The organism is Streptomyces anthophorae (genome assembly GCF_049310305.1).
In the GTDB taxonomy this organism is placed as follows: Bacteria; Actinomycetota; Actinomycetes; order Streptomycetales; family Streptomycetaceae; genus Streptomyces.
In genome coordinates this window covers 4,201,722-4,256,050 of record NZ_JBLWQQ010000001.1, presented here as the reverse complement: position 1 = coordinate 4,256,050, position 54,329 = coordinate 4,201,722, and the positions used below count along the sequence as shown (strand labels likewise).

The 54,329-nt window shown below is 71.8% G+C and carries 55 protein-coding genes, 1 tRNA gene and 1 pseudogene (2 of these 57 cut by a window edge); 36 read left to right on the top strand and 21 right to left on the bottom strand.

The annotated features are described in order from the left end of the window. The 3 genes from ACNYS0_RS19115 to ACNYS0_RS19105 form a co-directional block, all read left to right on the top strand. Nucleotides 1-796, top strand: the 3' portion of a protein-coding gene (locus ACNYS0_RS19115; protein WP_422475207.1) for a GntR family transcriptional regulator. The gene continues 83 nt to the left of window position 1, outside the view; 796 of the gene's 879 nt are visible here — the last part of the coding sequence; its start codon lies off the left edge, out of view; the stop codon is at nt 794-796. Between the two features lie 227 nt (nt 797-1,023). Next, on the top strand, nt 1,024-3,210 hold the full coding sequence (locus ACNYS0_RS19110) for a phosphotransferase (RefSeq protein ID WP_422475205.1): 2,187 nt from the start codon (nt 1,024-1,026) through the stop codon (nt 3,208-3,210). Nucleotides 3,211-3,240: 30 nt separating this feature from the next. Beyond that, nucleotides 3,241-3,879, top strand: coding sequence for a TetR/AcrR family transcriptional regulator (locus tag ACNYS0_RS19105; protein ID WP_422475203.1), 639 nt, complete (start codon nt 3,241-3,243; stop codon nt 3,877-3,879). Nucleotides 3,880-3,921: 42 nt separating this feature from the next. Here the strand turns inward: ACNYS0_RS19105 and ACNYS0_RS19100 are convergent, their stop codons facing one another. After that, on the bottom strand, nt 3,922-4,413 hold the full coding sequence (locus tag ACNYS0_RS19100) for a MarR family winged helix-turn-helix transcriptional regulator (RefSeq protein ID WP_422475201.1): 492 nt from the start codon (nt 4,411-4,413) through the stop codon (nt 3,922-3,924). Nucleotides 4,414-4,531: 118 nt separating this feature from the next. Between ACNYS0_RS19100 and ACNYS0_RS19095 the strand changes: the two genes are divergently transcribed. The 4 genes from ACNYS0_RS19095 (at nt 4,532) to ACNYS0_RS19080 (ending at nt 7,604) form a co-directional block, all read left to right on the top strand. After that, nucleotides 4,532-6,016 (top strand): MFS transporter, encoded by a 1,485-nt coding sequence (locus ACNYS0_RS19095; RefSeq protein ID WP_422475199.1) that lies wholly within the window; start codon nt 4,532-4,534, stop codon nt 6,014-6,016. A 79-nt stretch (nt 6,017-6,095) separates the two neighbouring features. Then, entirely contained in the window at nt 6,096-6,512 is a 417-nt protein-coding gene (locus ACNYS0_RS19090; protein ID WP_422475198.1) for a helix-turn-helix domain-containing protein, read from the top strand. A 22-nt stretch (nt 6,513-6,534) separates the two neighbouring features. Beyond that, nucleotides 6,535-7,152: a hypothetical protein gene (locus tag ACNYS0_RS19085; RefSeq protein WP_422475196.1), complete on the top strand. Its 618-nt coding sequence runs from the start codon at nt 6,535-6,537 to the stop codon at nt 7,150-7,152. A gap of 113 nt (nt 7,153-7,265) precedes the next feature. Further along, the gene (locus tag ACNYS0_RS19080; protein ID WP_422482724.1) at nt 7,266-7,604 is read left to right on the top strand and encodes a DUF2516 family protein; all 339 of its coding nucleotides are present in this window, start codon (nt 7,266-7,268) and stop codon (nt 7,602-7,604) included. Nucleotides 7,605-7,645: 41 nt separating this feature from the next. On the opposite strand, the gene ACNYS0_RS19075 is transcribed toward ACNYS0_RS19080, so the two are convergent. From ACNYS0_RS19075 to ACNYS0_RS19065, 3 genes are all read right to left on the bottom strand, one after another. Further along, on the bottom strand, nt 7,646-9,034 hold the full coding sequence (locus tag ACNYS0_RS19075; protein WP_422475194.1) for a PP2C family protein-serine/threonine phosphatase: 1,389 nt from the start codon (nt 9,032-9,034) through the stop codon (nt 7,646-7,648). A 287-nt stretch (nt 9,035-9,321) separates the two neighbouring features. Beyond that, on the bottom strand, nt 9,322-10,383 hold the full coding sequence (locus ACNYS0_RS19070; RefSeq protein WP_422475192.1) for a C40 family peptidase: 1,062 nt from the start codon (nt 10,381-10,383) through the stop codon (nt 9,322-9,324). A 165-nt stretch (nt 10,384-10,548) separates the two neighbouring features. Further along, a complete protein-coding gene (locus ACNYS0_RS19065) occupies nt 10,549-11,349 on the bottom strand; it encodes a class I SAM-dependent methyltransferase (RefSeq protein ID WP_422475190.1) in 801 nt (266 codons plus the stop codon). 168 nt (nt 11,350-11,517) lie between these two features. Between ACNYS0_RS19065 and mshA the strand changes: the two genes are divergently transcribed. Both mshA and ACNYS0_RS19055 read left to right on the top strand, forming a co-directional pair. Further along, the gene (gene mshA, locus ACNYS0_RS19060) at nt 11,518-12,861 is read left to right on the top strand and encodes a D-inositol-3-phosphate glycosyltransferase (protein ID WP_422475188.1); all 1,344 of its coding nucleotides are present in this window, start codon (nt 11,518-11,520) and stop codon (nt 12,859-12,861) included. Continuing rightward, nucleotides 12,854-13,354: a type III secretion system chaperone family protein gene (locus ACNYS0_RS19055; protein ID WP_422475186.1), complete on the top strand. Its 501-nt coding sequence runs from the start codon at nt 12,854-12,856 to the stop codon at nt 13,352-13,354. The genes mshA and ACNYS0_RS19055 overlap by 8 nt, the downstream gene beginning before the upstream one ends. Nucleotides 13,355-13,382: 28 nt before the next feature. Here ACNYS0_RS19055 and ACNYS0_RS19050 read toward each other — a convergent pair whose 3' ends face one another. From ACNYS0_RS19050 to ACNYS0_RS19040, 3 genes are all read right to left on the bottom strand, one after another. After that, nucleotides 13,383-13,574, bottom strand: coding sequence for a hypothetical protein (locus tag ACNYS0_RS19050; RefSeq protein WP_422482723.1), 192 nt, complete (start codon nt 13,572-13,574; stop codon nt 13,383-13,385). A 68-nt stretch (nt 13,575-13,642) separates the two neighbouring features. After that, nucleotides 13,643-13,921 (bottom strand): hypothetical protein, encoded by a 279-nt coding sequence (locus ACNYS0_RS19045; protein WP_422475185.1) that lies wholly within the window; start codon nt 13,919-13,921, stop codon nt 13,643-13,645. 30 nt (nt 13,922-13,951) lie between these two features. Next, nucleotides 13,952-15,214, bottom strand: coding sequence for an MDR family MFS transporter (locus ACNYS0_RS19040; protein WP_422475183.1), 1,263 nt, complete (start codon nt 15,212-15,214; stop codon nt 13,952-13,954). A gap of 135 nt (nt 15,215-15,349) precedes the next feature. Here ACNYS0_RS19040 and ACNYS0_RS19035 point away from each other — a divergent pair, with 135 nt between their 5' ends. Continuing rightward, entirely contained in the window at nt 15,350-16,111 is a 762-nt protein-coding gene (locus tag ACNYS0_RS19035; protein ID WP_422475182.1) for a phosphoglyceromutase, read from the top strand. A 19-nt stretch (nt 16,112-16,130) separates the two neighbouring features. Here ACNYS0_RS19035 and ACNYS0_RS19030 read toward each other — a convergent pair whose 3' ends face one another. After that, nucleotides 16,131-16,679 carry a GNAT family N-acetyltransferase gene (locus tag ACNYS0_RS19030; RefSeq protein ID WP_422475180.1) on the bottom strand — a complete coding sequence of 183 codons (549 nt, stop codon included), beginning with the start codon at nt 16,677-16,679 and terminating at the stop codon, nt 16,131-16,133. 98 nt (nt 16,680-16,777) lie between these two features. Between ACNYS0_RS19030 and ACNYS0_RS19025 the strand changes: the two genes are divergently transcribed. Beyond that, nucleotides 16,778-17,323, top strand: coding sequence for a GNAT family N-acetyltransferase (locus ACNYS0_RS19025; protein ID WP_422475178.1), 546 nt, complete (start codon nt 16,778-16,780; stop codon nt 17,321-17,323). Between the two features lie 353 nt (nt 17,324-17,676). Here ACNYS0_RS19025 and phoU read toward each other — a convergent pair whose 3' ends face one another. Continuing rightward, nucleotides 17,677-18,363, bottom strand: a complete 687-nt coding sequence (gene phoU / locus ACNYS0_RS19020; RefSeq protein ID WP_422475176.1) for a phosphate signaling complex protein PhoU — start codon at nt 18,361-18,363, stop codon at nt 17,677-17,679. A 196-nt stretch (nt 18,364-18,559) separates the two neighbouring features. Here phoU and phoR point away from each other — a divergent pair, with 196 nt between their 5' ends. Beyond that, on the top strand, nt 18,560-19,849 hold the full coding sequence (phoR, locus tag ACNYS0_RS19015; protein ID WP_422475174.1) for a two-component system sensor histidine kinase PhoR: 1,290 nt from the start codon (nt 18,560-18,562) through the stop codon (nt 19,847-19,849). Next, on the top strand, nt 19,846-20,526 hold the full coding sequence (gene phoP / locus ACNYS0_RS19010) for a two-component system response regulator PhoP (protein WP_306321454.1): 681 nt from the start codon (nt 19,846-19,848) through the stop codon (nt 20,524-20,526). Before phoR ends, phoP begins: the two co-directional genes overlap by 4 nt. A 126-nt stretch (nt 20,527-20,652) precedes the next feature. Here the strand turns inward: phoP and ACNYS0_RS19005 are convergent, their stop codons facing one another. After that, complete coding sequence (locus ACNYS0_RS19005) at nt 20,653-21,300, bottom strand: copper chaperone PCu(A)C domain-containing protein (protein WP_422475172.1); 648 nt, start codon at nt 21,298-21,300, stop codon at nt 20,653-20,655. A 619-nt stretch (nt 21,301-21,919) separates the two neighbouring features. On the opposite strand from ACNYS0_RS19005, the gene ACNYS0_RS19000 reads away from it, so the two are divergent. The 12 genes and pseudogenes from ACNYS0_RS19000 to ACNYS0_RS18945 all read left to right on the top strand — a co-directional run bounded on the left by ACNYS0_RS19000 (nt 21,920) and on the right by ACNYS0_RS18945 (nt 34,327). Continuing rightward, nucleotides 21,920-22,402: a CarD family transcriptional regulator gene (locus tag ACNYS0_RS19000; RefSeq protein WP_266712542.1), complete on the top strand. Its 483-nt coding sequence runs from the start codon at nt 21,920-21,922 to the stop codon at nt 22,400-22,402. Nucleotides 22,403-22,673: 271 nt separating this feature from the next. Continuing rightward, complete coding sequence (gene ispD, locus ACNYS0_RS18995) at nt 22,674-23,435, top strand: 2-C-methyl-D-erythritol 4-phosphate cytidylyltransferase (protein ID WP_422475171.1); 762 nt, start codon at nt 22,674-22,676, stop codon at nt 23,433-23,435. Next, the gene (ispF, locus tag ACNYS0_RS18990) at nt 23,425-23,934 is read left to right on the top strand and encodes a 2-C-methyl-D-erythritol 2,4-cyclodiphosphate synthase (protein ID WP_422475169.1); all 510 of its coding nucleotides are present in this window, start codon (nt 23,425-23,427) and stop codon (nt 23,932-23,934) included. Before ispD ends, ispF begins: the two co-directional genes overlap by 11 nt. Nucleotides 23,935-24,073: 139 nt before the next feature. Beyond that, nucleotides 24,074-24,637 carry a GNAT family N-acetyltransferase gene (locus ACNYS0_RS18985; RefSeq protein WP_422475167.1) on the top strand — a complete coding sequence of 188 codons (564 nt, stop codon included), beginning with the start codon at nt 24,074-24,076 and terminating at the stop codon, nt 24,635-24,637. Beyond that, complete coding sequence (locus ACNYS0_RS18980) at nt 24,637-26,112, top strand: ABC transporter substrate-binding protein (RefSeq protein WP_422475165.1); 1,476 nt, start codon at nt 24,637-24,639, stop codon at nt 26,110-26,112. Before ACNYS0_RS18985 ends, ACNYS0_RS18980 begins: the two co-directional genes overlap by 1 nt. Further along, nucleotides 26,109-27,827, top strand: a complete 1,719-nt coding sequence (locus tag ACNYS0_RS18975; protein ID WP_422475163.1) for an ABC transporter permease subunit — start codon at nt 26,109-26,111, stop codon at nt 27,825-27,827. Before ACNYS0_RS18980 ends, ACNYS0_RS18975 begins: the two co-directional genes overlap by 4 nt. 149 nt (nt 27,828-27,976) lie before the next feature. Continuing rightward, the gene (locus ACNYS0_RS18970) at nt 27,977-29,245 is read left to right on the top strand and encodes an MFS transporter (RefSeq protein WP_422475161.1); all 1,269 of its coding nucleotides are present in this window, start codon (nt 27,977-27,979) and stop codon (nt 29,243-29,245) included. A gap of 4 nt (nt 29,246-29,249) precedes the next feature. After that, nucleotides 29,250-29,654: a PPOX class F420-dependent oxidoreductase gene (locus ACNYS0_RS18965; protein ID WP_422475159.1), complete on the top strand. Its 405-nt coding sequence runs from the start codon at nt 29,250-29,252 to the stop codon at nt 29,652-29,654. Further along, nucleotides 29,651-29,975 (top strand): annotated as a pseudogene (locus tag ACNYS0_RS18960) (pyridoxamine 5'-phosphate oxidase family protein). The gene ACNYS0_RS18965 and the pseudogene ACNYS0_RS18960 overlap by 4 nt, the downstream one beginning before the upstream one ends. 156 nt (nt 29,976-30,131) lie before the next feature. Continuing rightward, complete coding sequence (cysS, locus tag ACNYS0_RS18955; protein WP_422475157.1) at nt 30,132-31,529, top strand: cysteine--tRNA ligase; 1,398 nt, start codon at nt 30,132-30,134, stop codon at nt 31,527-31,529. A gap of 101 nt (nt 31,530-31,630) precedes the next feature. Further along, nucleotides 31,631-32,581: a 23S rRNA (guanosine(2251)-2'-O)-methyltransferase RlmB gene (rlmB, locus tag ACNYS0_RS18950; protein WP_422475155.1), complete on the top strand. Its 951-nt coding sequence runs from the start codon at nt 31,631-31,633 to the stop codon at nt 32,579-32,581. A 99-nt stretch (nt 32,582-32,680) separates the two neighbouring features. Further along, nucleotides 32,681-34,327, top strand: coding sequence for a DoxX family protein (locus ACNYS0_RS18945; protein ID WP_422482722.1), 1,647 nt, complete (start codon nt 32,681-32,683; stop codon nt 34,325-34,327). A 77-nt stretch (nt 34,328-34,404) separates the two neighbouring features. Here ACNYS0_RS18945 and ACNYS0_RS18940 read toward each other — a convergent pair whose 3' ends face one another. The 3 genes from ACNYS0_RS18940 to ACNYS0_RS18930 all read right to left on the bottom strand — a co-directional run bounded on the left by ACNYS0_RS18940 (nt 34,405) and on the right by ACNYS0_RS18930 (nt 37,069). Beyond that, nucleotides 34,405-35,160, bottom strand: a complete 756-nt coding sequence (locus ACNYS0_RS18940) for a nucleotidyltransferase family protein (RefSeq protein WP_422475153.1) — start codon at nt 35,158-35,160, stop codon at nt 34,405-34,407. Nucleotides 35,161-35,258: 98 nt separating this feature from the next. After that, nucleotides 35,259-35,717, bottom strand: a complete 459-nt coding sequence (locus ACNYS0_RS18935) for a hypothetical protein (protein WP_399234097.1) — start codon at nt 35,715-35,717, stop codon at nt 35,259-35,261. A 215-nt stretch (nt 35,718-35,932) separates the two neighbouring features. Then, on the bottom strand, nt 35,933-37,069 hold the full coding sequence (locus ACNYS0_RS18930; protein WP_422408629.1) for an ABC transporter ATP-binding protein: 1,137 nt from the start codon (nt 37,067-37,069) through the stop codon (nt 35,933-35,935). 229 nt (nt 37,070-37,298) lie between these two features. On the opposite strand from ACNYS0_RS18930, the gene ACNYS0_RS18925 reads away from it, so the two are divergent. Continuing rightward, nucleotides 37,299-37,372: transfer RNA gene (locus tag ACNYS0_RS18925), tRNA-Thr, on the top strand. 72 nt (nt 37,373-37,444) lie between these two features. Next, nucleotides 37,445-37,729, top strand: coding sequence for a hypothetical protein (locus ACNYS0_RS18920; RefSeq protein WP_422475151.1), 285 nt, complete (start codon nt 37,445-37,447; stop codon nt 37,727-37,729). Here ACNYS0_RS18920 and ACNYS0_RS18915 read toward each other — a convergent pair. Further along, nucleotides 37,726-39,156: an NAD(P)/FAD-dependent oxidoreductase gene (locus tag ACNYS0_RS18915; protein ID WP_422475149.1), complete on the bottom strand. Its 1,431-nt coding sequence runs from the start codon at nt 39,154-39,156 to the stop codon at nt 37,726-37,728. The genes ACNYS0_RS18920 and ACNYS0_RS18915 overlap by 4 nt on opposite strands. Before the next feature lie 78 nt (nt 39,157-39,234). Between ACNYS0_RS18915 and ACNYS0_RS18910 the strand changes: the two genes are divergently transcribed. From ACNYS0_RS18910 to ACNYS0_RS18900, 3 genes are all read left to right on the top strand, one after another. Then, nucleotides 39,235-40,122, top strand: coding sequence for an aminoglycoside phosphotransferase family protein (locus ACNYS0_RS18910; protein WP_422475147.1), 888 nt, complete (start codon nt 39,235-39,237; stop codon nt 40,120-40,122). Nucleotides 40,123-40,183: 61 nt separating this feature from the next. Continuing rightward, on the top strand, nt 40,184-40,660 hold the full coding sequence (locus tag ACNYS0_RS18905; RefSeq protein ID WP_422408633.1) for a GNAT family N-acetyltransferase: 477 nt from the start codon (nt 40,184-40,186) through the stop codon (nt 40,658-40,660). A 38-nt stretch (nt 40,661-40,698) separates the two neighbouring features. Further along, nucleotides 40,699-41,616: a bifunctional helix-turn-helix transcriptional regulator/GNAT family N-acetyltransferase gene (locus tag ACNYS0_RS18900; protein ID WP_422475145.1), complete on the top strand. Its 918-nt coding sequence runs from the start codon at nt 40,699-40,701 to the stop codon at nt 41,614-41,616. Nucleotides 41,617-41,623: 7 nt separating this feature from the next. Here ACNYS0_RS18900 and ACNYS0_RS18895 read toward each other — a convergent pair whose 3' ends face one another. Both ACNYS0_RS18895 and ACNYS0_RS18890 read right to left on the bottom strand, forming a co-directional pair. Next, nucleotides 41,624-42,631, bottom strand: coding sequence for a zinc-binding dehydrogenase (locus tag ACNYS0_RS18895; protein ID WP_422475143.1), 1,008 nt, complete (start codon nt 42,629-42,631; stop codon nt 41,624-41,626). Between the two features lie 69 nt (nt 42,632-42,700). Beyond that, nucleotides 42,701-43,885, bottom strand: coding sequence for an NAD(P)-binding protein (locus ACNYS0_RS18890; RefSeq protein ID WP_422475141.1), 1,185 nt, complete (start codon nt 43,883-43,885; stop codon nt 42,701-42,703). A gap of 142 nt (nt 43,886-44,027) precedes the next feature. Between ACNYS0_RS18890 and ACNYS0_RS18885 the strand changes: the two genes are divergently transcribed. After that, nucleotides 44,028-44,738 (top strand): pentapeptide repeat-containing protein, encoded by a 711-nt coding sequence (locus tag ACNYS0_RS18885; RefSeq protein WP_422475139.1) that lies wholly within the window; start codon nt 44,028-44,030, stop codon nt 44,736-44,738. Nucleotides 44,739-44,759: 21 nt separating this feature from the next. Here ACNYS0_RS18885 and ACNYS0_RS18880 read toward each other — a convergent pair whose 3' ends face one another. Genes ACNYS0_RS18880 through ACNYS0_RS18870 form a run of 3 tightly spaced genes read right to left on the bottom strand, consistent with a single transcriptional unit; the run spans nt 44,760 to nt 47,199 of the window. Then, the gene (locus ACNYS0_RS18880; RefSeq protein WP_422408638.1) at nt 44,760-45,260 is read right to left on the bottom strand and encodes a hypothetical protein; all 501 of its coding nucleotides are present in this window, start codon (nt 45,258-45,260) and stop codon (nt 44,760-44,762) included. 56 nt (nt 45,261-45,316) lie between these two features. Continuing rightward, complete coding sequence (locus ACNYS0_RS18875) at nt 45,317-45,949, bottom strand: response regulator (RefSeq protein WP_422475137.1); 633 nt, start codon at nt 45,947-45,949, stop codon at nt 45,317-45,319. Further along, nucleotides 45,946-47,199 (bottom strand): sensor histidine kinase, encoded by a 1,254-nt coding sequence (locus tag ACNYS0_RS18870; protein ID WP_422482721.1) that lies wholly within the window; start codon nt 47,197-47,199, stop codon nt 45,946-45,948. Before ACNYS0_RS18870 ends, ACNYS0_RS18875 begins: the two co-directional genes overlap by 4 nt. Before the next feature lie 344 nt (nt 47,200-47,543). Here ACNYS0_RS18870 and ACNYS0_RS18865 point away from each other — a divergent pair, with 344 nt between their 5' ends. From ACNYS0_RS18865 to ACNYS0_RS18850, 4 genes are all read left to right on the top strand, one after another. Next, entirely contained in the window at nt 47,544-48,113 is a 570-nt protein-coding gene (locus ACNYS0_RS18865) for a GlcG/HbpS family heme-binding protein (RefSeq protein ID WP_422475135.1), read from the top strand. A gap of 242 nt (nt 48,114-48,355) precedes the next feature. Further along, nucleotides 48,356-48,958 (top strand): ankyrin repeat domain-containing protein, encoded by a 603-nt coding sequence (locus ACNYS0_RS18860; protein WP_422475133.1) that lies wholly within the window; start codon nt 48,356-48,358, stop codon nt 48,956-48,958. Then, the gene (locus ACNYS0_RS18855; RefSeq protein WP_422475131.1) at nt 48,955-50,100 is read left to right on the top strand and encodes a YncE family protein; all 1,146 of its coding nucleotides are present in this window, start codon (nt 48,955-48,957) and stop codon (nt 50,098-50,100) included. The genes ACNYS0_RS18860 and ACNYS0_RS18855 overlap by 4 nt, the downstream gene beginning before the upstream one ends. A gap of 49 nt (nt 50,101-50,149) precedes the next feature. After that, nucleotides 50,150-51,550, top strand: coding sequence for a M1 family metallopeptidase (locus ACNYS0_RS18850; RefSeq protein WP_422475129.1), 1,401 nt, complete (start codon nt 50,150-50,152; stop codon nt 51,548-51,550). Here the strand turns inward: ACNYS0_RS18850 and ACNYS0_RS18845 are convergent. Together ACNYS0_RS18845 and ACNYS0_RS18840 are read right to left on the bottom strand one after the other, a co-directional pair. Next, nucleotides 51,543-53,111, bottom strand: a complete 1,569-nt coding sequence (locus ACNYS0_RS18845) for a M4 family metallopeptidase (protein WP_422482720.1) — start codon at nt 53,109-53,111, stop codon at nt 51,543-51,545. The genes ACNYS0_RS18850 and ACNYS0_RS18845 overlap by 8 nt on opposite strands. A gap of 275 nt (nt 53,112-53,386) precedes the next feature. Then, entirely contained in the window at nt 53,387-53,962 is a 576-nt protein-coding gene (locus ACNYS0_RS18840) for a TerD family protein (RefSeq protein ID WP_422408644.1), read from the bottom strand. Nucleotides 53,963-54,162: 200 nt separating this feature from the next. On the opposite strand from ACNYS0_RS18840, the gene arfB reads away from it, so the two are divergent. Then, nucleotides 54,163-54,329 carry the 5' end (the start) of an alternative ribosome rescue aminoacyl-tRNA hydrolase ArfB gene (arfB, locus tag ACNYS0_RS18835; protein WP_422475127.1) on the top strand. The gene runs 259 nt beyond the window's last position, so only the first 167 of its 426 coding nucleotides appear in the window; it begins with the start codon at nt 54,163-54,165; the stop codon falls past the right edge of the window.

Sequence of the window (54,329 nt, the reverse complement as noted above, 5' to 3'; positions counted from 1 at the left end):
CGTGTACTCGCTGGGGTCCCTGTTGCCGGCCCAGCGGCCCCTGGCCGAGGAGTTCGGCGTGTCCCGGGACACGGTGCAGCGCGCGCTCAAGCAGCTGCGCACCGAGGGCTGGGTCGAGTCGAAGCAGGGCAGTGGGACCCGTGTCGTCCGGGCGCAGGAGGCGCAGTCGTACACCGCGCGGGCGGCGATAGAGGGGCGGGTGACGCTGCGCGGATTCTTCGACGAGGCCTTCGCGGGGCCCGAGGTCCTGCTCGACGTGTTCACCCTGACGTCGGAGTCGCTCGACATGCAGGTGAAGGGCCAGATCGAGCGGATCAGACTCGGCGAGGTGGCTCCCCGGAGCATCGCCATCCGGATGCTGCTCCCCGACGAGTCCCTCGACCTGCCCTACCCGCGGGCCCTGGACGACCCGGACGGGCGGCTGACCGCGGAGTTGAAGGACCGGTTGCTGGAGATCACGCGGCGGCACAGCTCGTCCATGCAGGTGGAGCTTCGGCAGCTGGAGGCAGAGGGGCTCGTGGAGTCCGCGAGCATCGAGATCCGGCACGTGAAGCTCACGCCGACGTCGAAGCTGTACCTGGTCGGGGGCGAGCAGGCGCTGCACGGCCCGTACGAGGTCATCGAGCGGCCCATCGTCCTGGACGACGAGGTGACGGTCCAGGCGCTGGACGTGCTGGGCCTCGGCGCCAAACTCACGCACTACGTCAAGGACGGCAACGAGAACTCGCGGGGGTCGGTCTTTCTGCGGAGCTGGCAGGCGTGGTTCGACTCGCTGTGGAACCACTTGGCGGGCTGAAGGTGCGCCGATAGACGCACCGATAGACGCACCGAAAGACGAACTGAGTCGACCGGGGTTCGAACGCCTTACCCCTGTGCGGGTTTCTTTACACCTCGGAAACCGCTCACTCTGCTCACTCGGGTCGTGAGGGGCCCGCATGGGCGCTACTGTGTGGCCCTGTTTGTTACGGCCCGTTGAGGATTCAGGAGCGGCCTGTGGGCGCTGTCATCGCCCCGAGTGCCCCGATGCCGGATGTGGTTGCCGGCGAGCAGGTCGCCGACGTCTGGCGCCGTGTCGTGGAACGGGCGCAGCGCAGCGGAGAGCGGACGAGCGGTCACCACAATCTCAACCATGTGGTGCGGCTGACCGACGAGGAGGCGCTCGCCCTGGAACGTCCCCTCGGCTCGAAGGTCATGGTCCGGCAGCGCAGGACCGGCGTGGCCCCCGTGGTGATCAGGACCTGGGGCGACGAGCCGGACGTCCTTGAGGCGTTACGGGGCAGCGGGGGGCCGGTGCCGCAGTGCCTCGACCGGTTCGAGGGCGGCGCGGTCCACAGCTACCTGGAGGGCACCCCCCTCTCCAGCATCTGCCGGAACGGCGACCGCGTCGATCCACAGCTGATCCAGGCGTTCGCCGAGCTGCTCGCGGACATGGCGCGGGTGCCCGAGTCCTCCCTCCCGGCCCGCCCCGACTACTGGCCGAAGGACGGGGACAGCAGGGGATTCCTGAGGATGCTCCTGACGCAGGCGGAGGAGCAGATCCGGCGGCCGAACTGGCCTGAGTTCGGTGGACTGTTCGCGGCGCTCGGCGTTCCGGAGAACGCGCTGCGGCTCTACCAGCACTGGGCGCCGAGGATGACCTCCCGCCCGTTCCACCTCCTCCACGGGGACCTGCACCGGGGGAACGTGATCGTCACGCACGACGGTGAGCCCCGGCTGCTCTGGGTGGACTGGGAGCTGGCGACGTACGGCGACCCGCTGCACGACTTGGCCGTGCACCTGGTGCGCATGAACTACCCCCGTGAGCAGCGCAACGAGGTCGTGGAGCGCTGGCACAAGGCGATGTGGAGCGTCCGGCACGAGGCGGTCGCGGGGCTCGACCCCGACCTGCGGCACTACCTCGACTTCGAGCACGCGCAGTCCGTGTACCCGGACGTGATCCGGGCGGCCGGATCGCTCGAGGAGCGGTTCAGCCAGAGCGACCTGGAGCGGGCGGCCGCCGAGGTGCACCGTGCCCTGAAGGTGGCCTCGCGCCCGCTGAGGCTGCGCAACGTGCTGACGCCCTCCGCGATCGAACCGCTGCTCTACCGGTGGCGGGTGGCCAGGGGCGGCCGTCACCGGGGCAAGGTCTTCTCCTCGTCCATCCACTGGGAGCCGGACACGGGGCTTCCGCTCCTGGACGACTTCCCTCCGGAACACGTCGAGGAGGCCTTGTGGGCGGAGGGCGTCGCCCCGGCGTCGCACGTCTTCAAGGGGACGGCGCACCTGGGGACGTTCGTCGAGGTCAGGGGCTTCGGCCGGGTCATGGTGCGCCGGAAGGTGGTGGACACCGTCACTCCGATCGAGCCGAGGTTCCTCAATGAGCACAAGGTGCTCCGGGCGATCGAGGAATCGGGCGCCGAGGTCAGCATCTCCCGGGTGCTCGCACTCGGGACGAGCGACCTGGGGGACCAGTTCACCATCCAGTCGTACGCCGGGCACCACCGCGCCCGCGGCGGCCCGCAGCACCCGGAGCACGGGCTGCTGCCCGGCGAAGTGATCGATCTGGTCGACCAGTTGTGCCAACTCGCGCAGGCCGACATCGAGGTGAAGCCGCAGGACATGGACGGGCTGGGCTTCTACCCGTGGCTGAGCCGCCAACTTCACCTGATGGTCAGAGAGTTGGCGCCCTCGACGAAGGACCTCGCCGCCCGGCTCGGGCTGCCGGACGAGGACGAGCTGGAGGCCCGGCTGCTGCGGCACCGCGTACAGCGGCGCACCCACGGGCTGCTGCACGGCGACCTGAACCCCTGGAACCTCGTCAGGCGCGAGGGCAGAACCGGCCTCACCCTCATCGACTGGGAGATGGCGATGGTAGGGGACCCGCTGTACGACCTGGTGCGGCACATCCACCTGACGCCGACGACCCGGGAGGTCCGGGAGCGGATGTACGCCCGCTGGTCGCAGCGGATGAAGCCCGAGTACACAGACGGCTGGCAGAGCGACGTCCCCGTCTACCAGGGCCTCGAAGTGGTCCGTTCCGCCTACGTGGACCTGGACCGCCTGGTCACGGGCTCCGGCCTGGACGCCCCGAACGTGCGGCGTGCCGTGGGCTCCTACACGACGACGCTCCGCAAGGCCCTGGCCTGGCTGGAGATGCCCGCGGGGGTGGCCCGTGCGGCCAATCCGTACCTCGCTCTCGCCCTGCCGCGCGGCGAGCAGGAAGTGAAGTAGGGGCCCGGACCGGCCCGTACGCTCAGTGCCATGACCAGCTCCACTCCGCAGCGCGCCCCCGGCCTCCGTGAACGCAAGAAGCAGCGCACCCGGCAGACGCTCTCCGACACCGCTGTGCGGCTGTTCATGGAGAAGGGGTACGACAGCGTGTCCGTGGCCGAGGTCGCCGCCGCGGCCGAGGTGTCGAAGCCGACCCTGTTCCGGTACTTCGCCGCGAAGGAGGACCTCGTCCTGCACCGGTTCGCGGACCACGAGGACGAGGCGGCGCGGATCGTGGCCGGCCGGGAGGACGGGGAGGCGCCGCTCGGGGCGTTGCGGCGGCACTTTCTGGAGGGGCTGCGGCGGCGGGACCCGGTGACCGGCCTGTGCGACCACCCGGCGGTGCTCGCGTATCAGCGCCTGCTGTACGGGACGCCACAGCTGGTGGCCCGGCTGTACGGGTACCAGGAGCGGTCCGAGCGGGCACTCGCCGAGGCGCTCGGGGGACCCGAGGTGCGGGCCAGGATCGCCGCGGGGCAGATCGTCGCCACGCAGCGGATCCTCGCCGAGGAGAACGTGCGGCGGATCGTGGCCGGAGAGTCCGCCGACGACCTGGAGGCGTCGGCCGTGCGCACCGCCGAGCAGGGGTTCCAGCAGCTGGGGGAGGGCATCGGGCGCTGGTACGGGTGAGTGGGTGGCCGGTGACGGCCGGCCTCGGGACCGCCCGCTCCGCTACCCCCGCTGCCGGGCCCGCCGCGCCCCCGCCGGGCTCGGGGACGGAGCGCTCAGGTGTCCCTCGGCGAGGTGCGTGAGCAGGCGCAGGAACGTCTCCCGGTCGCCCGCCGGGAACGCCGCGAGGGCCTCCTCGTGGACCCGGTCCACGATCTCCTGACTGCGCTCGGCCGTGCGCGCGCCCTCCTCCGTGATGGCGATGACCCGCGCCCGCCGGTCCGTGCTGGAGGGGCGCCGCTCCGCGAGCCCCGCCTTCTCCAGGGCGTCGACCGTGACGACCATCGTCGTCTTGTCCATGTCGCCGATCTCCGCGAGCTGGTTCTGCGTGCGCTCCTCCTCCAGCGCGTGCACGAGCACGCAGTGCATCCGCGCCGTCAGCCCGATCTCGGCGAGCGCGGCGGCCATCCGGCTGCGCAGCACATGGCTCGTGTGGTCCAGGAGGTACGAGAGGTCGGGCCTGGTCCGGGTGGGGGCGGGCGTCATGGCGGTCATGGGCCCAGGGTAGCCGATAAGTCGTTCCGAAGAATATCGTCTGCAACAAAACTATCTGCTACGGTCGTTTCATCGACGCCGCCCGGCAGGGGCGGCGGACCGACCGAAGGGCATCGCCATGTCCGCAACGCCCACGCCGTCCATGCCGCCCGTCGGGGCCACCGCCCGCTCCCGCTGGCTCGCCCTCGGCGTCATCGCCGCCGGAACGCTCATGATCATTCTCGACGGGTCGATCGTCACCGTCGCGATGCCGGCCATCCAGGACGACCTCGACTTCTCGCCCAGCGGCCTGAGTTGGGTCGTGAACGCCTACCTCATCGCCTTCGGGAGCCTGTTGCTGCTCGCCGGGCGGCTCGGCGACCTGCTCGGCCGCAAGCGGATGTTCCTCGCCGGCACCGGGGTGTTCACCGCCGCATCGCTCCTCGCGGGGCTCGCCACCACCCCGGCCGTACTGCTCGCGGCGCGTTTCCTCCAGGGCGTCGGGAGCGCGATGGCCGCCGCCGTCGGGCTCGGGATCCTCGTCACGCTCTTCACCGATCCCCGCGAACGGGCCCGCGCCATAGGGGTGTTCAGCTTCACCGGTGCCGCGGGCGCCTCGATCGGGCAGGTCCTGGGCGGCGTACTCACCGACGTCCTCGACTGGCACTGGATCTTCTACATCAACCTGCCCATCGGTGCCGCCGTCCTCGCCCTCGCGGTCACCGCCCTGCCGGGCGACCGCGGCCTCGGGCTGCGCGCCGGTGCCGACGCGTGGGGTGCGCTGCTGATCACGGCGGGGCTGATGCTCGGGATCCTCGGCGTCGTCGACATCGAGGCGTACGGGGTGGGGTCGTGGCGGACGGCCGGGGCGGTCGTGGCGGGGCTGGTGCTCGTCGCCGCGTTCCTCGTGCGCCAGGCGCGGGCCCGTACGCCGCTCATGCCGCTGCGCATCCTGCGCTCGCGGGCCGTCGTCGGCGCCAACGTCACGCAGATCCTCACCCTCGCCGCGATGTTCGCCTTCCAGGTGCTCGGCGCGCTCTACATGCAGCAGGTCCTCGGCTACGGGGCCCTGGAGACCGGCCTCGCGATGCTGCCCGCCGCCGTGCTGATCGGCGCGGTCTCGCTGGGTGTCTCGGCCGGTCTTGCCGCGCGGCTGGGGGAGCGGCGCGTGCTGCTCGCCGGGCTCGTCCTGCTCGCCGGGGCCCTCGGGTATCTCGCCCGGGTGCCTGTCCAGGGGGAGTACGTCGCCGATCTGCTGCCCGTGATGCTGCTGGTGTCCGGCGGCGGGCTCGTGCTGCCCGCGCTCGCCGGGCTCGGGATGTCCGCTGCGGGCGAGGAGGACGCGGGTCTCGCCTCCGGTCTGTTCAACACCACCCAGCAGATCGGCATGGCGCTCGGCGTCGCCGTCCTTTCGACCTTGTCCGCCGCGCGTGCCGACTCCCTCGCGGTGAGCGGGAGTTCGCGGGCCGCCGCGCTCACCGGCGGATACCGGCTCGCGTTCACCGTCGGGGCCGGACTGATCGGGATCGCGTTCCTGGTCGCGCTGGTCCTGCTGAGGCGGCCGGCCGCGCCCGCCGCCGAGGCCGGCCGCGCGGCGTCCGGCACGCCCGTGGCGGCGCCCTGATCCGGCCCCGCGCGTGGCGCGGGACACTTTTGCAAGCAGGCGCTTGCAAAAGTTAGCGGGGTTGCGGCACCATCGACACATGGCATCGCTCAACGTCGGAAGTCTCGGCGAATACCTGCGCGAGCAGCGTCGCAACGCGCAGTTGTCGCTCCGTCAGCTCGCCGACGCCGCCGGGGTGTCCAACCCGTACCTGAGTCAGATCGAGCGCGGGCTGCGCAAGCCGAGCGCGGAGGTTCTGCAACAGGTCGCCAAGGCACTGCGGATCTCCGCGGAGACGTTGTACGTGCACGCCGGCATTCTCGACGCCGAGCGGGAGCGGACCGAGGTGGAGACGCGCGCCGTCATCCTCGCCGACCCCTCGCTCAACGAGCGTCAGAAGCAGGTGCTGTTGCAGATCTACGAAGCCTTCAGGCACGAGAACGGCGACGGAACCGGCGGCAGTGACAGCGACACCGAGCCCGACAGCGGCGATGCCGAGCCCTCAAGCAGCAGTTGATGTGATCCGGGAGGACCACGCCATGGCCATCAAGGACGACCTGCGCAAGACCCTCACCGACCCGACCCCGCTCTACTTCGCCGCCGGCACCGCCGAGCTTGCGTACCAGCAGGCCAAGAAGGTGCCGGGGATCGTGGAGCAGCTGCGGAGCGAGGCGCCCGCCCGCTTCGAGTCCGTGCGCCAGACCGACCCGAAGGACGTGCAGGAGAAGGCGACCACCCGCGCCAAGGAGGCGCAGGCCACCATCACGGCGAAGGTGAACGAGCTGGTCGCGACCCTCGACACCGACCTGAAGAAGTTCGGCGAGAGCGCCCAGGAGTTCGCGCTGCGCGGCGTCGGCTACGCCGCCGAGTATGCCGTCAAGGCGCGCGAGACGTACGAGAAGGTCGCCGAGCACGGCGAGGAGGCCGTGAAGCACTGGCGCGGTGAGGCCGCCGACGAGATCGTCGAGCTCGCCGAGGCCGTCGAGCCCGACGCCGAGCCGGAGGCCAAGGAGACGCAGGCCAAGGACGAGCCGGCCGCCTCCGAGGCCAAGCAGGGCACCGCCAAGAAGGCCCCTGCCAAGAAGACCACCACCGCGAAGAAGACGACCGCCCCCGCCAAGAAGACCGGCTCCGGCTCCACGCCGCCCGCCAAGTAGGGCGTGCGCCGACGGGCCGGGCACTTGTGGAGTGCCCGGCCCGTTGTACGGGTACCGTGGCCGTCGTCGGACGGTTCCGTAAGCAAGTCGATTCTGGTGGTGGCGTTGTGCTGATGCAGGGGTTCGCCAATGTGATGTGGCTGCTGAGCATGGCCCTGATCATCTTCAGCGGCTTCGCGCTCGTCGACGCCGCCGTCCGGCGTGAGGACGCCTACCGGGCGGCCGACAAGAAGACCAAGCCGTTCTGGCTGATCATCCTCGGGATCGCGTTCGTCGTGAACCTGCTGTTCCCGATCCTGTCGTTCCTGCCGATCATCGGGCTGATCGCGACCATCGTCTACATGGTGGACGTGCGGCCCGCCGTCAAGCAGATCAGCGGTGGCGGCGGGGGCCGCAAGGGCCGCGGCTCCAGCAGCGACGGGCCGTACGGCCCGTACAACGGCGGCCGCTGAAGCAGCCCCCCGGCTGGCTCCCCGACCGGATTCGGCCGCCGTCACCGGTCGAGCAGCAGTACCGCCACGTCGTCCGTCAGATCGCCCCCGTTGAGATCGCGCACCTCGTTCATCGCGGCCTCGAGCAGCCCCTCGCCGGTCAGGCCCTGCGCCCGCTGGCGGCGGATCATCTCCACCATGCCCTCCTGGCCGAGCCGCTTCCTGCCCTCGCCGACCCGGCCCTCGATCAGCCCGTCCGTGTAGAGCATCAGGCTCCACTCGGGGCCCAGTTCGACCTGCATGCGCGGCCACCGGGCCTTCGGCAGCAGCCCGAGGGCCGGGCCGTTGTTCTCGTACGGGAGCAGGTCCGCGGGGCGTCCCGGGGTCGCTATCAGCGGTGACGGGTGGCCCGCCAGGCACAGGCCCGCGCGCCGGCCGTCCGGCGCGATGTCGACCGTGCACAGCGTCGCGAAGATCTCGTCGTCGGAGCGCTCGTGCTCCAGGACCTGCTGGAGCGTGGAGAGGAGTTCGTCCCCGCACAGGCCCGCGAACGTCAACGCCCGCCACGCGATGCGCAGTTCCACGCCGAGCGCCGCCTCGTCGGGGCCGTGCCCGCAGACGTCGCCGATCATCGCGTGGACCGTGCCGTCGGGCGTGCGCACCGTGTCGTAGAAGTCGCCGCCGAGCAGCGCGCGCGAGCGGCCCGGACGGTAGCGGGAGGCGAAGCGCAGCGTCGAACCGTCGAGCAGCGGCTTCGGCAGCAGGCCGCGCTCCAGGCGGGCGTTCTCCTGCGCGCGGATCCGGGACTCGGTGAGCCCCTGCTGCGCGACGTCGGCGCGCTTGCGCTCGACCGCGTAACGGATGGCCCGGCCGAGCAGCCGGGCGTCCAGCTCGTCGCGGAACAGATAGTCCTGCGCGCCCACCCGGACCGCCTCGGCGCCGCGCTCGGCGTCGCCCGACGTCGTCAGGGCGAGCACGGCCCGGCGCGGGGCCAGGCGCAGCAGGTGCCGCAGCGTCCGCAGCTCGTCGTGGTGCTCCGGCTCCGACCTGTCCGGCTTCGCGCCGGGCAGCGCGAGGTCCAGCAGGACGCAGCTGACGTCGTCGGTGAGCAGCCGCTCGGCCTCGGTGAGGTTGCGCGCGGTGCGTACCCGGATCGGCTTGCCCGCGGCGTCGGGCACCTCGGGGATGCTTAGGGAGCCCGCCGGGTCGTCCTCTATGACCAGGATCGTCAGACCGGTGGCGTCACGGTCGGCGGGCGCCGGCGCGTGAGCGGCTTCGTCGGCCGAGGCCTCCTGGCCGCGCTCGGCGCTCTGTATGTCGTTGGCGGCAGGGCGGTCGGTGGTCGGCCGCTCGTCCTGCGGGTCGTGCGTGTCGGTCGTGGAGTGCGCGTCCTGAGCCTGACCACCTTCCACGGCCGGGATCGCTCTCTGCCGCGGTACGGGTACGGGCATCGCTTCGGTTTCCTTCCCTCCCCCCGAGGGCACGGTGGGACGAAGGTCCTCGCACCACCGACGGGGACCTTAGCGTCAGCCGACGTCCGAACGGAATGGTGAGCGGCAGCGGGCCCGCGTCATATGCCGCCCCCAGCACCGGAATTGAGTGGGTTCCGTCCCTGGTCGGGCGGGTCGAAGATGACGAAGGTCACGCCGGGACGCCGGAACCGCGGGGTCGCGCGTGCCCCAGGTCACGTGGGGCACGTCACCCATGCGGGCCCAAATCCGGCATCCGGTCGCCGGTCTCAGGCGTCGGGCCTGACCACCCCGAGCATCGCCATCGAACCCGCGCCCGCGACCGTCACGTTCCGCCCGGGACGGGGTGCGTGGATGATCGCGCCCTTGCCTATGTACATCCCGACATGGCTGGCGTCGTCGTGGTAAATGATCAGGTCGCCGGGACGCATGTCCTTGATGTCGATGTGCTTCAGCTGCTTCCACTGCTCCTGCGACGTGCGCGGTATCGGCCGCTTCGCCGACGCCCACGCCTGCGAGGTCAGGCCCGAGCAGTCGAACGACTTCGGGCCCTCGGCGCCCCACACGTACGGCTTGCCCAGCTGCTCCGATGCATAGCGCACGGCCTTCTTGCCGGCCGCCGACGCCTTGCCGTCGATCTCCTTCAGGACGCCCGAGGAGAGCCACTCCGTCTGCGCCTTCTGCTCGGCCGCCTCCTCCAGCTGCCGCAGCTGCTCGCGCTCCTTCTTGGCGAGCTTGTCCTCGATCTTCTGCGCCGCCTTGATCTGCTTCTCGATCCGCTTCTTCGCGGCGGCCTTCTTCTTGCGCCCCTCGTCGAGCGCCTTCCACTTGGCGGAGGCGACGTCGGCGTACTTCTCCAGGGAGTCCTGCGTCTTTCCGAGGCGCGAGATCAGGTTCCGCGTGGCCTGCTGCCCCTGGTAGGCGCGGCCGGCGTTGTCGAGGAAGCGGCCCGGGTCGCCGGCCAGCATGAACTGGGTCTCCTGGGAGATCCCGCCGGTGCGGTACTGCTCGCGGGCCGCCGCGCCCGCCCTGCCCTTGAGGCTGTCGAGCTCCGCCTGGCCGTCCGCGATCTTCCGGGCCAGCTTCACGATCTGGTCGGACTGGTCGGCCGCCTTCTCCTCCGCCGCGTTGTACTCGTCGGTGGCGACCGCCGCCTGGTGGTACAGCTTGTCGATCTTCTTGCGCACGGCCTCAAGATCCGCGGTCTTCGGGGTACTTGAGGGTGAGGGTGAAGGCGAGGGATCGGCGTACGCCACGCCCGTCGGCGCCAGTACGGTCACGGCGCACACCAGCGCCAGGGCCGCCATCGTCGTCGTGCTCCGCTTGCTCATCTGCTCCTGCCCCCACAGCCGAGACAAACCTGATTTACCGTCAGTAACTCGCGCACGTTCGGGGGATGGTGCCACGCGCGTCCCGAATGCGACAGACCCGTACGACATTCCCCGAACGCTCCGACGAACGGGACGCCGAGATCGTTCCCTTGGATCTGCCGAGTCTCAGATGTTCCTTCGCGGCGCCAACGCCCCCCATGCCACGGTCACTTCGCCCTGCCGCCAGCGCCCCGGCCCGTCCACCACCGGCCAGTGGGCCGTCAGCTCCCGCACCGCCCGGATCCACCGCTGCCGCGCGCCGTACGAGGCGTAGGGCGCGGCCGCCGCCCACGCCCGGTCGAAGTCGCGCAGGAAGGCGTGCACCGGCTCGCCGGGGACGTTGCGGTGAATGAGCGCCTTGGGGAGCCGTTCGGCCAGGTCGGAGGGCGTCTCCAGAGACCCGAGCCGAGTCGCGAACGTCACGGTCCGGGGACCTTCCGGGCCGAGGGCCACCCACACGTGACGCCGCCCGATCTCGTCGCAGGTGCCCTCCACGAGGAGGCCGTCCGGGGCGAGCCGCGCGCACAGCCGCTCCCACACCGCGGCGACCTGCTCCTCGTCGTACTGACGCAGCACGTTCGCGGCGCGGATCAGGACGGGCGCGCTCTCCAGGGGCAGCTCGAATCCGCCGTGCCGGAATTCAAGACCCTCCCGCTCGAACGGCTTCGCGGCGGCGACCCGCGCCGGCTCGATCTCGATACCCACCACGCGCGCGTGCGGCGCCGCCTCCCGCAACCGGGTCAGCAGCTCGACGGCCGTCCAGGGCGCCGCCCCGTAGCCGAGATCGACCGCCACCGGGTCGTCCGCGCGGCGCAGCGCGGCGCCGTGCACGGCCGCGATCCAGCGGTCCATGCGGCGCAGCCGATTCGGGTTGGTGGTGCCTCGCGTCACGGTTCCCACGGGGCGAGAACTGGAACGCGGGCTCATGACCAAGAGGGTATGCGCTGCGCCGGACGCCGCTTGGTTGAGATCCGTACGGTAATGATTCGGCAAAGTGGAAATGGAGCAGCCGACTCCGACGTTGCCGCCTTGGAAGAGGGCCTGTGCCCTCAGGTCGTCGTGCCCGCAGTACGCCCACCAAGGAGGGCCCGCCACGTGAGCCAGTACGTGACCAGGTTCCGCCGCTCCGGGGCTGCTCCGGCCCTGCTGCGGTTCCCCGGTGCGCATCGGCGCCCGCGCCGCATCGCGATGCTCAGCGTGCACACCTCGCCCCTCCACCAGCCCGGCACGGGCGACGCGGGCGGCATGAACGTCTACATCGTCGAGCTCGCCAAGCGGCTCGCGGCGATCAACATCGAGGTCGAGATATTCACGCGCGCCACCGCCGGTGGCCTGCCGCCGGAGGTCGAGCTCGCACCAGGCGTCCTCGTACGGCACGTGGACGCGGGCCCCTACGAAGGCCTCGCCAAGGAAGACCTGCCCGCCCAGCTGTGCGCCTTCACGCACGGCGTCATGCAGGCGTGGGCGGGCCACCGCCCCGGCTATTACGACCTCGTCCACTCGCACTACTGGCTCTCCGGACAGGTCGGCTGGCTCGCGGCCGAGCGCTGGGGCGCGCCCCTCGTGCACGCCATGCACACCATGGCCAAGGTCAAGAACGCGGCGCTCGCCGAGGGCGACACCCCCGAGCCGGCCGCCCGCGTCATCGGCGAGACCCAGATCGTGCGCGCCGCCGACCGCCTCATCGCGAACACGGCCGAGGAGGCCGACGAGCTGGTCCGCCACTACGAGGCGGACCCCGGGAACGTCGCGGTCGTGCACCCCGGCGTGAACCTGGACCGCTTCCGCCCCGCCGACGGCCGCGCCGCCGCCCGCGCCCGCCTCGGCCTGCCCCAGGACGCCCTGATCCCCCTCTTCGCGGGCCGCATCCAGCCCCTGAAGGCCCCCGACATCCTCCTGAAGGCCGTCGCCGTCTTCCTCGACGAGCGCCCGGAGCTCCGCTCCCGCATCGTCGTCCCGGTGGTCGGCGGCCCCAGCGGCAGCGGCCTCGCCAAGCCGGCGGCCCTCCAGAAGCTCGCCGCGAAGCTCGGCGTCGCGGACGTGGTCCGCTTCCAGCCGCCGGTCGGCCAGGAGCAGCTCGCGGACTGGTTCCGCGCGGCATCCGTCCTGGTCATGCCCTCCTACAACGAGTCCTTCGGCCTCGTCGCCATAGAGGCCCAGGCCGCCGGCACGCCGGTGATCGCCGCGTCCGTGGGCGGCCTCCCCGTAGCCGTACGCCACGACAAGACCGGCTTCCTGGTCGACGGCCACGACCCTGCCCGCTACGCGCGCGTGCTCCGCGAATTCGCCGACCACCCCCACCTGGTCGACACCATGGGCGACGCGGCCGCCCGCCACGCCCTCTCCTTCGGCTGGGACACGGCAGCCTCCGCCACGGCGGACGTCTACACGGCGGCGATGCAGGCGAGGCGCCGTCACGTACCCTCGCACCATGGCTGACCAGCGACAGGCACACGACGTCATCGAGTCCACGCTGAAGGACGCCGAGCTGGAGTGGGAGAGCCCGGAGGCGGGTTCGTACGTCGTGAAGCTGCCCGGGACGCGGAAGCTCTCGACGACGCTGTCCCTGCGCGTGGGGCGGCACAGCCTCTCGCTCAACGCCTTCGTGATCCGGCACCCGGACGAGAACGAGGCCGGGGTGCACCGGTGGCTCCTGGAGCGCAATCTGCGCCTGTACGGCGTGAGTTACGCGGTCGACCAGCTCGGTGACGTCTACCTGACCGGCAAGCTTCCGCTCGCCGCCGTCACCCCCGACGAGATCGACCGTCTCCTCGGCTCGGTCCTGGAGGCCGCGGACGGGTCCTTCAACACGCTCCTCGAACTCGGCTTCGCGAGCTCGATCCGCAAGGAGTACGAGTGGCGGGTGGCGCGCGGCGAGTCGACGCGCAACCTGGACGCGTTCACGCATCTGACCCAGCGTCCCGCCAAGTAGTCCCGTTTGTTCGTACGTTGGCCGGGCCCTAGCCGAGCGCCACCATCCGCACCACCGTCACGGTCAGCACCGATCCGGAGACGTAGTAGAGGACTATCGCCCCGCCGACCGTCGCCTCGCGGCGGTCGCGTTCGCCGCACACCGTCGTCGAACCGTGGCCGTACGGGTCGTGGGACAGCGTGCGGGCCATCTCCGCGCGGAAGGCGTCCGGGTTCGCCATCTTGGCGAGCGTGTCGTCGGCGGGCGGTGCGTAGGCGACGCGGCAGGCGGCGCGCCTGCGTCTGCGGCTCACGCCGTGCCCCGCCTCTCCGCCTCGTCGCGGGCGAGCCGGGCGAGGATCGCGTCGGCCTCCGGGTCCGGCACGGCCTCCAGCATCCAGTGCCGCATGACGGCGTGGATCTCGCCGACCCCCGCCGCGTTGATCGCCCTGTCGAACTCGGCGCGCTGCTTCGTGTCCAGCGCGGCGCGAATCGCCGGAATGCTGTTGGGGACGTCGACCTCGACGCCGCCCACCAGCGTTCTGGGCGGTTCGTCAGTTCTGGAGGAGGTCCTTGGGGGTTCGGCCATGTACGGTCACGTACCCGCCGAACTGCCCGGTCAAGCCGGGCTGTTCTCCGCCGCCACGGGCGCCGCGGCGACGGGCTTCGAAGCCCCCGCGTCCGGCAGCCCGCGCATCAGCGCCCAGTAGCCGATCGCCGTCACCGTGCCGAGGATCGCGCACCCCGCCCACAGCCATCCGGCGCCCGCCGAGTCGATCACCCAGCCGCCCGCGAGCGGGGCGACGAGGGCCGCCGCCGACCACGACATGGTGTAGACGCCCTGGTAACGGCCGCGCCCCTCGGTGGGGGAGAGGCGGGCCACGAGCCCCGACTGCGTAGGCGCGTTGATCATTTCGCCGAGCGTCCAGACCACGACCGTGAGCGCGTACGCGGTGATCGATCCGGCGAGCGCGGTGAGGGCGAAGCCGTAGCCGATGAGCAGCGAGGAGACGGTCAACAGGCGCCCGGGATCGCGCCGTTCGATGAACCGGGTCAGCGGAATCTGCAACGCGACGATGACGACGCCGTTGACGGCGGCGACGAGCCCGACGTCCGAACTGGTCAGCCCGTTCTCGCCCATGACGATCGGCAGCCCGACCGAACTCTGCGTGAAGACCACGGCGACGAGGAACGAAAGCCCCACCATCAGCATGAAACGCCCGTCGCGCAGCACGGTCCCCAGGGTGACGACCGGGCTCGACGGCGCGCCCGGCACCACCGTGCTGGTGGGCCGCGACTCCTTCACCTTCACGAAGACGACCAGGGCGCAGGCGAGCGTCATCCCGGCCTCGACGAGGAAGCCGAGGGTGTAGCTCTGCGCGACCAGGAAACCGGCGTACGCGGACGAGACCGCGAACCCCAGGTTGATCGCCCAGTAGTTGAGGGAGAACGCCCGGACCCGGTCCTCGGGGCGCACGATGTCGGCCATCATCGCCTGGATCGCGGGCCGCGAGGCGTTCGAGGCGAGGCCGAGGGCGAAGCCGGTGACCGCGATCCACGCCGGGTCGCGTACGAAGGCGAGCGCGGCGACCGTCGCCGAGGTGGCGAGCTGCGCGCCGAGCAGGGTGGGCCGCCGCCCGAGCCGGTCGGCGAGCACGCCGCCGAGGACGGACGCGATGACGCCTCCGAGCCCGATCAGCGAGGCGACGAGACCGGCGTACGCGGCGGAGAAGCCGCGCGAGGCGGTCAGGTACAGCGCGAGGAACGTGAGGACGAAGTTCCCCAGCCGGTTGACGAGGGTGCTGGTCCACAGCCACCAGAACTCACGCGGGAGCCCGGAGACGGACTCCGTGGCGGCACGTCTGAGCGCGGCGACTGACATGGGTGCATCCCCCGGGGCGTAAGTAAGTGGTGCGGCAGGTTTACGTAACTTACGCATCGGGTAATCGTCTCGGCCACTCAATTGACGGGGACCGTCAATCGGCGGGCGCCGGAGCGGTCGATTAGGCTCGGCTCCATGGCCGACGCACCGTACAAGCTGATCCTCCTCCGCCACGGCGAGAGCGAGTGGAACGCGAAGAACCTGTTCACCGGTTGGGTGGACGTCAACCTCAACGAGAAGGGCGAGAAGGAGGCGGTCCGCGGCGGTGAGCTGCTCAAGGACGCCGGCCTGCTCCCCGACGTGGTCCACACGTCGCTCCAGAAGCGCGCCATCCGCACGGCCCAGCTCGCGCTGGAGTCCGCGGACCGCCACTGGATCCCCGTCCACCGCAGCTGGCGCCTGAACGAGCGCCACTACGGCGCCCTCCAGGGCAAGGACAAGGCGCAGACCCTCGCCGAGTTCGGCGAGGAGCAGTTCATGCTGTGGCGCCGCTCCTACGACACCCCGCCGCCGCCCCTGGACCGCGACGCCGAGTACTCGCAGTTCGAGGACCCGCGCTACGCGACGCTCCCGCCGGAGCTGCGCCCGCAGACGGAGTGCCTCAAGGACGTCGTCGTCCGCATGCTCCCGTACTGGTTCGACGGCATCGTCCCGGACCTCCTCACGGGCAGGACGGTCCTGGTCGCGGCCCACGGCAACTCGCTGCGCGCCCTGGTCAAGCACCTGGACGGCATCTCCGACGCCGACATCGCGGGCCTGAACATCCCGACCGGCATCCCGCTCTCCTACGAGCTCGACGCCGACTTCAAGCCCCTCAACCCGGGCGGCACGTACCTGGACCCGGACGCGGCCAAGGCGGCCATCGAGGCGGTCAAGAACCAGGGCAAGAAGAAGTAGGCACCACGCTTCAGGCCCCCTACCTGCGGTTTCCCCGCTGGTAGGGGGCTTCTTCGGTGTCGGGGGCCGTGGCGGGGCCCACGTACCGCACGTCCCGCAGCGGGACGCCGTCGTACGTTTCGGTGCGCTCGGCGCCGTCGGGGGTGAAGCCGGCGCGTTCGTAGAAGCGGCGGGCGCGGGTGTTGGCCGCGAGGACCCACAGGGTCAGGCGGTGGAAGCCGTGGGTGGTGGAGCGGGAGCGGACGGCGTCCAGGAGAAGGCGGCCCACGCCGGAGCCGATGCGTTCGGGCAGTACGTAGAGGGCGTGGAGTTCGGCGGCCGCGGGTTCGGGGAGCGGGCCCAGGGCGGCCCAGCCGATCACGGTGTCGGCGTCGGTGGCGACGAGGTTGTCGGTCCGGTTGGCGGGTGACAGGAAGCGGCCGCGGCGCCGGGCCGCGTCCTGTTCGGCGGACATGGCGTCCAGGTAGCTACGCGGGACGAGGTCGGCGTATGCCGCGCGCCAACCGCTCACCCGCAGCGCGGAAACGGCGTCCACGTCGCCCAGGTCCATCGCGCGCACCTCGATCATGGGCGGATGGTAGCCGGGAGCCCGGAAATTGGGGGGTGTGCCGGGGTGGGGGCCGGTTATTCTGCGTCGTCCTGAAGAGGCCGGGGAGGTCCGTCACCGTGAGCAGTGTCAGCACGTCGTTTCCCGAGCGGTTGGAGCTGGCGGGGGAGGGGCTCGTTCTGCGTGACTGGAGCGAGGCGGACCTCGCCGCGATGCCGGGCCTTTTCGACCACCCCGACGTCGCGTACTGGACGCCGATGGCCTCGCCGTTCGACGCCGCGGCGGCCCGCGCCCAGTTGGACCGGAGCCGCCAGCGGAGGGCGGAGGGCGCATCGATCCTGCTCGCCATCACCGTCGACGGCGGCGCACCGCTCGGCGAGGTGATGCTGCGCCCCGCCGCCGAGGGCATGGAGATCGGTTACGCGGTCGGCCCGGCGCACCGCGGTCAGGGACTCGCGGCGCGGGCGGTGCGGGTCGTGGCCGCGTACGCCTTCGGGGAACTGGGCGCGGACCGGGTGATCCTGGAACTGGAGGCCGAGAACGCCGCCAGCGTCGCCGTCGCCACCAGGACGGGCTTCCGCCTGCTCGACGACGTACCGCTGATCATGGGCGAGGAGAAGGGCCGCCCGTACGCCCTCCAGACCTGGGGCCTGGACCGCCCCTGACCTGCTCCCGGGGAGCGTCGCGAACCACCGCGCGCGCGTGCGCCGTTGATGCGCCCGCCCTGGTGGGCATGCAATGGGGGGAGGGGCTTCACCCCGGAGCCCCGTCGAGGAGGGAAAACCATGGCCGCCGACTCCCCGAAGCCGAGCCAGAGCCCTGAAGCGCCCGTCGAAGTGAGCCAGCCCGCCCCGAAGTTGGTGCTGCTCGGAGCCTGCGGTTGCGGCTCGGGCTGCGGCTGCGGCTGCCAGTCGGGCGCGCCGTGCCAGTGCGGCGGCAGCTGCTGACCGTAGGCATCCGAACGCGATGAGAGGAGGCCCCGCGCGAGCGTGCTCGCGCGGGGCCTCCTCTCATACGGTCAGGCTCCCTCGACCGGCTGCGGCTGGGGCGCCCCCTGCACCTCGTCCGCGTGCTCGCCCGTCACCAGGTAGACGACCCGCTTCGCCACCGACACCGCGTGGTCCGCGAAGCGCTCGTAGTAGCGGCCGAGCAGCGTCACGTCGACCGCCGTCTCGATGCCGTGCTTCCACTTCTCGTCCATCAGGTGCTGGAACAGCGTGCGGTGCAGCTGGTCCATCTCGTCGTCGTCCTGCTCCAGCTGCATCGCCAGATCGACGTCCTTGGTGATGATGACCTCGGCCGCCTTCGCCATCAGGCGCTGCGCGAGCTGGCCCATCTCCAGGATGGTCGCGTGCAGGTCGTGCGGGACCGCCCGCTCCGGGAAGCGCAGGCGGGCCAGCTTGGCGACGTGCTGGGCGAGGTCTCCGCTGCGCTCCAGGTCGGCGGACATCCGCAGCGACGTCACGACGATCCGCAGATCCGTCGCCACCGGCTGCTGGCGTGCCAGCAGGGCTATGGCCCGCGCCTCCAGCTCGTGCTGGAGATCGTCCACCTTCTGGTCGGAGGCGATCACGGTCTCGGCGAGCTTCAGGTCGGCGTCGAGCATGGCCGTGGTGGCGCGCCCGATCGCCGACCCGACAAGGCGGGCCATCTCGACCAGGCCCTCGCCGATCGAGTCAAGTTCCTCGTGGTACGCGTCACGCATACGGCGTTCCCTCTCTGTACCTGGCTACGTATGGAACCCGTTCGGCCCCACGCTCCCACGTTCCGGCCTGTACGCGTCCGAATCCGGCACCACAAGTGAATCGACCCCGTACCCAAGGTGAACTCTGGGCGACGAGTGTTCGAGCTGCCACTCGGATGGCTGTGGAGGAGCGCTCGATGCCGCATAACCTGAAGACATGGACGTGAACGCGGCGGTCGCCGCAGCGGCAGCGATCGCCGGAGTGTGCACCGGCGTCATCGCCATGCTGGCGTTTCGCTGGAGCGAACGCGACCAGAAACGCCCCACCCGTACCTCCCTGCACACGGACCCGGTCCTGCCGCCCGGCGTCGACACCGTGCTCTCCGTGCTCCGCTCCTCCGCCGTCGTCCTCGACGAGGCGGACAGCGTGGTCAAGGCCAGCTCGGCGGCGTACGCCCTCGGTCTCGTACGCGGCGGGAAGCTCGCGGTCGAACCGATGCTTCAGATGGCCCGCGACACCCGCCGTGACGGCGAGATACGCCAGGTCGAGCTGGATCTGCCGCGCCGCGGCACGGGCCGCGGCGACGCCCTCGCGGTCTCCGCCCGGGTCGCCCCGCTCGGCTCCCGGCTCGTGCTGCTGCTCGTCGAGGACCTCACGGAGGCCCGCCGCATCGAGGCCGTACGGCGCGACTTCGTCGCCAATGTCAGCCACGAGCTCAAGACCCCGGTCGGCGCGCTCTCGCTGCTCTCCGAGGCCGTCATGGACGCCTCCGACGACCCCGAGGCCGTCGAGCGGTTCGCCGGGCGCATGCAGAACGAGGCGACCCGGCTCACCAGCCTCGTACAGGAGCTCATCGACCTCTCGCGGGTGCAGAACGACGACCCGCTGGAGGACGCCGAGCCGGTGCGCGTCGACGAACTCGTCGCCGAGGCCATCGACCGCTGCCGGCAGCCCGCCGCGAGCAAGCAGATCACCATGGCCGCCGGAGGCACCGCCGACCTGCGCGTCTGGGGAAACCGGGGCCAGCTCGCGGCCGCCCTCGGCAACCTCGTCGAGAACGCCGTCAACTACTCGCCGGCCCGTACGCGCGTGGGCATAGCCGCCCGCCGCGTCCCCGCGGGCGGCGGCGACCGCATCGAGATAGCCGTCACCGACCAGGGCATCGGCATCTCGGAGAAGGACAAGGAGCGCGTGTTCGAGCGCTTCTACCGCGTCGACCCGGCCCGCTCCCGCGCGACCGGCGGCACGGGCCTCGGCCTCGCCATCGTCAAGCACGTGGCGGCCTCGCACGGCGGGGAGGTGACCGTGTGGAGCTCCGAGGGACAGGGCTCCACCTTCACGCTGCGGCTGCCCGAAGCGGCCGCGACCCGCTCCACCAAGACCAAGACATCCCGCACCAGTGGCCCCGGAGACGTACGCGACGAAGACGACGCACACGGGCCCGACGACACAACCGCATACGAATCCATTCCTGCCACTCCTGCCGCCCCGGAGGTCCTTCCGTGACCCGAGTGCTCGTCGTAGAGGACGAGGAGTCCTTCTCCGACGCCCTGTCCTACATGCTTCGCAAGGAGGGTTTCGAGGTCGCCATCGCGGCCACGGGACCCGACGGCCTCGACGAGTTCGAGCGCAACGGAGCCGACCTCGTCCTGCTCGACCTGATGCTGCCCGGCCTGCCCGGCACCGAGGTCTGCCGCCAGCTGCGCGGCCGCTCCAACGTCCCGGTGATCATGGTGACCGCCAAGGACAGCGAGATCGACAAGGTCGTCGGCCTGGAAATAGGAGCCGACGACTACGTCACCAAGCCGTTCTCCTCGCGTGAGCTGGTCGCCCGCATCCGGGCCGTCCTGCGCCGTCACGGCGAGCCGGAGGAGGTCGCTCCGCAGGCCCTGGAGGCCGGTCCGGTCCGGATGGACGTCGACCGTCACGTGGTGACGGTGGGCGGCGGCAAGGTCGACCTCCCGCTCAAGGAGTTCGACCTCCTGGAGATGCTGCTGCGCAACGCGGGCCGTGTGCTGACCCGTATGCAGCTCATCGACCGGGTCTGGGGCGCCGACTACGTGGGCGACACCAAGACGCTCGACGTCCACGTGAAGCGCCTGCGCGCCAAGATCGAGCCGGACCCGGGCGCGCCGAGATACCTGGTCACGGTGCGCGGCCTCGGCTACAAGTTCGAGCCGTAAACCGCCGATCAAGCCCGCCTTTCGTACGAGAGCCCGCGGGGTCCGGGGCGGAGCCCCGTGACGTGAACGGCGGAGGGGCGGAACCCGATCGGGTTCCGCCCCTCCGCCGTTCGTACGGCTACGTGCTCAGTGGCCCGCGGCGTGCTCCGACTCGGAGGCCGTGGCGGAGGCCCCCGTCGAGGCCGAGGCCTTGTCGTCCGGCGTCGCGGACGTGGAGGCCGACGTGGACGGGTCTGCGGAGGCGCCCGGCGCGGCCGGGATCTCGCTCGGGCCCCACTTCTTGAAGTAGCCGTCGGCCGGCACCACGAACGCCTTCAGCTTCACGTCTCCGGCCTTGCTGAAGGAGAAGGTGATCGGCTGCGCGTTGCCGTCGAGGACGGCGGTGCGGCTGTTGGGCAGTTCGGCGGAGGCGTTGCCCTTGCCGCCCAGGACGACGGAGCCGCCGGCCGGGACGGTGATCTTCGAGGCGCCCTTGGCGTCCGTCAGCTTCGCGGACTTGCCGACGCCGTCGACGGTGATCGCGTCGAGGGTCTGGGCGGTGCTCCCGTTGTTGAAGAGCGTGCCCGTGACGACGGCCGGGCCCTTGGACTCGCGGTCCGGCTGGGTGACGACGGTGGCGTTCTGGATCTTGATGTCGCCGACCGAGGTCGCGGCGTTGTCCGGCTTGACCTCAAGTGTCTGCGCGTTGTTGCCGGCGCCGCACGCGGCGAGCGAGGCGATCGAGAACGCGATGGCGGCGGCGGCGAGGGAGCCGCGTCGAAGGCTGCTGCTCACGGCGGCGGCAACTCCTTGAACGTGGGCGGGCAAGGCGACCGGGTGTAAAGCCGCCCTAAGGGTCTGTCAGAGCCCTCAGGTTACCGAGCCGTTCCCGCGCCGCCGCACCCGACCCGCCCCTCGGGTCCCGAGACCGTTCCCGGCCGCTCCCTCCGGGACCCGATCACCCCGGGTTCCCCACGGTTGTCATTGGGTCACAGGAGCCTCTCGTTCACCATTCACATAAGGCCTGTCCAGGCGCCGGGGCGGATATCCGGTAAGGAATGCGCGGGGGTCCGGAAAAACGATCACGCCGGGCGGCGATTGGCGAAGATCAATTCCTGATTCGACTCGAACGTGTCTCCGTGACACCGAACGGAGTAGCGAAAGTTCATCGCTTCGAAGCACGCAAACCGGGACTTTCGGCCCCTGGGGGACCCGTCGCGGCGGCGGTAGCGTACCTGTTTCGGCTTCCTCGAAGAACGGCTCCGACCTGCGAATACCCTCCTCCACTACCCCTCCGCAGCACGTTCCCGAGGGAGTTGTCAAGCCCCGAGATATGCCCTGACCTGCGAAAACGCCATTCAGAACCCGCCGTTTCCGTGTTAGACTGGATAGCCACGGAAGGGGTACCTGTCACATGACGTTCAAGGTTGGCGACACCGTGGTCTATCCCCATCACGGGGCCGCGCTGATCGAGGCTATCGAAACTCGTCAGATCAAAGGCGTGGACAAGACCTACTTGGTGCTGAAGGTCGCCCAGGGCGACTTGACGGTACGTGTGCCAGCGGACAATGCGGAGTTCGTCGGCGTACGTGATGTGGTCGGTCAGGACGGGCTCGACCGGGTCTTCGAGGTGCTGCGCGCGTCGTACGCCGAGGAGCCCACCAACTGGTCGCGCCGGTACAAGGCAAACCTGGAGAAGCTCGCCTCCGGCGATGTCATCAAGGTCGCGGAAGTGGTTCGTGACCTGTGGCGTCGGGAGCGTGAGCGCGGACTGTCCGCGGGTGAGAAGCGCATGCTCGCCAAGGCTCGCCAGATCCTGGTGAGCGAGCTCGCTCTCGCGGAGAACACGAACGAGGACAAGGCCGAGGCCCTGCTCGACGAGGTTCTCGCGTCCTGATATGCGCTGCTGCGACGCCATGTCCCTCACGGGCATGCACGTAACGACTGCTGTCGCGTAAAGAACAATGCCGTGGTGCCCGATGACCCTGATGGTGTCGCCGGGCGCTGCGGCATGTTCGTACCCACACATGCCTCGTGCGAATCCCCTGGTGTGCCGGGCCCGGACTGCTGGCTCGACCAGTGTCACGGAAGGGTCCGGTCAAGGTGTCGCGCCCGGCACGCTGTGGCCATACCCACCTCTCCCGAGCGCACAAACCTGAACGGAACCGATGTCTGACGAAACGCGTCCATGGGACAACGCAGCAGGCAGCGCAGTACGCACTGCGGCCGTGATTCCGGCCGCCGGCCGGGGCGTGCGCCTCGGCCCGGGCGCCCCCAAGGCGCTGCGCGCGCTGAGCGGCACTCCGATGCTGATCCATGCGGTCCGGGCGATGGCGGCGTCCCGCGCCGTCTCCCTCGTCGTGGTCGTCGCGCCGCCCGAGGGCGCCGCGGAAGTGAAGTCGTTGCTCGCCGATCACGCCCTGCCCGAGCGCACCGACTTCGTCGTCGTGCCCGGCGGGGAGAGCCGGCAGGAGTCGGTGCGGCTGGGGCTCGAGGCCCTGCCCGACGGCATCGACATCGTGCTCGTGCACGACGCGGCCCGCCCGCTCGTGCCGGTCGACACGGTCGACGCGGTCATCGAGGCCGTACGGGACGGGGCTTTGGCCGTCGTTCCCGCGCTGCCGCTCGCGGACACGGTCAAGGAGGTCGTGCCGAGCACCGACGGTTCGCCGGAGCCGGTCGTCGCGACGCCCTCGCGGGCGAAGCTGCGGGCCGTGCAGACGCCGCAGGGCTTCGACCGGGAGACGCTCGTGCGGGCGCACGAGGCGGTGACCGAGGACGTGACGGACGACGCCGGGATGGTCGAGCACCTCGGCCACCAGGTGGTTCTCGTGCCCGGGCACGAGGAGGCGTTCAAGGTGACGCGGCCGCTCGATCTGGTCCTGGCCGAGGCCGTGCTCGCCCGGAGGAGGGCCAACGATGGGTTCTGAGACGCCGGCTCCCGTGCTGCCGCAGGTCGGCATCGGGACCGACATCCACGCCTTCGAGGACGGCCGGGAGCTGTGGTGCGCCGGGCTGAAGTGGGAGGACTCGGGGCCCGGGCTCGCGGGGCACTCCGACGCGGACGTCGTCGCGCACGCGGCCTGCAACGCGCTGTTCTCGGCCGCCGGGCTCGGTGACCTCGGACAGCACTTCGGGACCGGGCGGCCGGAGTGGGCCGGGGCGAGCGGGGTCGCGCTGCTGACCGAGGCGGCGCGCATCGTGCGCGCGGCCGGGTTCGTGATCGGGAACGTGGCCGTGCAGGTCGTCGGTCCCCAGCCCAAGATCGGCAAGCGGCGGGACGAGGCGCAGAAGGTGTTGTCCGATGCGGCCGGGGCGCCGGTGTCCGTGTCGGGTGCGACGACGGACGGGCTCGGGTTTCCCGGGCGGGGCGAGGGGCTGATGGCGGTGGCGACGGCGCTGGTGGCGCGGGTGCCGGTGGCCGGGTGATCCGCCGGTCGCACCCGGGGCTCTGCCCCGGACCCCGCTGCTCAAGCGCCGCAGGGGCCTGAACAGACCCGGCACTTATTGCGAACGGGTTGCAGTTAGCATGGGTGGGCAGTGGGTCCGCTCGTGGTGAAGGCAGGCGATGGGTGAATACGTGATCCGCGTGGCCGGGGACGGCGACGTGGACGAGGCCCGCGCCGTCATGCTGGACACCGTGTACCGCGACCTGCGCTCCGGGTACGTGCCGCGCTGGCACGCCGACATCATCGACCCGGTCGCCCATTACCTGCGCCCCGAGCGGTGCGTCCTGCTCGTCGCCGAGCACCGGGAGAGCGGCGGGATCGTCGCGACCGGCGCCGTCCGCGACCGCGGGCCCGCCGCGCCGCCCAACCCGCAGTGGGTCGCCGACCGCTTCCCCTCCGGGTCCACCGCCCAGCTGTGCCGGATCTACGTACGCCCCGAGCACCGCAGGAACGGGCTCGCGCGCGACCTCGTGCGGGAGCTGACCGCCTTCGTGGCCGGGGTCGGCGGGTACGAAGCCGTGTACCTGCACACCGATCCCGCCGTGCCGGGCGCCGAGCCCTTCTGGCGCTCGATCGCCCAAGAGGTGTGCGACGAGCGGGAGTTGCCGGGCGGCGGCCAGGGCATCGTGCACTTCGAGCTGCCGCTGCCCGCGCCGGTTCCCGCGTACGCGCCCGTCGGCTGATGCGGCGCCGCGGCTTCCTGCTGGCGGCGGCCGGGATCGGGCTGACGTCCGCCTGCGGCTCGTTCACCGGGACCGCGCGGCGCGGCCGGATCGCCGTCGACCTCGCCTTCGCGCCCACCCAGGGACTCTCCCCGTACAGCGACGACGGCCTGCTGCTCAGCCGGCTCGCCGTCGTCGACGGGCTCACCCGTATGGACACCGAAGGCGTCGTGCACCCCGCGCTCGCCGAGAAGTGGGCTCGGACCTCCGCCACCACCTGGGAGTTCACGCTGCGCGAGGCCCGGTTCCAGGACGGCGGGCGGGTCACCGCGGAGGCCGTCGTGCGGGCGCTGACGCGGGCCAGGCGGGCGAAGACGCAGCCGCGCGTGCTCAGCGACATGCGGCTCACCGCGCGCACCGCGGGGGAGCGGACCGTGCGGATCACCACCGGCACCGCCGACCCGCTGCTGCCCGCACGGCTCGCCAACCCGTCGCTCGCGATCTTCTCCCCGGCCGCGTACGGCAAGGACGGGAAGGGCGACGGCGTCGACCCGGTCGGGACCGCCACCGGGCCGTTCGCGCTGACGAAGGTGAACGGGGCCGTGTCCGCGACGCTCGACCGGTTCGACGGGCACTGGCGCGGGAAGGCCGCGGCGCGCGGCCTCGACGTCACCTTCGTCGCCGACAACAACGCCCGCGCCAACGCGCTGCGTTCGGGCCAGATCGAGATCGCCGAGTTCGTGCCCGCCGCGCAGGCGCTCGTCCTCGGCGACCGGGCGCGGCAGGTCGCCACCGTGCGCACCACGACCCTGTACCTCAACACCCGGACCGGGCCGCTCGCGGACGCGGGACTGCGCGCCGCCGTGCGCGAGTCCGTCGACACCTCCGCGCTCGCGCACAGCGTGTACGAGGGGTACGCCACGCGCGGCGCGGGCCTGCTCGGCCCCGGTTTCGCCTGGGCCGACGGGAAGCGGCTGCCCGTCGAGGGCCGGGCGAAGGCGGCGAAGCCGCACGGGCAGGCGCTCACCCTCGCCACGTACACCAACCGGGCCGAGCTGCCCGAGGTCGCCGCCGCGCTCCAGCAGCAGCTGCGGCGGGCCGGGTTCGCTGTGCGGCTCGTCGTGAAGGACTACGCGCGCCTCGAATCGGGCGCGCTGGACGGGGAGTACGACGCGTTCCTGATGTCCCGGTCCACCGCGCTCGACACCGGCGACCCGGTCTCGTATTTCGCCTCCGACTTCACCAGCGGGGGCAGTTTCAACATCTCGCAGCTGAGGGACGGCCGGGTCGACTCCGCCGTGCGGGAGGCCGCCGGGCTCGAAGGGGCGGCGCGGCACCGGGCCACGCTGCGCGCGGAGGCCGCGATCCTCGGTACCGACGCGGCCGTGCCGATCGTCCACGAACAGCATGTGCAGGGCGTCGGCGCCGGGGTGCGCGGGGTCGTCCTCGACCCCTATGAGCGACAGTTCGTCGGTCTGGAGACGCGCGCCCGATGAACCGTGCCGCCGATCGCCTGTCCGTGACGGTGGGCCGGGCGGGCGCCGCCGCCGGGCTCCTCGTGCTCACCGCGCTGCTGCCGTGGCTGACCCGCACCGACCCCGCGCTCACCGTGCTGCACGCGCGTTACGGCGACGCGCCCACGACGCCGAAGCAGCTCGCGGAGGTGCGTGCCCAACTCGGCCTGGACCAGGGGCCGTTCACATTCCTCGGGCAGTGGGTGCGAGGGCTCGCGCACGGGGATCTCGGCACGTCGTGGGTGACCGGCGCCGACGTCGCCTCCGACGTGGGTTCCGCGTTCTGGGTGTCCGTGTCCCTCATGGCGTACGCGATGGTGGTCGCGGTGGTCCTCGCGGTGGTGCTGTGCCTGCCGACGCTCCGGCGCGCGCGGCCCGAACCCGCGCGCGGGGTGGGTGCGGGGATCCTCGCCGCGCTCCCCGAATTCCTGCTGGCCTCCGTCCTCGCCACGCTGTTCGCCGTGCACCTCGGCTGGTTCCCGGCACAGGGCTGGGCCTCGCCCGCCTCCGCAGTCCTTCCCGCGCTCGCCCTCGGCATCCCGGCGGGGGCCGTGCTCGGGCGGCTCGCCCAGGACGCGCTGCCCGCCGCGTTCGCCGAACCGTGGGTGCGCACCGCGCGGGCGAACGGCATGCCGCGCTCGCGGATCGCCCGGCACGCGGCGCGGCGCGCGCTGCCCGCGGTGCTGCCGCAGGCGGGGCTCACGGTGGTCGGGCTCACCGGGGCGGCGGCCGCCGTGGAGGCGGTCTTCGCGATTCCGGGGCTCGGCGGCACGGCCGTCGCGGCCGCGCTCGACCTCGACCTGCCGCTGCTCCAGGGCTGCCTGCTGGTGCTGCTCGCGCTGGGCGTGGTCGCGGCGGTGCTCGTCGGGCGCGTGCGGCGCCGGCTGCTCGGCCCCGCGCTCGAAGCGGGCGCGCTGCCGGGGCTCGCGCCGGTGCGCGCGGGCGGGCGCGGGCGGCTCTGCGTCGCCGGGGTGCTGGTCGCCGTGCTGCTCGCCGTCATCGTCTGGGGGCTGACCCGCGACCCGCTCCACGTCGACCTTGCCGCCCGCCTCTCCGGGCCCTCCGGAACACACCCCTTCGGCACCGACGCGCTCGGCCGCGACGTCCTCGCCCGGCTCGGGCACGGGGCGCTGCGCACGCTCGCGGTGGCGGCGGTGGTCTGCGCGGTGTGCTTCGTGGTGGGCGTCGGGCTCGGCCTCGTGCGGTGGGCGGCCGGGCTCACGGAGGTGGCGAACGCGATGCCCGCGATCCTGGCGGGGCTCCTGGTCACCGGCCTGTTCGGGGCGGGCGTCGCGGGGGCCGCGGTCGCCGTCGCGGCGGTCGGGTGGGCGCCGCTCGCCGCGCACACGGCGGCCGTCGCGGAGGCGGAGCGCGGGGCCGGGTACGTCGAGGCGGCGGTCGCCACCGGCGCGGGACGGTGGCAGGTGCTGCGGCGGCACGTGCTGAGCGCGGTCGTGCCGACGGTGGGGCGGCACGCGCTGCTGCGGCTCGCTCCGACGACCCTGGCGCTCGCGTCCCTGGGTTTCCTCGGGCTCGGTACGCAGCCGCCCGCGCCCGAGTGGGGGCGGCTGCTGATGGAGAACCTGCCGTACGCGGAACGGGCGCCGTGGGCGGTCCTCGCCCCCGCGGTGGGCCTGGCCGGCGTGGGCGCGATCGTGGTCCTGGCCTCGTCCGGGACCCTCGGGCGGCGACGGTGACCGGCCGCGGGGCTCCGCCCCGGACCCCGCGCCTCAAACGCCGGCGGGGCTTGAAAATACCGACCTGCCGGCGGGGCTGGATATTTCAAGCCCGCCTTTCGTACGAGAGCCAGCGGGGTCCGGGGCGGAGCCCCGGGGGCGCAACGACGGTGCTGCGGGGGCTGCCGGGGTACCTCCGGCTCCTCGCCGGGACCCAGCTCGCCTTCAACGTCGGCTTCTACGCCGTGCTGCCCTACCTGGCCACCCACCTCGCCGACACCATCGGGCTCGCGGGCTGGGCCGTCGGGCTGGTGCTCGGGCTGCGGACCTTCAGCCAGCAGGGACTCTTCGTGGTCGGGGGCGCGCTCACCGACCGGTTCGGGCCGCGGCCCGTCGTGCTGGCCGGGTGTCTGCTGCGGATCGCCGGGTTCGTGTGGCTCGCCTTCGCGGGCAGCACGGCCACGGTCGTCGCCGCGGTCGTGCTCGTCGGGTTCGCCGCCGCGCTGTTCTCGCCGGCCGTCGAATCGGAGGCCGCCCGCGAGGCCGTCCGCCACGAGCACGCCACCGGCGTCCCGCGCGCCCAGGTGCTCGGCGTCTTCTCGGCGGCCGGGCAGGCCGGCGCGTTCCTCGGGCCGCTGCTCGGCACCGCGCTGCTGTACGCCGGGTTCCGGGCGGCGTGCCTGGCGGGCGCGCTCGTCTTCGTGGGGGTGCTCGCCGGGCACGCGCGCCTGATGCCACGCCGCGAGCCGGTGCGCACCCGGCGCATGCGGGGGGCCCGCACCGTCTTCGCGAACCCCCGCTTCCTCGCGCTCTGCCTCGCGTACAGCGGCTATCTCATCGCCTACAACCAGCTCTATCTCGCGCTGCCCGTCGAGCTCACCCGCGCCACCGGCTCGCAGGACGCGGTGGGCCTCCTCTTCGCGCTGTCCTCGCTGCTCGTCGTCGGCGCGCAGCTGCCCGTCACCCGCTGGTCCGCGGCCCGGATCGCGCCGCGGACCGCCCTGACCCTGGGCCTGCTGCTCGTGACGGCCGGGTTCGCGGCGGTCGCGGCCACGGCCCCGTACGTCCAGAACCGCACCCCGTACGCACTGCTTCCGGCCTGCGCGCTGGTCGTGCTGCTCACGCTCGGCCAGATGCTGCTCGTCCCGGCGGCGCGCGGGCTCGTCCCCGACCTGGTGGACGAGCGGCACCTGGGCCTCGCGACGGGGGCGCTGTCCTCCGTGTCGGGGCTGGCCGTACTGGCGGGGAGCGCGGGGACGGGAGCACTGCTCGCCCTTCCCACGCCCGCCCTGTGGTCGGCGCTCGCGGTGGTGCCGCTGGCGGCGGCGGGGCTCACCCGTTTCGTGACACCCGTGCGAACAGAGCGACGAAATACCGGCCCGCTCGGGTGCGTTCCCCGAGGATCGGGTACGCGCCAACCGTCCCCCGAGAAGGAGTGAGGCCATGTCAGCCCAGCTGTCCGACGAGCTCAAGGCACTGCTCGACAGCAAGGTCTTCATCGCTGTCGCGACCATCCAGCCCGACGGGAGCCCTCAGGTGTCCCCGGTGTGGGCGAAGCGGGACGGTGACGACGTCCTGTTCTCCACGACCGTCGACCGCCGCAAGACGAAGAACCTGCGGGCGGATCCGCGGGTGACGGTGATGGTGCAGCCGGCCGACAACCCGTACGCGTACGCCGAGATCCGCGGCACCGCCGAGATCACGACGGAGGGCGGCCAGGACCTCATCGACGAGCTGTCCCTGAAGTACACGGGCAAGAAGTACGCCGACTTCAACCCGTCGTCGGGCCAGGACGCCGAACGGGTGGTGGTCCGGGTGCGGGCGCGGAAGGTCGTCGGGCGGGTCTGAACGCTGCTCGACAGCAAGGCCCGCGGGCGGAGCCCGCTGAAGGATGCAGCATCGCTGTCGCGACCATCCAGCCCGACGGGAGCCCCCAGGTCTCCCCGGTGTGGGCGAAGCGGGACGGTGACGACGTCCTGTTCTCCACGACCGTCGACCGCCGCAAGACGAAGAACCTGCGGGCGGATCCGCGGGTGACGGTGGGTGACGGTGATGGTGCAGCCGGCCGACAACCCGTACGCGTACGCCGACTTCAACCCGTCGTCGGGCCAGGACGCCGAACGGGTGGTCGTCCGGGTGCGGGCGCGGAAGGTCGTCGGGCGGGTCTGACCATTTCAAGCCCCGCCGGCGATTGAGGCGCGGGGCCCGGGGCGGAGCCCCGCGACCGCACCCCCGTGGGGGCCGCCGGGGGCGCAGGCCCCGCCCGACAACCCGGTATGAGGCCGGAGGCCCATGGCACACCTTCCGGCCTACTACCCTGGAGGGGTGACTATTCGCCTGTACGACACCAGCGCCCGGCAGATCCGTGACTTCACCCCGCTCATTCCGGGCTGTGTCTCGATCTACCTGTGTGGCGCCACGGTCCAGGCGGCCCCGCACATCGGGCACATCCGGTCAGGGCTCAATTTCGACATCATGCGCCGCTGGTTCTCGTACCGCGGCTACGACGTCACGTTCGTGCGCAATGTGACGGACATCGACGACAAGATCATCACGAAGGCCGGGGAGCAGAACCGGCCCTGGTGGTCGATCGGGTACGAGAACGAGCGGGCGTTCAACGACGCGTACACCGCGCTTGGTTGCCTGCCCCCGACCTACGAGCCGCGGGCCACCGGCCACGTGACCGAGATGGTCGAGATGATGCGCGGGCTCATCGAGCGCGGGCACGCGTACGAGGCCGACGGGAACGTGTACTTCGACGTCCGGTCGTTCCCCGGCTACCTGGAGCTGTCCAACCAGGAGCTCGACAACTTGCAGCAGCCGCCGGAGGCGGGCGTCACCGGCAAGCGCGACCCCCGCGACTTCGCCATGTGGAAGGCCGTCAAGCCCGGCGAGCCCAGCTGGGAGACGCCGTGGGGCCGGGGCCGCCCCGGCTGGCACCTGGAGTGCTCGGCGATGGCCCACAAGTACCTGGGCAGCGCCTTCGACATCCACGGCGGCGGGATCGACCTGATCTTCCCGCACCACGAGAACGAGATCGCGCAGGCCAAGGCCTTCGGCGACGACTTCGCGACCTACTGGGTGCACAACTCCTGGGTCACGATGTCCGGCGAGAAGATGTCGAAGTCCCTCGGGAACTCGGTCCTCGTCTCCGAGATGGTCAAGCACTGGCGGCCCATCGTCCTCCGCTACTACCTGGGCACCCCGCACTACCGCTCCACCATCGAGTACAGCGAGGACGCGCTGCGCGAGGCCGAGTCGGCGTTCGCGCGGATCGAGGGCTTCGTGCAGCGGGTGACCGAGCTGGCCGGCGGCACGGTCGCGCCCTCCGACGAGGTGCCGCCCGCCTTCGCCGACGCCATGGACGACGACCTCGGCGTCCCGCAGGCCCTCGCCATCGTGCACACCGCCGTACGGCAGGGGAACTCCGCCCTCGCCGCCGACGACAAGGAAGCCGCCGTCGCCCGCCTCGCCGAGGTGCGCGCCATGCTCGGCGTCCTCGGCCTCGACCCGCTCGACGAGCAGTGGGCCGGAGCGTCCGACAACGGCGGTGAGGACCTGCACGGCGTCGTCGACCACCTCGTCCGGCTCCTCCTGGAGCAGCGCGAGGCGGCCCGCGCCCGCAAGGACTGGGCCACCGCCGACGCCATCCGCGACCGGCTCAAGCAGTCCGGCCTGAGCATCGAGGACAGCCCTTCGGGGCCCCGCTGGACGCTCGGCTGACCCCGGCCGAGCAGCCGAATGTGCCGCCCGGCGCTCCGGGCGGCACACTTCATAGACGTACGCACACATCCGTAGACGCAGTCGTAAGAGACAGGTAGGTCATGGCCGCCAACAGCAACCGCCGCATGTCCGGCAAGAAGGGCGCGCAGGTAGGCAGCGGTGGCAACCGGCGCCGCGGCCTCGAGGGCAAGGGCCCCACGCCGCCCGCCGAGATGCGCAAGGGACACGCCAAGCAGCGCGCCGCCAACGCCAAGGCCAAGCGCGCCCAGAACCGCCCGACGAGCCGCACCGGCGGCCCGCGCGGCAAGTCCACCGCCGAGATGGTCGTCGGCCGCAACCCGGTCGTCGAGGCGCTGCGCGGCGGCGTCCCCGCCACGACCCTCTACGTGCAGCAGTTCATCGACAACGACGAGCGGGTCCGCGAGGCCCTCCAGGTCGCCGGTGAGCGCGGCGGGATCCACCTCATGGAGGCCCCGCGCCCCGAGCTGGACCGCATGACCAACGGCCTCAACCACCAGGGCCTCGTCCTCCAGGTCCCGCCGTACGAGTACGCGTTCCCCGAGGACCTCACCGCCGCCGCGTACGACGAGGGCCAGGACCCGCTGATCGTCGCGCTCGACGGGGTCACCGACCCGCGCAACCTCGGCGCCGTCGTCCGCTCCGTCTCCGCCTTCGGCGGCCACGGCGTCGTCGTGCCCGAGCGGCGCGCGGCCGGGATGACGGCCGGTGCGTGGAAGACGTCCGCCGGTACCGCGGCGCGCACGCCGGTCGCGCGCGCCACGAACCTGACCCGCGCCCTGGAGCAGTACAAGAAGGCGGGCATCGCCGTGGTCGGCCTCGCCGCCGACGGCGAGCACACCGTGGGTGACCTGGAGGCCCTCGGCGGCCCCGTCGTCATCGTCGTCGGCAGCGAGGGCAAGGGCCTGTCCCGCCTCGTCGGCGAGACCTGCGACTACCGCGTCCGCATCCCGATGCCGGGCGGCGCCGAGTCGCTCAACGCCGGCGTCGCCGCGGGCGTCGTCCTCTACGAGGCGGCCCGCCGCCGCGCCTGATCCGCCCCCGCAGTCCGGGCTCCGCGACCTTGACGGGGCCCGGACATTTCGGTGGGGTCGAGGCAGTGTCCTAAACACACATCACTCGGTTAGATGAGTGTGGACACCAGAACGCCCCGCACACCCTCGGGTGACCGCACGTCGGGATTCGACGAAGGTCCCGCGCTGAGCATGGTGAAGGTTCCGTGCGATCCGGCGCAGGTCATCGTCAACCACGCGAGTTTCCGCGTGCGGCTCCCCACGGCGCAGCAGTCGCAACTCCCGCGCATCTCACGGCACTTGAGCGCCACGGGCGTGGCCGGAGCCGACGCGGCGACCACCCGCATTCCCGTCATCACCGCCGCAGGGACGCCCGGCGCCAGGCGGCGCCGCCCCGTCGTCATGAACGGCGGAGACCTCGACACCAGCGGGCTCCTTCAGGGCGCACGCCGCTCCGGCGAACCGGACGACGGCGGCGCCACGCAGGTCATCCCGCGCGTGGACGAGCGCGACTTCGCCGACGACCTCGGCCTCTACCGCGACTCGCCCCCCGCCGAGTCCACCCAGGAGACGCCCACCGTCGGCCCCTGGCAGGGCGAGACGGACGAGCCCACGCGGATCCTGCCGCGCATGCGCCAGTCCGGCAGCGCCTTCGAGGAGACCGGCGAACTCGAACAAGTCCCTTACGGGGACGGCGAGTTCGACGTACGGATCGGCTCGCCCGACGGCGCCGACGGCGAGAGCACCGCCGCCCGCCGCTACGGACCCGTCCGGCACGCCTACTATCCGGGCCGCCGGATGAACCTCGGCGTCGTACTGCTCCCGCTGCGCGTCTTCCTCGGCTTCATCTCCATCTACGCCGGGATGGGCAAGCTCTGCGACCCCGTCTACTTCGACGGCGGAGAGCGCGGCTCGATGGTCAAGTGGCTGCACTCGCTGCACCCCTGGGCCCTCGCCGAACCGCTCCGCGACTGGGCGCTCCAGCACCCCGTCGGCGCCGGCCTCGTGATTGCCTTCCTCCAGGTCATCGTCGGTGTCCTCACGGTCCTCGGACTGTGGCAGCGGCTCGCCGCGAGCATCGGCGCGCTGCTCTCCGCGGCGCTGCTCGTGACCGTCAGCTGGAAGACCGTCCCCGCCTACGACGCGCCCGACATCATCTACCTCGCCGCCTGGTCCCCGCTGATCATCGCCGGTGCCCCCGTCTACTCCATCGACGGACGGCTCGCGGGTGGCGCCTGGCGGCGGCTCGGACCGCGCGCCGCACTGTGGGACCTGCGCAATTACGTACTGCGCCGCGGCACCGTCGTCGCGACCCTCGTCATCGGCGGCACGCTGCTCATCGGCTCCGTGCTCGGCGGCGCCGTCCGCGACGCCGACCGGGTCACCGCCCCGGGCCCCGGCGACGCGCCCCGCAACGAGGTGCCCGGCTCCCCGCTCCCCTCCGAGCCCGGCAGCCGCTCCCCGCAGCGCCAGCACACCAAGAGCCCGTCGGCCTCGTCCTCGAACGCGCCGACGCAGGGCACCACGGCGAGCCCGTCCGGTTCCCCCAGCTCGGCCGGCGCGACCGCGGGCGCGAGCGCCACGAGCGGCACCACGACGACGCCGACCCAGGGCACCACGGCGGGCCAGGCCCCGCCGCAGGAGTCGGCGCCGCAACAGCAGCAGCCGCCGTCGAGCAGCGGCGGCTCGCCGAGCTCGGGCGGCACCTCGTCCGGCGGCACGGACAGCAAGAAGCCGGGCCTGGTGGGCGGACTCCTGGGCGAGTAGCGCGCATCCTCCCCGTACGCCGCTGGGGCCCCGCACACATCACGTGCGGGGCCCCAGCGGCGTAACGGAAAGGGCTCTCAGCGCCCCTGCGCGGCGAGCTCCTTCGCGGCCTCCGTGAGGTCCTTCGCCGTGTCGATCGCCCGCCAGTACGCGCCCTGCGGCAACTGGAAGCCCGCAAGCCGCTTGGCGCGGGCAAGGCGCGGGAACGTGGCGCGCTCGTGGTCCCCGAGGTCCGGCAGCAGGGAGGCGAACCCGGCGGAGAAGACATACACGCCCGCGTTGATCAGATACGGGGACGGCGGCGCCTCGATGAAGTCGGTGATGTGGCCGAACGCGTCCGTCTCCACGGCGCCCCACGGGATCCGCGGGCGGGCGAGCGCGAGCGTCGCGGTCGCCTCCCGCTCATGGTGGAAGTCGGCCATCTCGCGCAGCGAGAACCGCGTCCAGATGTCGCCGTTCGTGGCGTACCAGGGCTGCTCCTGGTGAGGCAGGTGCGCGGCGGCGTACTTCAGACCGCCGCCGCGGCCCAGCGGCTCCTTCTCGACGACCGTGGTGACCCGCAGCGGCAACTCCGCCTGGTCGAGCCACTCCTGGAGCACTTCCGCGAGATGGCCGCAGGAGACGACGGCGTCGGTGACGCCCTCCTCGGCGAGCCAGGTCAGCTGATGGCCGATGATCGGCGTACCCGTACCGGGGATCTCCACCATCGGCTTGGGCCGGTCGTCGGTGTACGGGCGCAGCCGCGAGCCCTGACCGCCCGCGAGGACCACGGCCTGGGTGGGGCGGTGGGCATACGGATGCGGGCCGTGCGCGGACGGTTCAGCGGTCGTCATGACCGGAACTGTACGTGCGCACGACCCGCGGGGACGCCAGCGGCTCGGCGGTCGAGCGCGGCTCGGGACCGGTTCACGGCTCGGGGCCGGTCCGGTGCTCAGGCCCGGAAGCCGGCCACACCCGAGGCGAACGAGGTGTCGCAGACGGGACGGGCGAACGACTGCGCGCGCGCAGGTCCGTACGTCTCCACGGCGGCACGGCCGAGTGCCTTCGCGATCGCCATGCAGTGCCGGGCGAGCGAGGGGCGGCGGTCGATCTCCTGCTGGAGGTGGGTGAGTGCAACGCCGGGGTTGTCCTCCTGGAGTTCGAGGAGGAGGCGGTCGCGCAGCACGTCCTGGGGGGCGCGCGACTTCGCGCGCTTGGAGACGTCCTGTGAGGAGGCCGTGAGAACCGATTCCGAGGAACTCCCGGACCAGTTGACTCGGGTTACCGCGAGCGTCCCGGAGAGCACCAGCATCACCGGCAGGACGAAGGCGAGCGTACGGGCGGCGCGGCGGGCGGGGCCCCGGCCCCGGGCTCGGCGCGACTTCTGGGTGTAGTTGGCAGAGTGCGTCACGCGAGTGAGCGTAGCGCTCGGTGATGATTTGGCGACATTTGGTCACTCTGATGAGGGACGAGCAAAGGGGTTTTGTTGCATACGTGTTGACGAAGCAGGGCCAAATGCCCGAGTTGCCGGGGTATTTGTCGACAATGGCGAGGGCATGCGTGAGGGCCCCGCACCGAAGTGCGGGGCCCTCATGGCCGATTGCGCCGCCGTCAGCCGTGCGGCCGTCAGTCGGAGAGGCGCTCGCCCGTGGAGGTCGAGAACACGTGGGTCTCGCCGGCGCGCGGCACGACGTGCAGCTGGGCGCCCTTCTCGGGCACCTGGCGGCCGTTCACACGGACGACCAGGTCCTTGTGCTCGCCATTGACCTCTGCGGCGCCGTAGACGTAGCCGTCGGCGCCGAGCTCCTCGACCACGTTCACGGAGACCGCGAGGCCCGCCGGGGCGTCGGAGACGTCCTTGGCGAGGGACTTCACGGCGTCGCCGTTCGCCTCGACGATGTCGAAGTGCTCCGGGCGGACGCCGACGGTGACCGTGGTGTCGCCCTTGTCGGAGGCGGCCTTCAGCGCGTCACGGTTGACCGGGACGACCGAGTTGCCGAACTTCACGCCGCCGTCGGTGATCGGGACCTCGACCAGGTTCATGGCCGGGGAGCCGATGAAGCCGGCGACGAAGAGGTTGGCCGGGCGGTCGTACATGTTGCGCGGGGTGTCGACCTGCTGGAGCAGACCGTCCTTCAGCACGGCCACCCGGTCGCCCATCGTCATGGCCTCGACCTGGTCGTGGGTGACGTAGACGGTGGTGATGCCGAGGCGGCGCTGGAGCGACGCGATCTGCGTACGGGTGGAGACACGGAGCTTGGCGTCGAGGTTCGACAGCGGCTCGTCCATGAGGAACACCTGCGGCTCACGCACGATCGCGCGGCCCATCGCCACACGCTGGCGCTGACCACCGGAGAGCGCCTTCGGCTTGCGGTCCAGGTACTCCGTGAGGTCGAGGATCTTCGCGGCCTCTTCGACCTTGGTGCGGATCTCCGCCTTGTTCACGCCGGCGATCTTGAGCGCGAAGCCCATGTTGTCGGCGACGGACATGTGCGGGTAGAGCGCGTAGTTCTGGAACACCATGGCGATGTCCCGGTCCTTCGGCGGCAGGTGCGTGACGTCGCGCTCGCCGATGCGGATCGCACCGCCGTTGACGTCCTCGAGACCCGCGAGCATCCGCAGGGAGGTCGACTTTCCGCAGCCGGACGGGCCGACGAGGACGAGGAACTCGCCGTCCTCGATCTCGATGTCCAGGCCGTCGACCGCGGGCTTGGTGGACCCGGGATACACACGGGTCGCCTTGTCGAACGTGACAGAAGCCATGGCTGTGAAGCCCCCTTCACCGGCAGGAACGTGCCGGACGATCCGAGTAAAGGTGGTGGCCGTCGAGACACGGCTTGTGCCACGACGGTGAAGCACTGGTGTAGTCCACGCGAGTGAACTGCTCGGACTTTAAGCGGCGGGCGGTGGGTTTGTCAGTACCCCGGACCACGCGACCTTCGAGGAAATTTTCGAGGGACGCGCGGCTGACGTTGGTTACACTGCTCGGGCTGCCTCCTTAGCTCAGATGGCCAGAGCAACGCACTTGTAATGCGTAGGTCGTCGGTTCGAATCCGACAGGGGGCTCCGGAAAAGCCCAGGTCACGACCAGTGAACCTGGGTTTTTTTGTCCGTGACGTCCTCGGGGGAGATCACCGTATGAAGCGCGTTCTGGCCGCTCTTGTCACTGTTTCCGTGCTTGCCGTGCCGTTGGCCGGGTGCAGCAGCTCGTCGAAGAGTGTCAGCGGGACCGTCGTCAGCAAGGACACGGACCGGGAGTGCAAGACGAAGAAGAAGGGCTCGAAGCGGACCCGCAGCTGTCACACCGAGTACGAGCTGCAGGTCCGCACGAAGAGCGGGGACCGGGAAGAGGTCGACGTCAGTCTCGGCGACTACAACCAGTGTGCCCAGGACGACCGGTACCCCAAGTGCACGCGGAGCTAGCGGCCCGCGATCTTGTCCGCCCACTTCGCGAGGCGTGACGAATCGGACGAGTGGGTGGTCAGCTCGCGGCGGTCGGCCGCGTAGTACGTGGCGTACATGCCGTGGACGCCCAGCCAGCGCAGGGGTTCCGGTTCCCACTTGCGGACCTTGTGGTTGGCCCAGGGGAGCGTGGTGAGGTCGGTGGGTCCTGACTGGCCGGAGTCCTGTTGGACGAGGTCGCGCAGCGTGCGGGCGGCCAGGTTCGTCGTGGCGACGCCCGAGCCGACGTAGCCGCCCGCCCAGCCGAGGCCCGTCGAGCGGTCCAGGGTGACGGTGGCGCACCAGTCGCGGGGGACGCCGAGGACGCCGGACCAGGCGTGGTCGATCCCGATGCCGGTGAGCTGGGGGAAGAAGCGGGTCAGGATCTCGTACAGCGCCTCGATGGTCTTGGGCTGGGTGCGGCCGTCGTTGTCCGTGCGGGAGGCGTAGCGGTAGGGGACGCCGCGGCCGCCGAGGGCGATGCGGTCGTCCGCCGTGCGCTGGGCGTACATGTAGGCGTGGGCCATGTCGCCGAGGGTTTCGCGGCCCTCCCAGCCGATCGACTCCCACTGCGAGGCCGACAACGGCTCTGTCGCGATCATCGAGGAGTTCATGGGGAGCCAGGTGCGGCGCTGGCCCTTGAGGGAGGCGGTGAAGCCCTCCGTGCAGCGCAGGATGTAGGGGGCGCGGACCGTGCCGTAGGGCGTGATCGCGTGTTTGGGCCTGATCTCCGTGACGGGCGTTGATTCGTGGATCGTCACGCCCAGGGACTCGACCGCCGCCGCCAGGCCCTTGAGGAGTTTCACGGGGTGCAGGCGGGCGCCGTGCGGGGTCCAGGTGGATCCGACGGCGCCGGCGACGCGGATGCGGTCCGCCGTCTCGCGGGCGCCGTGCAGGGTGCGGTCCTTCTCGCCGTAGGTGAGTTCCGTTTCGTGGAAGGCCTTGAGGCGTGCCAACTGGGCGGGGGTGTAGGCGACTTCGAGTACGCCGCCGTGGTGGATGTCGGCGTCGATCGATTCGGTGCGGGCGACGTCGATGACCTCGGTGACGGTCTCGTTCATGGCCTGCTGGAGGCGGACCGCTCCGTCGTGGCCGTGGAGTTTGGCGTAGCGGTCGCGGCCCGCGATGCCGTTGTAGAGCCAGCCGCCGTTGCGCCCGGAGGCTCCGTAGCCGCAGAACTTCTGTTCAAGGACCGTGATGCGCAGGAACGGGGCGGCCTTCTTCAGGTAGTACGCGGTCCACAGGCCCGTGTAGCCGCCGCCGACGATGACGACGTCGGCGTTCGCGTCGCCGGGCAGGGGGTCGCGGGTGAGCGGGATGCCGTCGTCCGCGTACCAGAACGATATGCCGCCGTTGATCGTGCCGGTGGTGTCGCGGGGGCCACCGGGGCCGCTGATGCCGTTGCTCATGGCGCGGGACGTTACTGGGCGGCGGCGAAATGCGGGAGGGGGAGGTCCGAGAGCCGGTGACGACCTAGGGTCGGCCATGTGATCGACGTACCCGTAGGCCTTGTTGAGTCGCAGTACGCGTACGCGGGGGAGGCGGGTCGCGCGTTCGTCGCGGCGTTGCCCGCGCGCGTGGAGGAGTTCCTGGAACGCTGGGAGCTGACGGTCGACGGGCCGCTGATGCACGGGATGGCCGCGCTCGTCGTGCCCGTGGTGGGCGAGGGGCGGCCCGCGGCCCTCAAGTTCCAGGTGCTCGACGAGGAGACCGAGGGCGAGCCGGTCGCGCTGCGGGCCTGGGACGGCGACGGCGCCGTGCGGCTCCTCGCGCACGACGGCGGGACGGGCACGATGCTGCTCGAACGGCTCGACTCCGCCCGGATGCTGAGCGTCGTGGAGGACTCCCGCAAGGCCGTCCTGGTGATCGCCGAGCTGCTGGCACGGCTGACGGCGGGGCCCGCCCCGGAGGGCATGCGGCGGCTCTCCGACATCGCGGCGGGGATGCTCGCGGACGCCCCGGAGGCGCTCGGCCGGGTGGCCGACCCGGCCGAGCGCGCGCTGCTCGCCGACTGCGCGGCGGCGGTGCGGGAGGTCGCGGACGAGGCCGGGGACCGGCTGCTGCACTGGGACCTGCACTTCGACAACGTGCTGGCCGCCGAGCGCGAACCGTGGCTCGCGATCGACCCGAAGCCGCTTGCCGGCGACCCCGGCTTCGACCTGTGGCCCGCGCTGAACAACCGCTTCGAGCCGGAGGAGACGGTGTGGCGGTTCGATGCGATGAGCGGGGCCCTCGGGCTCGACCGTGAGCGGGCGCGCGCGTGGACGCTCGGCCGGGTGCTCCAGAACGCGCTGTGGGACATCGAGGACGGGCGGGAGCTCGGCGCGGTGGACCTGGAGATCGCGCGGCGGCTGCGCGGGCACGTCGCCGAGTAGCGCCGTCTCAGCGGTCAGTCCCGGGCGGTCGGATGTCGGTGGTGCCGATTAGTCTTCCGCCATGATTCGTACCGCCACCCCGGCCGACGTCCCCGTCATCCATGCCATGGTCCGCGAGCTCGCCGAGTACGAGAAGGCGCTGCACGAGGCGCGGGCGAGCGAGGAGCAGCTGCGCGAGGCGCTGTTCGGCGAGCGCCCGGCGGCGTACGCGCACATCGCCGAGGACGCGGAGACCGGCGAGCCGGTGGGCTTCGCGCTGTGGTTCCTGAACTTCTCGACGTGGCGCGGTGTGCACGGCATCTACCTGGAGGACCTGTACGTGCGCCCCTCGGCGCGCGGCGGCGGCCACGGGAAGGCGCTGCTCACGGAGCTGGCGCGGGTCTGTGTGGAGCGCGGCTACGAGCGCCTGGAGTGGTCGGTCCTCAACTGGAACACGCCGTCCATCGAGTTCTACGAGGCGATGGGCGCGCGGCCGCAGGACGAGTGGACGGTGTACCGGCTGACGGACGAGGCGCTGAAGGCCGTGGGCGCTGTCTAGGATGGCGTGCTCACGCATTCTCTGACTAAAGTCAGAGAATGCGTGAGGGTGAGGACGGCGGCGTCGGCGACGTCGCGCGGGTACGGCGGTTCAACCGTGTGGTCGGTGAGCGCATCGGCGTGCTCCAGGATCGGTTCCACGGCACCAAGCGGCCCTACGGGCAGGCCCGGCTGCTGTGGGAGATCGGCGAGGCCGGGGCCCCGCTCGATGTGCGCGGGCTGCGGGAGCGGCTCGGGCTCGACTCCGGGTACGTCAGCCGGCTGCTGCGCGCTCTGGAGGCGGACGGCCTCGTGGCGGTGGAACCGCTGGAGAGCGACCGCCGGGTGCGCACCGCGCGGCTCACGGAGCGGGGGCGCGCCGAGTGGGCCGTCCTCGACCGGCGCAGCGACGAGGCCGCGGGCTCGCTGCTCGCCCCGCTGAGTCCGGCCCAGCGCGGCCGTCTGGTCGCCGCGATGGCCGAGGTGGACCGGCTGCTCACGGCCGGCACGGTCACGCTTGACGAGGTCGCGCCCGACCACCCCGACGCCGAGCTGTGCCTGCGCGGCTACTTCGCCGAGCTTCAGGAACGGTTCGACACGGGCTTCGACCCGGAGCGCAGCCTCCTGCCCGACGCCGGTGAACTCCGGCCGCCGCGCGGCCGGTTCCTCGTGGCGCGGCTGCACGGGGAGCCGGTCGGCTGCGCCGGGCTCAAGCTGCCGCCGGGCGGCGCCGCCGAGGTGAAGCGCATGTGGGTGGCGCCGCGCGTCAGGGGCCTCGGCCTCGCCCGCCGCTTCCTGGCGGAGATGGAGGAACGGGCCGCCCGGCACGGCGCCGAACTGCTGCGCCTCGACACCAACAAGGCGTTGCCGGAGGCCATCGGGCTGTACCGCGCGTACGGCTTCGAGGAGGTCGCGGCCTTTAACGACGAGCCGTACGCGCACCATTGGTTCGAGAAGCGGCTGAGCCCGGCTTCCTAGAAGCGGCTCACGGCTCCAGAACCACCTTGCCCGTCGTGCCGCGAGTCTCCAGGGCGCGGTGCGCGGCGGCGGCCTCGGTGAGCGGGAAGCGGTGCACGGCAGGGGTGAGGACGCCGCGGGCCGCGTGGTCGAGGGCGGCGAGTTCGAGAGTGCGCATCGGGTTGGCGCCGCCCGCCTTGCGCATCATCGGCGGGCCGAGGACCTGCTCCTGGGTGAGGCCGCGGCGGGCGAGTTCGGCCTCGTCGAGCAGGTGCGGGCCCTCGTCGGCGCCGATGCCCTGGGCGGACCAGCCGAAGATCAGGTGGTGGCCGCCGGGGCCGAGGAGGTCGAGGGCGCGTGCGGTCGTCGGGCCGCCGACCCCGTCGAAGAGGACGGTGGCGTCCCGGCCGCCGAGGAACTCCCGGGCCTTTTCCGCCCAGTCGGGGTCGTTGTAGTCGAGGGCGAGGTCGGCGCCGTTCTTCTCGACGGCGGCCGTCTTCGCCGGGCCGCCCGCGAGGCCGATCACGGTGCCTCCCGCGTGCTTCACGTACTGCACGAGGAGCGTGCCGATGCCGCCCGCGGCGGCGGGGATCAGGGCGACCGTGTCGGGGGTGACGGTGGTGAAGTTCAGGATGCCGAGCGTCGTGCGGCCCGTGCCGATCATGGCGACGGCGCCCGCCGGGTCCAGGCCCGCCGGGATCTCGTGGAGCCGGTCCGCGTCCGTGACGGCGAGCTCGGCGTAGCCGCCGGGGACCATGCCGAGGTGGGCGACGACCTTCTTGCCGAGCCAGGCGGGGTCGGTGTCCGGGCCGAGCGACTCGACGGTGCCGGCGATCTCGCGGCCCGGGATCGTGGGCAGCTCGGGAAGGGCCGGCAGCGGTCCCTGGACGCCGGAGCGGATCGCGGTGTCCAGCAGGTGCACGCCCGCGGCCGCGACCGCGATCCGCACCTGCCCGGGACCCGGTTCGGGGTCTTCGACCTTCTCGTACGTGAGGTTCTCTGCGGGTCCGAAGGCGTGCAGGCGGACGGCGTGCATGGGGGCTCCCGGTGGGCGATGCGCCGGTTACTGGCGGCGGTCTCCGCTGACGTGCGCCAGTCTTCGACCTCAAGCCCGGTTGAGGTCAAGGCCTCGGGTGAGGGCGGGCCGCCGCAGCGCCAGCGTCGTCGCCTCGATGGCGCTGGTGAAGGAGACCTCGGAGAGCACTCCGGGCGCCGCCACCATGTCGCCCGCCAGATAGACGCCCTCGCCGCGGTCGATCGCGGGGCGGTCGCGCCAGGTCGTGCCGGGGCGGTCGAGGGCTCCCGTGCGCCCCTGGGCGAGGGCGTCGCGGCGCCATGTCGTGCGCTCGCGCCAGCCGGGGAACGCGAGGTCGAGCAGGGCGTCGGCGCGCGCGGAACCGTCCGATTTGGACTCCTCGGGCGCGACCGGGACCTGCCCCTGGATCAGGCTCTCGCCGTGCGGGGCGAGGGACTTGTCCTGCGCGGTGAACCGTTCGATCCAGGCGGGGAAGTCGAGGCCCGACACCGCGAAGGCGTCGCCGCGGCGGCTGCGCACGGCCAGGTCGATCAGTGTCGTACGGCCGCTGTCCCAGGTCAGGGAGGGGTCCTTGAGAAGCCTGCGGGCCGCGTCGAGCGAGGTCGCGACGACGACGGGGGTGTCGGTGGGCACGGCGTCGATCCGGCTCAGGGTCTCCATGCGCACACCGAGGTTCCAGGCGCGGGACGCCATCCGGTCGACGACCGAGGACCAGCCGCCGACCGGGTAGTGGGCCTCGGGCGGCACCTTGGCGGTGCGGCGCAGGCGCTCCTGGACGAAGCGGGCCGAGAGCGATCCGGGGTCGTGGTGGAACAGGGCGACGGCCGTGTAGTGGGCGGCGGCGCGGGCCGTGTCGGGGCCGGCGACGCGGGTGGCCCAGGTGGTGAAGTCCTCGTCCACGGGCGCGCGTTCGGGCTTGTGGCGCAGGAGGCGGAGGAGGCCCGCGGGCGGGGTGCGGCGCAGCGCGCCGTCGCGGTGGAAGCGCAGCCGGGCGCCTTCGAGCGGCGGGATCGGGGCGAGCGGTCCGAGCAGCTCGCGCTGTCGCAGCCAGGTCCAGTGCGGGCCGCCGTCGTAGAGGGCGTGCGGGCCCTCGTGGGTGAGGTGGGGGCCCTCGGCGGTGCGGGCCCGGCCGCCCAGCGTGTGGTGCGCTTCGTGCAGGGTGACGCGCGCGCCCGCCTCCGCCGCGGTGATCGCGGCGGTGAGACCGGCGAGACCGCCGCCGATGACGGTGAGGGCGGGGGTGGGGTGACGCATGGGTGCTCCTGCGTGATCGGGGCGTACGGACGGCCTTCACCGATACGACGTCCGGGGCGGGCGCGGATGTGACATCGCACCGTTCGCGCAGGTCACTTGGGGGCCGGCGGGGATTGTCAGTGGGGCCGTGCAGCATGGGGTCATGAGCGACAGGCGTGGTGGTGCGGGGCGGTCCGCGGGGCAGGCGGCGGGCCGGGCCCCGGCGAAGGTGAAGAAGGCGCGGCGGCCCCAGGTGCGGCTGCCTCCGTTGGCGCCGTGGGCGGGGCGCGGCCTCGAACCCGACGGGGACTACGACGGGGTGGAGTTCCGGGACGTCGACCTCGCCGGGCAGGAGGGGATCGGGGCGCGGTTCATGGACTGCGCGCTGGCGGCGTGCGCGCTCGACGAGGCGGGCCTCGCGCGGGCCAGATTCATCGACTCGGTCCTCACCGACGTACGGGGTGTGGGGACGAACCTGGCGGAGGCGACGCTGCGGGACGTGGAGGTGGTGGACGCCCGGCTCGGCGGGGTGCAGCTGCACGGGGCGGCCCTGGAGCGGGTGGTGATCAGGGGCGGGAAGATCGACTACCTGAACCTGCGGAAGGCGCGCCTCAAGGACGTCGTGTTCGAGGGCTGCGTGCTGGTGGAGCCGGACTTCGGGGGCGCGCGCCTGGAGCGGGTGGAGTTCGCGGGCTGCGTGCTGAAGGGCGCCGACTTCTCGGCGGCGACCCTGACGGACGTCGACCTGCGGGACGCGGCGGAGCTGGGGATCGCGCGGGGCGTGGACCGGCTGGGCGGAGCGGTGATCTCACCGGCCCAACTCATGGATCTGGCCGGGGTGTTCGCGGCGGAGCTGGGGGTTCGGGTGGAGTAGGCGCCCGGGAGTTCCGGCCGGTTACGGGAGGCGGGGGAAGCGGGCCTGGAGGTCCCACAGGGCCGGGTTGTCCGCCAGGTCCTCGTGCATGTCCGTGAGGTCGGCGAGCAGGTCGTGCAGGAAGTCCCGGGCCTCGCGGCGCAGCGCGGAGTGGGAGAAGGTCAGCGCGGGCTCCTCGGCCGGCATCCAGTCGGCCTCGATGTCCACCCAGCCGAAGCGGCGCTCGAAGAGCATGCGGTCGCTCGACTCCGTGAAGTCCAGTTCGGCGAGCTGCGGGGTGGCGGAGCGGCTGCCGCGCGGGTCCCGGTCCAGCTGCTCGACGATGTCGCACAGCGCCCACGCGAAGTCGAGCACCGGAACCCATCCCCAGGCTGTGGACACTTCCTGGTCGGCCTTGGTGTCGGCCAGGTACACATCGCCGCAGAACAGGTCGTGGCGCAGCGCGTGGACGTCCGCGCGCCGGTAGTCCGTCTGCGGCGGGTCCGGGAAGCGGCGGGAGAGGGCGTAACCGATGTCGAGCACGTAGAGATGGTGTCACGGGCGGGGGCCCGGCCCGCACGGGCGCGGTCCCCGGGGCCTCACGGCAGCAGCCGCTGCTCCTTCGCCACCGATACGGCACCGGCCCGGGTGTCCACGCCGAGCTTGTCGTAGATCCGGCCCAGGTGGGTCTTGACGGTGGCCTCGCTGATGAACAGGGCCTTGGCGATCTCCCGGTTGCCGAGGCCGTGCGCGAGCTGGGCGAGGATGTCGCGCTCGCGGTCGGTGAGCGTGGGCCGCGGCTTGCGCATATTGGCCATGACGCGGCTGGCCACGGGGGCGGACAGCGCGGTGCGGCCCTCCGCGGCGGCGTGGATCGCGGCGAACAGCTCCTCGGGCCGCTCCGCCTTGAGCAGATACCCCGTCGCGCCCGCCTCGATGGCGCGGGTGATGTCGGCGTCGGTGTCGTACGTGGTCAGGACCAGCACGTGCGGGGTGGGCTCGGGGCCCGACGTGAGGCGGCGGGTCGTCTCCACGCCGTCCATGCCCGCGCCCAGCTGGAGGTCCATGAGGACGACGTCGGGCCGGAGTTTCGCGACCAGCGCGATCGCCTCCTCCCCGCCCCCGGCCTCCCCGACGACCTCGATGTCCGCGGCACTGTCCAGCAACGCGAGCAACCCGGCACGAACGACGACATGGTCGTCGCAGAGGAGGATGCGGATGGGCTGGGTCATGACGACTCCGTTTCATCGTTCAAGCGTTGGTGCCGGTCGGGCGCATCTGCCCATTCAAGCCCCGCCGGCGATTGAGGCGCGGGGTCCGGGGCGGAGCCCCGAGGCGTCACCCCCGTCGCCGGTGAAAGGGGAATCGAGGCGGACACCACCGCTCCCTCACCCGGCGCCGACTCGAGCGACAACCGGCCACCCAACTGCCGCACCCGCGCCCGGATCGCCGGAATCCCGTGCCCCCGCACCCCGGACCCCCCGGAGGGCAACGCGGACGGATCGAACCCACGCCCGTCGTCGGCGACGTCGAGGACGACCTGGTCGTCGAGCAACGTCAGCGTGATCACCGCGCTGCCCGCCCCCGAGTGCTCCCGCACATTCGCGAGCGCGCCCTGCGAGATCCGCAGCAGCGCCGACTGCACCCGGTCGGGCAGCCGGTCCGCGCGCCCGTCGTCGTCGACGCGGACCTGGACGGCGAGCCGGTCGCCGGACTCCCGCGCGGCCACCGCCCGCAGCGCCTCCGCCAGGCCGTGGGCCAGGTCGGCGGGGGCCAGATCGTGCACGAAGCGGCGCGCCTCGGTGAGGTTGTGCTCGGCGATCGACGCCGCCGTGCCGACGTGGGCGCGGGCCTTGCCGGGGTCGGCCTCCCACACCCGCTGCGCCGCCTGCAACAGCATCTGCTGGCTGGACAGGCCCTGCGCCAGGGTGTCGTGGATCTCCATGGAGAGCCGCTGCCGCTCGGCGAGCGTGCCCTCGCGGCGCTCGGAGGCGGCCAGTTCGCGGCGGGTGCGGATCAGATCGTCGATGAGCCTGCGCTGCCGGGCGGCCTGCCGCTTCATCTGAAGGAACACGGCGGTCGCGATCACCACGACGGCCGGCGGGCCGAGCAGCAGGTCCGGGTCGAGGCGGCCGGCGAGCCGTAGCTGGGCGAGGATGACGAGCACCGTCAGGAGCCCCACCAGGACGAGCGCGGCGCGCGTCGGCAGGGTGCGCAGGCCCGTGTAGAAGAGCGGCACGGCGCACCACGCGAAGCTCGGCGCGAGCACCACGAGCACCACCCACACCGCGACGACCAGCGTCAGCCACGCCCGCTGCCCCACCGTGGCCCGCTCCGCGACGCCCCGCACCAGCCCGGCCCCGTACACGAGGGCCAGGACCGCGGAGAGCGCGACGATCCACGGGGTGCGCCCGTCGTGCGAGTGGCGCAGCAGGAAGCGCGCCAGGGCCACGGCCAGGAGCAGGAAGAACGAGGCGTGCATGACGGCGGTGAGGCGGCGGATGTCGGTGTCGTAGCCGTCGCTGTGGTGGACGCCGTTGTCGGCGTGCTCCGACCGGTTCCGGGTCACGGTTCCCGCACCTCCTCACGGCGTCGACCTGGGCAAACAATCCCATTGTCGCCGGGTTGTACGCCCCTGGGGTCAACCGATCGGATGACCTCGGCGTCGACCGCCCGGCGCGCCGCGAGGAGCCGGTCCGTCGAGGGGTGAGGGGCGGTTGCGGACCCAGGATGGAAGGCAGAGCGGGACGGCGGAACGGCAAGCGCCTCCCGGTCGACCTCTCCTCCCTCTGCTCGCCCCCTCCCCTTCACCCAGGAGTCGTTCCCATGCAGCACGCCAAGAAGGTCTCGAAGCGCACCCGCCTCATCACCGGCACCACGCTGGCCGCCGCCATCGCCGTCGGCGGGTTCGGCGCGTACTCGGCGAGCGCCGCGGACTCGGAGCCGGCCGCGCAGGCCGCCGCCGCCAAGCCCGCCGCCGCCAAGGCCGGTAACACCTTCGAGTCCAAGCACCTCACCGTGGACGCCGCGACCGACGCCGCGCAGGCCGTCCTCAAGGCCGCGAAGAAGGAGAACCAGAAGGTCTCCGTCGCCGTCGTCGACCGCAACGGCAACACGATCGTCGAGCTGCGCGGTGACGGTGCGGGGCCGCAGTCGCCCGAGTCCGCCGTGAAGAAGGCGTACACCGCGGTGTCCTGGAACGCGCCGACGTCCGAGCTGACGAAGCGGCTTGAGCAGACGCCGAACCTGAAGGACATTCCCGGCACGCTGTTCCTCGCGGGTGGGGCGCCGGTCGCCGCGGACGGTGCGCCCATCGCGGGGATCGGTGTGGCCGGGGCGCCCTCCGGTGACCTGGACGAGAAGTTCGCCCAGGCGGGCGTGGCCACCCTCAAGTAACCGGTCTCTCAGCCCCGGGGCCCGTTCACCGGCAACGGTGTTGCGGCCTCGGGGCTCTGCCCCGGACCCCGCTGCTCAATCGCCGCAGGGGCTTGAAATGGCCCCGCTGCTCAGTCGCCGCAGGGGGCTTGAAATGGCCCCGGTGCCGGATCGCCGCAGAGGCTTGAAGAATGTACGCGGACCGCCTGATACCGAAGAACGGCACGATCCTGCGGCGCGCAGGGGACCTATGGAGCCGCACCATGCAGCACACCGAGAACAACCGAACGCTCCTCGCCGCCGCCGCGCACGGTGACATCGACGCCGTGCGGGCCGCGCTCGCGGCAGGCGCCGACGTCGAGGCCCGTGACGCGCACCGTCGTACGCCGCTCCTCCTCGCCGCCCTGAAGGACCACGTCGCCGTCGCCGAGACCCTCGTCGCGGCCGGCGCCGACCCGAACGCCCAGGACGAGCGGGACGACAGCGCGTGGCTCGCCACCGGTGTCACCGGGTCCGTGGAGATGATGCGCGCCCTGCTGCCCGCCCGGCCCGACCTGAAGGTCACCAACCGGTTCGGCGGCATCTCCGTCATCCCGGCCGCCGAACGCGGCCATGTCGACTACGTGCGCGCCGTGCTCCGCGAGACCGACATCAACGTCGACCACGTCAACCGGCTCGGCTGGACCGCCCTGCTGGAGGCCGTGATCCTCGGCGACGGCGGCCGCGCGCACCAGGAGATCGTCGAGCTGCTCATCACGGCGGGCGCCACCCCCGACCTGCCCGACGGCGACGGCATCACTCCCCTTGAGCACGCCGAGCGCCGCGGTTTCGCCGGGATCGCCGGCCTGTTGCGGGCCGTTCAGTGAGGCGCGCGGCCCTCGCGGCGATCGCCGTCGCGGTCCTCGCCACCGGATGCGCCACGACGCGGGACGACGCGAACTCCCGTCCCAGCAAAGCGAGTTCACCAGCGAAGAGCCGGCCCGACGGCACCTCCGAAACCTCCGAAACCCCCAAGGCCGCCAAGACCCCCGACGGCACCCTCCTCGTCGCCGACTTCGGCGCCGACACCGTCTCCTTCGTCGATCCGGCCCCCGGCAAGGGCGCCTTCGACTCGGTGAAGGTCGGCCACGCCCCGTACGGGCTCGTCGTCGGTGACGACGGCCGGGCCTGGGTCGCCACCGCCGAGGGCGTCGCGGTCGTCGACACGGACAGCCGCGAGCGCGAGGCCCTCATCCCGTACGAGACAGGGGGCCTCGGCCCGGTCACCGACGGCGAGTACCGCGGCGGCGGCATGGGCATCGCGCTGGCGCCCGACGGCGAGCACGCGTACGTAGGGGTCAATGTCCCGGACGGGAACGGGGCGTTGGAGACCATCGACACCCGGACACGGAAGGTCACCGACACCGCCTCCGTCGGGCGGCGGCCCTTCGATGTCGACGTGTCGCGCGACGGGCGTCAGGTGTACGCCACCGACCACGACTCCTTCGACGTCACCGTCCTCGACACCCGCGGCGGCGACACCCGCCGCATCGAGGTCGCCCCGTACGGCACCGAAGGCGGTCTCGGTTCGTGGCTGAAGCCGCACTACGCGGCCGTCCGGCCCTCCGACGGCAGGCTGCTCCTCCCCTTCGAGGGCGAGAAGCTCGTCGTGGTCGACCCGGACACCGGCCGCTCGACCGTCGAGCGGATGACCGCCAACACGCATCAGCACGGCGTCACGATCACCCCCGACGGGACGCTGTTCGCCGTCGGCACGGGCCCCATCGACCCGTCCGAGGACGAGGGCCCCTCGCTCACCGTCCGGACGCCCGGCGGCAAGGAGAAGGTCGTGCCGCTCGACGGGCCGCACGAGGACGTCGCCTTCTCCGATGACGGCCGGACCGCGTACGTCAGCGGCGGCTTCACCCGCGACGGCTACTGGAACGGCATCACGGTCGTCGACATCGACAGCGGCGACACCCGCCGACTGGCGGCGGGGGAGCGGCCGTTGGGGATCGCCGTCCTCTGAGGTCCCGCCGGACGCCTGTACCGGGTCGGTGGGGCCATAGGATCTCGGCGTGCGCCGCCGACTCCGCCTCCCCGCCGCTCTGCTCAGCGTCCTCGCCGCCGTCGCCGCGTGCGACGGCGGCGTCCACGGCACGCCCGGCGCCTCCGGCCTGCGCGATCCGTACTTCCCCAAGCTCGGGAACGGCGGCTACGACGTCGGCCACTACGCCCTCGACCTCTCCTACGATCCGGGCACGCGCCACCTCTCCGGGACCGCCGAGATCACCGCGACCGCGGAGCAGGCGCTCAGCGCGTTCAACCTGGACCTCAAGGGCCTGACGGTGCGGAAGGTCACCGTCGACGGCGAGCGGGCCGTCGCCAGCCGTGCCGGGCACGAGGTGACCGTGCGGCCGCACGACGAGCTCCCCAAGGGGCACACCTTCCGCGCCACCGTCCGCTACGACGGCGAACCCGTCGCGATCACCGACCCGGACGACACGGGCGAGGGCTGGCTGCGCACCGCCGACGGCGCGCTCGCGCTCGGCGAACCCACCGGCTCCATGGCCTGGTTCCCCGGCAACCACCACCCCTCGGACAAGGCGACGTACGACATCCGGATCACGGTCCCCGACGGCGTACAGGCGGTTTCCAACGGGGAGTTGAGAAGCGCGAAGCGCTCGTCCGACGGGCGGCGCACCGCGTACGACTGGCGGGTGCGGCAGCCGATGGCGAGCTATCTGGCGACCGTCGCCGTCGGAGAGTTCAGGACCGAGCGGGGCCGCACGCCCGCCGGGATCCCCGTGTACACAGCCGTCGACCCTTCCGAGGCGAAGGCGAGCGCGAAGGTGCTCGACCGGCTGCCGGAGGTCGTCGACTGGGAGACGAAGAGGTTCGGCGCGTACCCGTTCTCGTCCACGGGCGCGATCGTCGACCGGGCCGGCGACGTGGGCTACGCCCTGGAGACCCAGAACCGGCCCGTCTACCCCGGTGCCCCCGATCTCGGCCTGCTCGTCCACGAGACGGCGCACCAGTGGTACGGCGACTCGGTCACCCCGAAGTCATGGCGCGACATGTGGCTGAACGAGGGCTTCGCGACGTACGCGGAGTGGCTGTGGGACGAGGACCACGGCGGGCACACGGCGCAGCAGACCTTCGACGCGATCATGAAGCGGCCCGAGAGCGACGGCGTCTGGGCCTTCCCGCCCGCGAAGCCGCCGAACGCCGCACACCTCTCCGACGACCCGGTCTACGACCGCGGCGCCATGGTGCTGCACAAGATCCGCGGCACGATCGGGGACGCCGACTTCTTCGCCCTGCTGAAGAGTTGGGCGAAGGACAACAAGTACGAGAACGCCGACACGGACGACTTCACCGCGTACGTGGAACGCAGGAACCCCGGCAAGGGCGAGGCCCTCGCCGGGGTCTGGGAGACCTGGCTGTACGGGAACGGCAAGCCGGAATCGGCTAGTTGACGTTCACGGCCTTCCAGGCGGCGGCGACGGTGGTCGCCTCCGTGCTGCTCGCGCCGTACAGGTCGCCGGCCGCCTTGATCGTGGCCGTGCGCGCGGCCGCGTAGTCGGTCGTGGACGTCATGTACGTGGACAGCGCCTTGTACCAGATCTGCACGGCCTTGTCCCGGCCGATGCCGGTGACGGTGGAGCCGTCCGACGTCGGCGAGTCGTAGTTCACGCCGTTGACGGTCTTCTTTCCGCTGCCCTCGCTGAGCAGGTAGAAGAAGTGGTTGGCGACGCCGGACGAGTAGTGCACGTCGAGGCGGCCGGTGGAGCGCGACCAGGCGTCGGCGGACTTGCCGTCCTTGCTCGGCTTGTCCATGTAGCGCAGCGGGGTGCCGTCGCCGTTGATGTCGATCTTCTCGCCGATGAGGTAGTCGCCGACGTCCGCGGTGTTGTTCGCGTGGAACTCCACCGCCGTGCCGAGGATGTCGGACGTCGCCTCGTTGAGGCCGCCGGACTCCTTGCTGTAGTTGAGGTTGGCCGTGGCGGCGGTCAGGCCGTGGCTCATCTCGTGACCGGCGACGTCGAGCGAGGTCAGCGGGTGGGTGTTCCCGATGCCGTCGCCGTACGTCATGCAGAAGCAGCTGTCGTCCCAGAACGCGTTGACGTAGGCGCTTCCGTAGTGGACGCGGGAGTACGCGGCCTTGCCGTCGCCCGCGATGCCGCTGCGGTTCAGGGACTCCTTGTAGAAGTCCCAGGTCTCGGCGGCCCCGTAGGCGGCGTCGACGGCGGCGGTCTGCCGGTCGGCCGCGGTGCCGTCGCCCCACTTGTCGTCGGCGTCGTGGAAGAGGGTGCCGGTGCCGGACGTGCCGCCCTTCAGGTCGTACGTCTTGTGGCCGCCGCGTCCGCCGTCGACCAGGTCGTAGCCGCCGGAGGCCGCGGTGGAGCCGACGGTGACGGCGCCGCTGTACATGCTCGTACCGGTGCCGTTCTCGATGGCCTGGTACTTGTAGAGCACCTTGCCGCTGTCGGCGTCGGTGATCACGTGCAGCTCGCTGGGCGTGCCGTCGCGCTGGGTGCCCTTGACGACGGTCTCGTACGCGAGGGTGGGCGCCTTGCTTGCGTCGGCGGCCCAGACGACCTTGTGCGCGGTGTCGGCGGTGGCGCCCTCGACCGAGTCGCCCGCGGCGGACTTCGCGGACTTCTTCGCGGTGGCGGTGCCGGTGGCGGCGTCCGTGGACGCCACGGTTATGGAACCCTTGCGCGCCTTGGTGGTGCCCTTGAGGGCACCGCCCTTGGCGGTGTGCACGACGAGGTCGCCGCCGAGGACGGGCAGCCCGTCGAAGGTGCGCTCGTAGCGGGTGTGCGTGGTGCCGTCGGCGTCCTTGACGACGTCGCGGGCGATCAGCTTCTCGCCGTCGGCGAGCTTCAACTTCTCGGCGGTCGTGGGGGATTCGGCCTGCGCGTCCTTGAGGGCGGTGGCCCGCTGGGAGGCGCTGAGCGGGAGCGCCGTGGCGCCGTCCGCACGATCCGTGGCGGCGTTGGCCGAGGTGCCGGCCGTGACACCGACGACCACCATGGCGGCGGACGCGGCGAGAGCGGCGAGGCGGGGAGCGGTAGAGCGGATTCTCACTCGGACTCCTTAGGTACCCGTGGGGATGGGTGCGTGGGGTTCGGAGGGAGAGTGGCACCTGCGATCAGTCCGGTGACAGAGACCTGTCAAAACTTTGCCGGTTCGTGTCCGACTGGCGCCGGTGATTGTCCGTTAATCGACGGGTGTGGCCGAAAGGGCCGGGCCCCGGCCCGCCGCTGTGCGCGGCGTGCCGGGGCCCGGCCCCAACTCCTTGGCGAACGTCAGACGTTCACGCCGAAGTCCTGCGCGATGCCGACGAGGCCCGAGGCGTAGCCCTGGCCCACGGCGCGGAACTTCCACTCCGCGCCGTTGCGGTACAGCTCGCCGAAGACCATCGCGGTCTCGGTCGCGGCGTCCTCGGAGAGGTCGTAGCGCGCGATCTCGGTGCCGCCGGTCTGGTTCACGATGCGGATGTACGCATTGCGGACCTGGCCGAAGTTCTGCGTGCGGGTCTCGGCGTCGTAGATCGAGACCGGGAAGACGATCTTGTCGACGTCGGCCGGGAGGGCCGACAGGTTGACGTTGATCGCCTCGTCGTCGCCCGCGCCCTCGCCGGAGCGGTTGTCGCCGGTGTGGACGATGGACTGGTCCGGCGTCTGCTTGTTGTTGAAGAAGACGAAGTGACCGTCCGAGTAGACCTTGCCCTCGGTGTTGACCGCGATGGCCGAGGCGTCGAGGTCGAAGTCGGTACCCGTGGTGGTGCGGACGTCCCAGCCGAGGCCCACGGTGACAGCGGTCAGGCCCGGAGCCTCCTTGGTGAGCGAGACGTTGCCACCCTTGGACAGGCTTACTGCCATGGTTCGGGAGTCCTTCCCTCGTTAAATACGGACGTACTGGTTGTACGTGTGCAGCCGAAGCTACTCGTACCAGTAGGAACGCCGTGAGGGGTGGGGAAGGTTCCAGGTCTCTTTACTTTCTTTACCCGGAGGCCACGGGGCGCCCGTGGGCCCGGTAAATGCGGGTGACGCGGACCGTACGGACGCGCGACCATGGACGCATGTCCGGTCCCTATCCCATCCGCGGTTCGGTCGTCCTCCCGGAGGCCGAGCTCCTTTGGCGTTTCTCGCGGTCCTCCGGGCCGGGCGGCCAGCACGTGAACACGTCCGACTCGGCGGCGGAGGTGCGCTTCGACCTCGCGTCGACGGAATCGCTGCCGCCGGTGTG

What these genes read in the sequence shown, in the direction of transcription:
- ACNYS0_RS19110 (WP_422475205.1), top strand. Translation starts at nt 1,024, where the DNA reads ATGCCGGATGTGGTTGCCGGCGAGCAGGTCGCCGACGTCTGGCGCCGT.
- ACNYS0_RS19105 (WP_422475203.1), top strand. Translation starts at nt 3,241, where the DNA reads ATGACCAGCTCCACTCCGCAGCGCGCCCCCGGCCTCCGTGAACGCAAG.
- ACNYS0_RS19100 (WP_422475201.1), bottom strand. Translation starts at nt 4,413, where the DNA reads ATGACCGCCATGACGCCCGCCCCCACCCGGACCAGGCCCGACCTCTCG.
- ACNYS0_RS19095 (WP_422475199.1), top strand. Translation starts at nt 4,532, where the DNA reads ATGTCCGCAACGCCCACGCCGTCCATGCCGCCCGTCGGGGCCACCGCC.
- ACNYS0_RS19090 (WP_422475198.1), top strand. Translation starts at nt 6,096, where the DNA reads ATGGCATCGCTCAACGTCGGAAGTCTCGGCGAATACCTGCGCGAGCAG.
- ACNYS0_RS19085 (WP_422475196.1), top strand. Translation starts at nt 6,535, where the DNA reads ATGGCCATCAAGGACGACCTGCGCAAGACCCTCACCGACCCGACCCCG.
- ACNYS0_RS19080 (WP_422482724.1), top strand. Translation starts at nt 7,266, where the DNA reads ATGCAGGGGTTCGCCAATGTGATGTGGCTGCTGAGCATGGCCCTGATC.
- ACNYS0_RS19075 (WP_422475194.1), bottom strand. Translation starts at nt 9,034, where the DNA reads ATGCCCGTACCCGTACCGCGGCAGAGAGCGATCCCGGCCGTGGAAGGT.
- ACNYS0_RS19070 (WP_422475192.1), bottom strand. Translation starts at nt 10,383, where the DNA reads ATGAGCAAGCGGAGCACGACGACGATGGCGGCCCTGGCGCTGGTGTGC.
- ACNYS0_RS19065 (WP_422475190.1), bottom strand. Translation starts at nt 11,349, where the DNA reads ATGAGCCCGCGTTCCAGTTCTCGCCCCGTGGGAACCGTGACGCGAGGC.
- ACNYS0_RS19055 (WP_422475186.1), top strand. Translation starts at nt 12,854, where the DNA reads ATGGCTGACCAGCGACAGGCACACGACGTCATCGAGTCCACGCTGAAG.
- ACNYS0_RS19050 (WP_422482723.1), bottom strand. Translation starts at nt 13,574, where the DNA reads ATGGCGAACCCGGACGCCTTCCGCGCGGAGATGGCCCGCACGCTGTCC.
- ACNYS0_RS19045 (WP_422475185.1), bottom strand. Translation starts at nt 13,921, where the DNA reads ATGGCCGAACCCCCAAGGACCTCCTCCAGAACTGACGAACCGCCCAGA.
- ACNYS0_RS19040 (WP_422475183.1), bottom strand. Translation starts at nt 15,214, where the DNA reads ATGTCAGTCGCCGCGCTCAGACGTGCCGCCACGGAGTCCGTCTCCGGG.
- ACNYS0_RS19035 (WP_422475182.1), top strand. Translation starts at nt 15,350, where the DNA reads ATGGCCGACGCACCGTACAAGCTGATCCTCCTCCGCCACGGCGAGAGC.
- ACNYS0_RS19030 (WP_422475180.1), bottom strand. Translation starts at nt 16,679, where the DNA reads ATGATCGAGGTGCGCGCGATGGACCTGGGCGACGTGGACGCCGTTTCC.
- phoU (WP_422475176.1), bottom strand. Translation starts at nt 18,363, where the DNA reads ATGCGTGACGCGTACCACGAGGAACTTGACTCGATCGGCGAGGGCCTG.
- phoR (WP_422475174.1), top strand. Translation starts at nt 18,560, where the DNA reads ATGGACGTGAACGCGGCGGTCGCCGCAGCGGCAGCGATCGCCGGAGTG.
- ACNYS0_RS19000 (WP_266712542.1), top strand. Translation starts at nt 21,920, where the DNA reads ATGACGTTCAAGGTTGGCGACACCGTGGTCTATCCCCATCACGGGGCC.
- ispD (WP_422475171.1), top strand. Translation starts at nt 22,674, where the DNA reads ATGTCTGACGAAACGCGTCCATGGGACAACGCAGCAGGCAGCGCAGTA.
- ispF (WP_422475169.1), top strand. Translation starts at nt 23,425, where the DNA reads ATGGGTTCTGAGACGCCGGCTCCCGTGCTGCCGCAGGTCGGCATCGGG.
- ACNYS0_RS18985 (WP_422475167.1), top strand. Translation starts at nt 24,074, where the DNA reads ATGGGTGAATACGTGATCCGCGTGGCCGGGGACGGCGACGTGGACGAG.
- ACNYS0_RS18980 (WP_422475165.1), top strand. Translation starts at nt 24,637, where the DNA reads ATGCGGCGCCGCGGCTTCCTGCTGGCGGCGGCCGGGATCGGGCTGACG.
- ACNYS0_RS18975 (WP_422475163.1), top strand. Translation starts at nt 26,109, where the DNA reads ATGAACCGTGCCGCCGATCGCCTGTCCGTGACGGTGGGCCGGGCGGGC.
- ACNYS0_RS18965 (WP_422475159.1), top strand. Translation starts at nt 29,250, where the DNA reads ATGTCAGCCCAGCTGTCCGACGAGCTCAAGGCACTGCTCGACAGCAAG.
- rlmB (WP_422475155.1), top strand. Translation starts at nt 31,631, where the DNA reads ATGGCCGCCAACAGCAACCGCCGCATGTCCGGCAAGAAGGGCGCGCAG.
- ACNYS0_RS18940 (WP_422475153.1), bottom strand. Translation starts at nt 35,160, where the DNA reads ATGACGACCGCTGAACCGTCCGCGCACGGCCCGCATCCGTATGCCCAC.
- ACNYS0_RS18930 (WP_422408629.1), bottom strand. Translation starts at nt 37,069, where the DNA reads ATGGCTTCTGTCACGTTCGACAAGGCGACCCGTGTGTATCCCGGGTCC.
- ACNYS0_RS18920 (WP_422475151.1), top strand. Translation starts at nt 37,445, where the DNA reads ATGAAGCGCGTTCTGGCCGCTCTTGTCACTGTTTCCGTGCTTGCCGTG.
- ACNYS0_RS18915 (WP_422475149.1), bottom strand. Translation starts at nt 39,156, where the DNA reads ATGAGCAACGGCATCAGCGGCCCCGGTGGCCCCCGCGACACCACCGGC.
- ACNYS0_RS18905 (WP_422408633.1), top strand. Translation starts at nt 40,184, where the DNA reads ATGATTCGTACCGCCACCCCGGCCGACGTCCCCGTCATCCATGCCATG.
- ACNYS0_RS18900 (WP_422475145.1), top strand. Translation starts at nt 40,699, where the DNA reads ATGCGTGAGGGTGAGGACGGCGGCGTCGGCGACGTCGCGCGGGTACGG.
- ACNYS0_RS18895 (WP_422475143.1), bottom strand. Translation starts at nt 42,631, where the DNA reads ATGCACGCCGTCCGCCTGCACGCCTTCGGACCCGCAGAGAACCTCACG.
- ACNYS0_RS18890 (WP_422475141.1), bottom strand. Translation starts at nt 43,885, where the DNA reads ATGCGTCACCCCACCCCCGCCCTCACCGTCATCGGCGGCGGTCTCGCC.
- ACNYS0_RS18885 (WP_422475139.1), top strand. Translation starts at nt 44,028, where the DNA reads ATGAGCGACAGGCGTGGTGGTGCGGGGCGGTCCGCGGGGCAGGCGGCG.
- ACNYS0_RS18875 (WP_422475137.1), bottom strand. Translation starts at nt 45,949, where the DNA reads ATGACCCAGCCCATCCGCATCCTCCTCTGCGACGACCATGTCGTCGTT.
- ACNYS0_RS18870 (WP_422482721.1), bottom strand. Translation starts at nt 47,199, where the DNA reads ATGCACGCCTCGTTCTTCCTGCTCCTGGCCGTGGCCCTGGCGCGCTTC.
- ACNYS0_RS18865 (WP_422475135.1), top strand. Translation starts at nt 47,544, where the DNA reads ATGCAGCACGCCAAGAAGGTCTCGAAGCGCACCCGCCTCATCACCGGC.
- ACNYS0_RS18860 (WP_422475133.1), top strand. Translation starts at nt 48,356, where the DNA reads ATGCAGCACACCGAGAACAACCGAACGCTCCTCGCCGCCGCCGCGCAC.
- ACNYS0_RS18845 (WP_422482720.1), bottom strand. Translation starts at nt 53,111, where the DNA reads ATGGTGGTCGTCGGTGTCACGGCCGGCACCTCGGCCAACGCCGCCACG.
- ACNYS0_RS18840 (WP_422408644.1), bottom strand. Translation starts at nt 53,962, where the DNA reads ATGGCAGTAAGCCTGTCCAAGGGTGGCAACGTCTCGCTCACCAAGGAG.